Consider the following 57,210-nt stretch of genomic DNA (forward strand, 5'->3'; position numbering starts at 1 on the left):
TTCCCGTCACCGCCTATTTCGGCGAGCTGGAAGGCGGGGAGAGCGAGCGCACGCGGATCATGGCCGTAGCGCTCGACGCTGCGGGCATGGGTTCGCGCTCAACTCCCGATATCGTCCATGTCCATTGGGAAAAAGTGGTTCAGGTCGGTGGAGCATCGTCGTGGAGCGCCAGTACGCTGGGCGCGCTTCCAAAGCTCGATTTTGTGGATGGTGTGGCGGTTCGCGAAGGCGCCGAACACTATGTCCACGTCGTCAAGGATCTGCTGGCGATCTACAAGGCACTTGGCTACGAACCGCAGAACTATTTCGCGCCTGTATCCAGATTGGTCGAGATTGACCGTGAAAGCTTTGAAGAGGCAGTGTACGGTGTCATGGCGATGGGCACCAGATTCAAGCCGGAAAACCGTCCCGTCCGCACCTCGATGCATGACGATCTCGTGGCGGGCCGGCGGATGGAAGTTGACGAGGTCCTGGGGCCGCTCGCGGCGGCAGCGGAGCAACTGCAGGTTCCTGCGCCAGCCTTTCTCAGCGCTTATCGGGTGCTCAAGACTTTGAACAGCTATCTGTAGGGAAAGATTGACCATGAGGCGTTATTCCATCGCCAGCATTCCGGGAGATGGAATTGGCCGCGAAGTGGTGCCTGCCGCAATCGCGGTGCTGACGGCGGCAGCGGCCAAGTGCGGTTTCGTGCTCGAATTCCGGCACTTCGACTGGAGCTGCCAGACCTACCTCAAAACCGGCAAGATGATGCCCGATGATGGGCTAGACCGGTTGCGCGATCATGATGCGGTGTTCCTCGGCGCGGTCGGCTTTCCCGGGGTACCCGATCATATCTCGCTGTGGGGGCTGCTGTTGCCGATCCGGCGCGAGTTCGAGCAGTACGTCAATCTGCGTCCGGTGCGGCTGCTGCCGGGCATCGCTTCGCCCCTGCGCGACAAGGCTCGCGGCGACATCGATTTCTGGGTGGTGCGCGAAAACTCGGAAGGCGAATATTCCCAGATCGGCGGTCGGACCGGAACTGGCGAGAACGAAATCGTCGTCCAGCAGGCGATCTTCACCCGCCGGGGCACCGACCGCATCTTGCGCTATGCCTTCGACTTCGCTCGGCGGAGCGGGCGCAGGCATGTGACCAGCGCGACGAAGTCCAATGGACTCTATCATTCGATGCCGTTCTGGGACGAGCGCTTTGCCGCGATCGGCGCCGAATACCCCGATGTTGCCGCCGATCAGTATCATGTCGATATTCTCGCCGCACGCTTTGTGATGTCGCCCGAACGGTTCAATGTGGTGGTTGGTTCGAACCTTTTTGGTGATATCCTTTCCGATCTGGGGCCGGGAATCACTGGCACCATCGCTGTGGCTCCTTCTGCTAACCTCAACCCCGAACGGCGGTTCCCTTCGATGTTCGAGCCGGTCCACGGGTCTGCCCCGGACATCGCCGGGCAGGGCATCGCCAATCCGATCGGCCAGATTTGGTCGGGTGCAATGATGCTGGAGCATCTCGGCGAAACCGAGCCCGCCGCGCTGGTGATGCGCGCACTCGAAACGGCGCTCATTGCGCCCGATATCGCGAGGACCCCCGATCTTGGCGGAAACGGGACAACTGCGGGATTTGCGCAAGCTGTTCGCAACACCTTGCTGGGGCTCTAGCGGGAAAGCTGGCGGTCCCGGCGCTGACCAAAGGAAACGGAGTGATGGCTGCCTATTTCATCGGATCGATCAAATCGCACGACGAAACCTGGGTGGCAGGCTATATGGCCGCAGTTCCGGCGCTGGTCGGACGCCACGGCGGGGAAATGGTCTGCCGTTCGCACGAGTTCGTCCGTTATGAGGGCGAGGGAGCCGCACCTGACTATGTCGTGGTGATCCGGTTTCCTTCGATGGAGGCGATCGACGCCTTCATGAACGATCCGGACTATGCGCCGCACAAGGATGCGCGCATCGCCTGCGCCACATCGGATATCTTCGCGATCGCCTGAGGAGGCCGCCATGAAGGTTCTGCGCACTTACCTGATCGCCGTGGGGATCTGGTATCTCTGCAATCTCGTGCTGCTCTGGCCGCCGGTCTATGCGGGGGCCCTGCGGCTGATCTACCCCGGTATTGCGCTGGGGCAGGGGACGCCGTCTTTCGGCCTGCTGCTTGATGCCTGGTTGATCGTTGGCATCCAACTGGCAGCAATCGGCCTCGTGGCGTTGTGGGGCGCGCGCGATCCGTTGCGCTACTGGGCGCTGGTTCCGGTGATCGTGCTGACCGAACTCGTCGGCTCCGCCTGGGACATCTATAGCGTCGTTTGGAGCGGCGAAGCCTTGTGGGTCGGCTTGACGACCTTGGCCGCGCATGCTGTGATCATGGCGGGTGCATGGTTTGCCAGGCGCGCGATGGAGCGGGATATCGTCTGATCAATCAGGTTGAAGCCCGCGGGCGCGCAGCCGCGCGAGGATTTCGTCTGTGGCCGGGCAGGGCAGGTCGGCCTGTCGCGCGAAGCGGGGTATGGCCCCACTGAGGTGGACGAATTCCGACGGTCTGCCCGCTTCGAGATCGCGCTGCAGCGAACTGGTGACGTCGGGTGGAAAGCGGCCGATGAAGTCCAGCTTCTCGTATATGCAATCGGGCGGCAATTCGATGCCCAACGCCGCTGCGATCCGTTCGACCTCGGCCATGGCCTCGCGCAAAAGCGCGCTGGCCTGGGGATGGCCCAGCACCTGACCGACCTTCAGGCCGAACGCCGGGGCCACCGCGCCGATCGTCGCGGCCATCAGGAACTTGTCCCACAACGCTGGGCGCATGTCGCCTGTCAGAGTGGTGGGGACCCCAGCGGCAATAAGGTCGCCCGCAAGGATTGCCGAGGCCTGTCCGGCAGCCGGGTCGGTTGCGCGATCGGCGACCGGGCCGGCCAGCAGCGTGGCGGGGACGCCGGTGTGGCGCACGATCCCGTCTTCCAGCTCGAAGAAGCCGTGCATGCGTGCGCCAAGCACGACAGCGCGGGGCAGGGCGGCCTGGGCGATGCCGGGTGCTTCGACCCCATTCTGCACCGTCAGCAGCGTGAAGCGGCTTCCGCGCAGTGGTTCGAGCAGGGCAAGCGCCGATTCGATCTGAAACGTCTTGGTTGCCAGGATGGCATGATCCGGCGGCGTTGCGGGATCGCATGCTGCGGACACCGGCACACGCACTTGCCGCTCGGCCCCGCCTTCGGACAGCAGCACGCCCGTGTTTCGCAAGGCCTCGAGCCGCGCTCCTCGGGCGATCAGCAGAACTTCATGCCCGGCGTTGTGCAACCGCGTGCTCAGGAAACTGCCGATTGCCCCGGCGCCGATGATGACAAACCGGCTCACCGCATCAGGCGAAGAAGCGGTTGTCCGGGCGCGGCAGGCCTAGATGGTCGCGCAGCGTTTCGCCTTCGTATTCGGTGCGGAACAGGCCGCGCGCCTGCAGTTCGGGCACAACCTTGCCGGCAAAGTCTTCCAGGCCTTCCGGCAGGTAAGGGAACATGGTGGTAAAACCGTCGCAAGCGCCTTGCTCAAGCCAATGCTGCATCTCGTCGGCGATGGTCTTGGCGGTGCCGACAAAAGCCAAACCGCCATAGCTGCCGGCCTTCGCGGCGAGCTGGCGGATCGTCAGGCTCTCAGCTCTGGCCAATTCGATCATGAACCGCCGCGAACTTTTGCTGGCGTTGGATTCGGGGATGTCGGGCAGGGGGCCATCGGGATCGAAGCCCGATACGTCGTGACCCAGCATGCCGGACAGTGAATGGATGCCGCTGTCGTAGTGGACCAGGCTGTCCAGTTTCGCGCGCTTCGCGTGGGCTTCCTCGACGGTGTCTCCAACAACCAGGAATACGGCCGGCATGATCTTGATGTGATCGGGATTGCGTCCTACCGTCGCCGCCCGCCCTTTGACGTCGTCGTAATAGGCTTTGCTGCCTTCCAGCGTCGATTCCGCAGCAAATACGGCTTCGGCGGTTTCGGCAGCGAGCTGGCGGCCCGGGTCCGAGGCACCGGCCTGGAAGATGACCGGCCAGCCTTGAACCGGACGGGCGATGTTAAGCGGCCCGGTGACCGAGAAATGCTCGCCCTTGTGGTTCAGCGCACGCATCCGGGCGGGGTCGAAATAGATGCCCTTTGCTGCGTCCATAACGAAGGCATCGTCGGCGAAACTGTCCCACAGCCCGGTCACAACGTCATGAAACTCGCGGGCGCGGTGATAGCGCGCGGCGTGATCTGGCTGGGTCTCCAGGCCGAAGTTGCGGCTGCTGTCCGGATTCGAAGTGGTCACCACGTTCCAGCCGGTCCGCCCGCCGCTGATGTGATCGAGAGAGGCAAAGCGGCGCGCGACATGGAACGGCTCGTCGTAAGTGGTCGAGGCCGTTGCGACGAGGCCGATTCGCTCAGTCACCCCGGCCAGTGCGGAAAGCAACGTGAATGGCTCGAACGAGGTCACAGTGTGGCTGCGCATCAGCGCCTGGCGTGGCAGGTTGAGCACGCCGAGGTGATCAGCCATGAAGAAATAATCGAACTTGGCAGCTTCAAGGCTGCGGATGAAGCGCTGGATCGCTGCCAGGCTGAAGTTCGCGTCGGGTAAGGCACCTGGATACCGCCAGGCTCCGGTGTGGATGCTGACCGGGCGCATGAACGCGCCAAGGTGAAGTTGCTTGGCCATCAGTGCGTTTCCCGGTCTGGAGGTACGGCCGGACCATACCGAACGGTCCGGCCGTTATTTCGTTAGGCAGGCCTTGCCTTGCCTTGCGCCTGGTCGAGTTCCCGGCGAACCGCAAAGTGGTCGTCATAGTTCTCGGGCTTCAGGGCGAAGGCTTTCTGGCGCGGGATGCGGTTGGCGTTGATTTCATCGTACTTGAGGTAATAGGCCTTGTGCATCCGGTAGAACGGGATTTCAGGCCAGAGGTGGTGGATCAGGTGGTAATTCTGATAAACCAGCAGCGGGTTGAGCAACCATTCCCAGCCGAACCGCATGGTTGTCGCCATGTAAGGGTCTTCGTCTTGCGCGATGATCGCGGGATGATGTGGCAGGATGACGAAGACGATGGCGATGATGAACAGCGTGATCCGTGACGGCACGAACCACAGCATGAACAGTTCCCAGCCGAAGCCGAAGTAAATTGCCGCAACGAACAGCAGCGCGAGGAGCGAATAGAAGACAAGCAGTTCGGTGCCATGTTTCTTGCGCACGTTCTGACCATATTTGACGAAATACCAGATGTAGGCACCATCGAAGAAGGTCCAGCGGAATGGAACCTGCCACCAGGGCGATTCATGCTCGAACCGGTCGGGGTCTTTGGGTCCATTGGTATGCGTGTGGTGCTTGTTGTGGACCCAGCGGAGCAGGACCATCGGGGCATAGGGAAAGAGGAAGAACAAGCCGATCGCGCCGATCGATTCGTTGATCCAGCCAACGCTCGACAGCGACTTGTGCGAGGCGTCGTGGATCACGCTGAAAAGCAGATAGGTGACGAGGCCGTTTGAGATCGCACCGACCCAAAGCGGAAGCATAGCGTTCAGCGCCAGGTACCAGGTCGTTGCGATCCCTGCCATGGAAACGACAAACAAGAGAGCTGTCGGCAGGGCGAGAACGGGCGCCTTTCGCAACTCTTCGAAATGCTCTTCGGACGATCTGGGAAACGCGATTGCAGCCATTACCCGACTTCCTTTCCTCTCACTGGTTTTTAAGCGCCTGGTTGGGTTGACGCTCGGCCTCTTTGTCGCAATTGACTCAGATCATCCCCTTGCACGCGTTTGCACCTTACACTATTCGTTGGACAATATGCAACTCCTTTCCCATAATGCAAGGGGCTTTGGGGCCGGGGAGTGGCTGGTGAAGGGGAATACCGATGAACGCACGCAAGGCTAGCCAGCTTACAGCTAAAGGTGATGAAATCGAACATCAGGCTAACGAGCGCTTGCCTCCCGAAGATTTGAGCGCGAATGATTCGCCGCGCAAGGCTATCCAGTCCGTGGAAATTGGTGTTCGCGTCCTCAGGGCCTTGATGGATTGCCCAAGGGATGGCGCACATCTGCGTGAAGTTGCCGAGAAATCGGGTCTGTCACGCAGCCAGGCACACCGTTACCTGCTGGCTTTTGTCAATACAGGCGTGGTCGAGCAGAATGTCCAGAATGGCCGCTATGCACTAGGTGAGTTTTCAGTTCGTATTGGCATGGCCGCGCTGGCGCGGGTGGAGCCGGTACGGATCGCTGGCGATAATCTGGCGAGCGTGCTGGAAGAACTGCAAACGACAGGGTTGCTGGCGGTCTGGGGTAATTACGGGCCATCGGTGATTCGCTGGATCGATGGCGGTCTGCCCCTGTTTACCAGTTTGCACGTCGGCTCTGTTTTGCCATTGCAGGCTTCGTCGACTGGCATCCTGTATTTGACCCATTGTTCACGAACTTTGACCCAGCCCGTCATCGAGCAAGAGCGCGCCAGCGGGCTGGTGGTTTCCGACGACGAACTGGAAAGGCAGATAGTCCAAGCGCGCGAGCTGGGATACGCGACCACACAGGGTACGGTTGTGCCTGGTCTCTCTGCCTTGAGTGTACCTGTGTTTGATTCCGCGAACAGGCTTGTTGCGACGATGAGCGTTCTCTCGCGAGTTCAGGACAAGCATTTTTATTCGAAGACGAAGATCGAAAAGATCCTTTCGGCGGCCATAGCAGCGAGTCGTGCGATCGGCTGGCAAGGATAGCTCCTGCGGCTTTACATCAGAAGTGGACGGGCCTCCATATTGGTGGACCGGCTTCATGGCGGGGGCGCTGCCAGGCCCGACCATCCGGAAGGTATGAACGTTGTCGCTGTCCGATAAAGAGCCAATCGGCAAACGGGAGTTCATCGCCATGATGGCGATGATCCAGGCATTGCAGTCACTTGGGTTTACAACGTTGCTTCCGGCTTTGGGTGCCATGGCAACCGATCTGGGAGCAAGCGGTTCAAACCAGCGGCAATGGGTCATCGGCACCTTCCTGATCTGCTCGGGCCTGTTTTCGCTCGTCCCGGGGACGATCTCCGACCGGCTTGGGAGGAGGCCGGTCCTGCTGGTTTGCATGGTTCTGTTCGCCCTGATCAATCTGCTTTGTGCTTTCGTGGCTGACTTTTCGGTCCTGCTGGCGGCCCGCGCGCTGCTTGGCTGTGCCTCTTCCGCCCTGACCGTCCTTCCTCTGGCGATCGTTCGCGACCGCTATCAGGGCGAAGACATGGCCAAGCTGCAGGCCTTTGTCGCGATGCTGTTTATGGCAGTCCCGACCCTCGCCCCAAGTTTGGGTTATGTGATCTTTACAGCGCTCGGCTGGCGTGCCGTCTTCATCGTCATCGGGGTGCTGTCGATGGGAGTGTCAGCTTGGTATTTCTTCCGCATGGAAGAAACGCTGCCGCTTTCCCGGCGGCAGTCTCATGGTGCGAGTGAATTGTTCGGCAACATCCGCCTCGTTCTGACAAATCGCCGGTCGATCGGTTACGTCATTGGCATGGCCCTGATTTTCGGCGCTCACTTCGGCTTCATCAACAGCTCGCAGCAATTGATCGGCGAACATTTCGGGGCCGGTGGGGCCTATTCGGTAATCTTTGGCTTGATGGCGGGCTCGATGATGCTGGCCAGCATTGCCAATTCCGCTATCGTACACCGTTTCGGCATCCGAGGGATCGGCCATGCCGCCATCCTGTGCCATTTCCTTGTGTCGATCGGCCAGATCTATGTGGCATCCCGACCGGGCGAAACCCTGCTTCAGTTCGTGCTTCTGACATCCGCGAACATGTGCTTGCTGATCACGGTCTTCATCAATTTCACTGCGATTTCCCTGCAGCCATTCGGCAAGGTGGCCGGGGCCGCGGCCTCTGTTCAGACGTTCTTCCGTTTGGTGCTTGGCGCGGGGCTGGGCGCACTGATCGGGCAGGCCTACAATGGTTCCCCGCTGCCTCTGGCCTATTCGTTCTTCGGGGTGGCGAGCGTGACCATCGTGCTTGTACTGTTCAGCGAAGGCTGGCGATTGTTCGGGGGACCTATACCGGTTCAGGCTGCGAACTGACTGCGCCGCCTATTCGTCTCCGACCGACTCGGGACTTCCCGGCGCGGCCAGATCCGAAACCATTCGCACCCCGTCGATCACGATCGGGCTGGCGACGCCTTTGCGCCCTCCGGCCATTGCGGCGAGGCCCCTGGCGATGACCTGTGGATCGGCGAACACTTCGTCGAGTTCGTTGATTGGTCCGGCTGGCACGCCAACCTCTTCAAGCGCGTCGAACAGCGCTTGTCGGTTCCACTGGGCCGTGCGCCCCTCGACCGTTGTGACCAGTTCCGCCCGGTTCGAGAGACGGGCAGGATTTGTGGCGAAGCGTGGGTCTTCATGCAGTGAACACCGCAAAACGCGGCACAAGCTGGCGAACTGGCCGTCGTTGCCGGCCGCAATCACCAAGGGCCCGTCAAGCGTGGGGAAGGCTTGATAGGGTGCCAGATTGGCGTGACCGTTGCCGAACCGGCGCGGCACATTACCCGATGTCATCCAGTTCATCGCCTGATTGGCCATGACAGTCACCTGGGTGTCGAGCAGTGCCATGTCGATGTGGGCGCCGCTGCCGGTGCGGTCCCGGCGGTTGAGCGAAGCGAGGATCGCCACCGTGCTGTACATGCCCGTGAACAGATCGGCCACGGCGATGCCCGCCTTCTGCGGTTCGCCATCGGGTTCGCCGGTCATCGACATCATGCCGCCCATGGCCTGGGCGATGAAATCGTAGCCTGCGCGGTGGGCGTATGGCCCGGTTTGTCCGAACCCTGTGATCGAGCAGGTGATCAGGCGCGGATTCAGTGCGGAAAGCGCGGCATGGTCAAGCCCGTACTTCGACAGCCCGCCGACCTTGTAGTTCTCGATCACGATATCTGCGCCGCTTGCCAGATCGCGAATGATGGCCTGGCCCTCCGCGCTGGCGATGTCGATTGCGAAAGACCGCTTGCCGCGATTGGTCGAATGGAAATAAGCCGCTCCCAAATTGGTGCCATCTTCTGCTGTCACGAACGGCGGCCCCCAATGCCGCGTATCGTCTCCTACGCGGGGCCGTTCGATCTTGATCACTTCGGCGCCAAGGTCCGCCAGCAGCTGTCCGCACCATGGGCCAGCCAGGATGCGGGCTAATTCAAGCACCCGGACGCCATCAAGCGGTTTGACCGGGTCACTGGAACGAGGCGTCTGCCAAGCCGGTTTTGCCATAGCCTCAGTTGCCGCCCTGTGCCGCGATACGCTCACGCCAGACCCGGAGTCCGTCGCCCGCGCCCTTGGCCATCGTGAAGCTGTCGATCCCGTTGGCGATGAAGCGGGCACCGCCATCGAGGAACTGCTGGACGAGGCGTTCGTCGCGCGAAAGGATCCCGGCCGGTTTGCCGGTTGAGACGATCCGCGCCAGTGCTTCGCCGGTCAGCTTGAACAGGGCATCGAAATTGATTGCGCCCAGCAAACCTTCGGTCGCGGCCAGGTCCGCAGGTCCAAGGAACAGCGCGTCGATTCCGTCCACTGCGGCGATCGCCTCAATGTTGTCGACGGCGGTCGCGGTCTCGATCTGGGCGATGATGCAAACCTGCGCATTGGCTTCTGCGACATAGGCAGGATAGCCACCCCAGCGCGCGGCACGGGCGCCGCCGAGGCCGCGTTCGCCTGCAGGCGGATAGCGGGACGCAGTTACGATGGCCTGGGCCTGTTCGGCGGTCTCGACCATCGGAACCATCAGAGTCTGCGCTCCAAGATCGAGAACCTGCTTGATCGCTACCGGATCGTGGCCGGCAATCCGGACGATCGCCGAACACGGCGGCGTCGCCTCGACCGCACGCAGCTGCGCGACGATGCCGGGCAGGGTTTGCGGGCCATGTTCGCCATCGATCAGCAGCCAGTCATAGCCATGGCCCGCGCAGATTTCGGCAATGTCTGGATGGGCCAGGGCCAACCAGAAGCCAAGCTGGACCGGACCTTCGCGCAAGGCCGCCTTGAAGCGGTTGACCGGTGTCTGCATTTTCGCCCCTTAAACGAACCGGAACCCGATTGAACCAAACTCGCCAAAATCGGCGTTGAAGACATCGCCCGGCGCCGCTTCGACCGGGCGCGTGAACGATCCGCCAAGCACGACTTCTCCGGCTTCGAGCCCTTGCCCCCAAGGCGCGAGCCGCCGTACCAGCCAGGCGACGCCGTTGGCGGGGTGGTTAAGCACCCCTGCCGCAAGGCCGGTTTCCTCGATCACCCCGTTGCGGCTGAGCAGGGCGCCGATGCGGCGCAGATCGAGCCCGTCGGGTTTCGCCGGCAGACCGCCGACGATGATTCCGGCATTGGCGGCATTGTCGCTGATCGTATCCAGGACCTTGCGCGCCACTCCGGTTTCGGCATCCTTGGGATGCACCCGGGTGTCTATGATCTCGATTGCCGGAGCCACATAGTCGGTGGCGCTCAGGACGTCGAAAATCGTCGTCTGTGCTCCTTCCAGGCGGCGCCCGAGCACAAAGGCCAGTTCGACCTCGACCTTGGGCGTGATGAACCGGGCGGTCGGCACGTCGCTGCCCTGTTCGAACACCATGTCATCCAGCAAGGTGCCGTAATCGGGTTCGGTGATTCCGGCTGCCTGCTGCATCGCGCGCGAGGTCAGGCCGATCTTGTGACCAAAGACGGCCCGGCCGCGCTCTCGCTTGAGATCGACCCAGGCCTGGTTGATGCGGTAGGCATCCTCGATCTGCATGCCTGGATAGCGCACGGAGAACGGCCGGATCCGTTCGCGGGTCTGCTCGGCATGGTCGAGTTCCTGCGCCAATTGCGCGACCAGTCGATCGTCGAATGTCTCGCCTGTCATGTGTCCTGCTCCCAATGCGCAACACTTGGGAAAACTCATTGCACAATGTCAAACGATATCTTAGGCTCCGGCAAAATTGACTGTGAACTCCGGCAAGGAGTCGCGCGAATATATCGTCAGGATCACATGGGAGAATGTCATGGCTGCTGAAGGGGTTATCAGGGAAGAAAAGATCACGGGCCGCGGCTTGACCTCGCACACCCTCTTGGCGGGCGATCCGTCCAAGCCGGCAATTCTGCTGCTTCACGGTGCGGGTCCGGGCGCACATGCCGCATCCAACTGGTATCACCTGATGCCGGACCTCGCCGAAAACTTCTTCGTGATCGCGCCCGACCTGATCGGTTTCGGCCAGTCGGTGATTCCCGATCCGTGGCCTGACAGCGTGATGGGCTGGATCGGCACCCGGGTCGACCAGTGCTTTGGCCTGCTTGAGGCGCTCGGTGTGAAGAAGGCCCACGTTGTAGGCAATTCGATGGGCGGCGCGCTGACCCTGCAAATGATGAGCGAGGAGCCCGACACAATCGACAAGGTGGTGCTGATGGGTTCGATCGGAGCCCCCGGCCCGCGCACCCCGGAACTGATCCGCCTGCTCTCGTTCTATTCCGACCCACGATATGCCCGCTATCGCCAGGTGATGCACAGCTTCGCCTACGATGCCGAGAAGTTCGAAGGCATGGAGGAAATCGTCGAGAACCGTTACAAGATCGCCACCGATCCGGGAATCATGAAGACCGCGGTCAAGATGATCGATTCGATGAAGAACGGCATTGAGACGCTCAACATGCCGCCCGAACTGCTGGGCAAAATGCCGCACGAAGTGCTGATCTTCCATGGCCGTCAGGACCGGGTGGTGCCGCTCGACACCAGCCTATACCTGATCCAGCATCTCAAGCATGCCGAACTGTACGTTCTCGACCGTTCGGGCCACTGGTCGCAGCTGGAACGGTGGGATGTCATGCGTCCGATGATGGAAATCCATTTCGGCGCCCGCACGTTCTAGGCGGTTGGCCTCGTTGCATGTCTGGTCAGCATTTTCACCAAGGTCCGCGATTGGGTACTTCGGCACGGTCGGACCAAGGCCCGGCCGTGCCGCCAGTGGGTGATGAAGCTTCAATTCAGGTGGAGCAGCACGCGGCGGCGTTATGGGACTATTCCTTACACATTTATGCCAAGCCGGGCGTGGCAGCTTCCTGCCTTGCCTTGCAGGATCAGCATGGGTGTGACGTCAACACGGTGTTGCTTTGCCTTTGGTTGGCAGGGGCGCGTTGCACCATTCTCGCTGTTTCGGACATCGAGGCCGCGCAGCACTCGGCAGCAACTGCGAATGAACGCTTCGTGCAACCGGTCCGTTCGGTGCGGCGCTGGATGAAGCAGTGGTGCCAATGTACGCCTGAGTCGGAAATTAACGCCGCAGCCTATGCGGCGCTGAAGACGGCAGAGTTGCATGGTGAACGTCTGGTCCAGTCCCAAATGCTCGCTGGGCTGGACCTGGACCAGTTGACCCGTGCCGAGTCGTCCGAAGCAGCAGTCCAGGCAAGCTTTGCCAACTATTGTACCTTGGCGAGCACATCTGGCGGAGTGGCAGAGGAACTGGGTGAGCTTGTTGCCAGAGCCTGGCATTGAGCCAGTCCTGCCTGTCGGGCTAATTGCATTTGAGGAACGGGATATGGATCGGTGCCTGGATGGATCAGTTGTCGCGATCACTGGTGCCGGGCGCGGAATAGGTCGCCAACTGGCGTTGTATTGCGCCGCGCAGGGGGCGGCAATTATCGTCAACGATCCTGGCGTGGCGCAGGCGGGCAACGGCGGCGATACCGCATTCGCTCAGAACACCGCTAACGACATCATCGGTGCCGGGGGCAAAGCGGCGGCCAACTTCGGTAATGTTGCAGATCCGGCGGAGGCGCAGAGCATTATCGAGGATGCGGTACGGAAATTTGGCCGAATCGATGCGGTCGTGAACAATGCAGGCATCTTGCGAGACAGCATCTGGCACAAGATGAGTCACGCGGACTGGACCAGCGTCATCGCGGTCAATCTTACTGGTGTCTTCAACGTTTCCAAGGCCGCCACGCCCTATTTTCGTGAACAGAAGGCGGGCAGTTTCGTTCATTTCACTTCGACGAGCGGTCTGATCGGCAACATCGGGCAGGCGAACTATTCGGCGGCAAAGTTGGCCGTCGTCGCGCTTTCGCAGTCTATCGCGCTCGACATGGCGCGAGTTGGCGTCCGCTCGAACTGCATCGCGCCTTTTGCGTGGAGCCGCATGACCTCGTCAATTCCCGCGACAACGCCTGCCGAACACGAACGTGTCCAACGGTTGCAATCCATGTCGGCAGACAAGATCGCGCCGTTGGTTGCCTATCTGGCATCCGACCTATCCAAGGACGTGACCAACCAGATTTTCGCGGTTCGCAAGAATGAAATCGCCCTGTTTTGCAAGCCCCGGCCGATCCGGTCGATGACCAAGGTCGAAGGCTGGACGCCGGAGGCAATTGCCCACGAGCTTGTACCTTCGTTTCGCAGCAGCTTCGCGCGCGCCGATGAAGTCTCGGCGCATGTCTTTCCTTATGATCCAATCTGACAGGTAACCGATGAGCAACGCCGGCATGGATGCAGAAGTCTTCGAACAATTCTTGATACAGCTTGAACGCTTCGTGCGCGACCGGCTCATTCCTGTCGAGCGCAAAATTATTGAAACCGACCTCATCCCCGAAAACGTCCTCGAAGCGATGCGCGACATGGGTCTGTTTGGATTGACCATACCGGAAGAGCATGGCGGCGCCGGCATGAACATCAGCCAGTATATCCGCACCATGCACACGCTAAGTTATGCGATGCCGGCATTCCGCTCGATCATCTCGATCAATGTCGGCATGTTCGCCTCAGCCCTCAAGAATGGTGGAACAGAAGCGCAGAAGGCTGCATGGCTGCCGCGCATTGCCGCGGGTGAAATCGCCGCTTTCGGCCTGACCGAACCGGGTTCGGGATCAGATGCGGCGGGTCTGCAGACGACTGCGGTGCCGACCGGCGACGGCTGGCTTCTCAATGGCACCAAGCGATATATTACCAACTCGCCCTTTGCGAAGGTTGGACTGATCATGGCGCGGACGGCCATGGAAAATCTGCCCAAAAACGCCCATATATCGGCATTCATCGTCCCGCTTGACATACCCGGCGTGACGATCTGCAAGTCGGACAGGAAGATGGGCCAGTCGGGTAGCCATATCGCCGATATCGGGCTGGAAGATGTCCACGTTGGCAGCGAGGCTCTGCTCGGCGGCGAACTTGGCAAGGGCTTCGCATTCGCGATGATGAGCCTCGACAACGGCAGGATGTCGGTGGGCGCCGCAGCGACCGCTTATGCCCGCCGGGCGCTGGATAGCGCCATCCGATACGCGACCGAGCGCAAGGCATTCGGCGAGCCGATTGCCAACTTCCAGTTGATCCAGCAGATGCTCGCCCAGAGCGAGATCGAAATCTATGCCGCCGAATGCATGATGGACGATGTCACTCGGCGCGCCGACGCAGGCGAGAACATCTTGCGCAAAGCAGCGGCGTTCAAGGTTTTCGCGACAGAAATGTGCGGCCGCGTGGTGGATGCCTGCGTCCAGATCCACGGCGGTGCCGGCTATCTTGCCGAATACGATGCCGAACGTTTCTTCCGCGATGCGCGCATATATCGGATTTATGAAGGCACGACCCAGATCCTGCAACTCCAGATCGCTAAGCACATGCTGCGTGAATTTGCGGCGGCGAATTGACCTTCGTGGGTTGCACTTCATCCGCAGGCTGCACCATGGGCGGCCAGGGGGTTCATTCCGCCCCGCCCTGGCGCATGGCCAATTCGCCTGCGGGCCGGATCAAACGCCATGTATAATTTTCTCGATGGCCTATCGATCATTGAGGCATCGTCATTCGTCGCCTCTCCCACGGCGGGCCTTTATTGCGCGCAATTTGGCGCACAGGTGATACGCGTCGACCAGATTGGCGGCGGCCCCGATTACCGGCGCTGGCCTGTGACGGCGGCGAATGATTCGCTCTATTGGGAGAATCTCAATCGTGCAAAAAAGTCAGTCGCGGTTGATCTTCGCAGGCCTGAGGGGCGTGAAATAGTGCAGGAACTCGTGAGGGCAACCGGCCAGTTCATCACCAATTTTCCGGTGGATGGTTTCCTGTCCCATGCCCTCCTCGCGCAGGGGTGTCCGGATCTTGTCACCTTGCGGATAATGGGATGGGCCGATGGCTCGCCCGCGCTCGATTACACCATAAACAATGCCGTGGGATACCCTATGCTGACTGGAACGGGCCCCGATCCGGTCAATCATGTCCTGCCCGCATGGGATCTCATTTCCGGCGCATACGGAGCATTCGCCATGCTTGCCGCGATGCAGTGGCGAAGCACCAGTGGCGAAGGATGCGAGATCCGGCTGCCGTTGTCAGACGTGGCGATTGGCACGGTCGCCAACCTCGGTGGACTTGCAGAAATGCTCTATACGGGCCGGGATCGTCCGCGCCTTGGCAATGCAGTTTATGGTTTGTTCGGTCGCGACTTCACCACGCGCGACGGGGTGCGGACAATGATTGTCGTTGCCACGCATCGCCAGTGGGCCCATTTGCTGGGGGCGCTGGGCCTTTCCGAAGATGTTGCGGCCATCGAACAAGAGCGCGGTGTTTCTTTCGAACAGGATGACGGCCTCCGATATACCTTGCGTGACATGCTCTATCCCTTGTTTGAACGGGCGATCCGGTCGCGTGATTACGCCGATCTGTCTACTGCCTTCGATGCGGGGGGAATCGTCTTTTCGCCCTATCGCAGGATGCTTGATGCGGTTCACGATCCAGCGCTGGTAGCGAACAATCCGATTTTCGGGATGGTGCCAAATCCCAGCGGCTTCGACTATCCCGCCGCGGGCACATTCGCCACCGTTCCCCAAATGCACCGTCGGGATCCTTGTCCCGCGCCGTGCAATGGCCAGCATACCGAAGAAGTCCTGGCGGATCTGCTCTCGCTGCCTGCCGCCGAAATCGCCCGCCTGATCGACGCAGGTATTGTGGGCAACATGGCGAGTGGAGACCCGAAATGACCCTTCGTCGCGCAGCCATTGTCATGCCGATCCGCACTGCGGTGGGCAAGTTTGGCGGCTCTCTTTCGCCGATGACTGCAGGCGAGCTTGGCGCAGTCATCCTCAAGGCCCTGATCGAGCGCACGAAGATCGATCCCGCCCGGGTCGACGATGTCGTGTTCAGTCAGGGATATGGCAACGGCGAGGCGCCGGCCATCGGCCACTGGTCATGGCTGGCTGCCGACCTGCCGCTTGAAGTCCCCGGCTATCAGCTCGACCGGCGCTGCGGTTCGGGGCTACAGGCGATCGTCAACGCCGCGATGATGGTGCAGACGGGGATGTCCGACGTTGTTGTCGCCGGCGGGGTCGAATCAATGTCCAACGTCGAACATTATTCAACCGACCTTCGCGGGGGCAAACGTTCCGGCAGTATCACCCTTCACGACAGGTTGACGCGCGGACGCCTTATGTCTCAGCCGACGGAGCGTTTTGGTGTTATCTCCGGCATGATCGAAACGGCCGAAAATCTTGCCAGGGATTATGACATCAGCCGGGAACAGGCAGATGCCTATGCCGTGCGCAGCCACCAGCGGGCCGCGGCCGCCTGGGCGAATGGAATGTTCGACGACGAAATCGTGCCGGTTGTGGTGCCGCAAAGAAAGGGCGCGCCTGCCATCTTCGCACACGATGAAGGTTATCGCGGCGACGCGACGATGGCTTCGCTCGGCGCGCTGAAGGCGATTGAGGGCGGCGTCGTAACCGCTGGCAACGCCAGTCAGCAGAACGACGCCGCTGCCGCTTGCCTTGTGGTGGCCGAAGACAAACTCGACGAACTGGGGGTGGAACCGATCGCCTTTTATCATAGCTCGGCCGCGGCGGGCTGTGATCCCAGTCGTATGGGAATTGGTCCCGTTCCTGCAGTGCAACGCTTGTTCGCCCGCAGCGGCCTTGGCTGGGGCGATATTGATCTGGTTGAGCTGAACGAAGCCTTCGCACCGCAAGTCCTGGCGGTTCTGAAAGGATGGGGCTGGTCGGATGACGACGGCCGGAACGAAATCCTCAATGTCAATGGTTCGGGTATATCGCTTGGCCACCCGATCGGTGCAACCGGTGGTCGTATTCTTGCCAACCTTACCCGCGAACTTGTGCGCACGAAAGGCCGCTACGGTCTTGAGACGATGTGCATCGGCGGCGGACAAGGCATCGCCGCAATCTTCGAGCGCGCGGCCTGAAGGTGGCTGATCTGCGCCAGGCCCTGAACGCCGCGAGAGACTATCGCGACTCGGTCAAGGCAGCGTTGGGCGCGCGCTTGGTGTCCGGAAGGATTGATGAGGAGCAGCGGGCCGCGCACGGTTATGCCTGGGTGGCCACGCTTGTGGCTGCGCTTGAAGCGGTGCTCGAATGGTCCGAAGCCAGGGGCAGCAAGAATGACTTTGACGCCAGGATCGCCACTCTGGCCTTCGCTGAATGCATTGGCCAGATCGGTGGCGGCCTGCCGATGGGCCAGAACGAAATCTTCCGCCCCGGCGACCTCGGACTTGGCAGCGCTGCCCGCACGCTTTTCGACCGGTGCGTGGACCTACTCGATGTGGACTATGCTGCAACCAGAGGCGAAGTGGCTGCAGCCCTGGCCCAGGGGCAATGGCCAAGCGAGTCGCTCGATGATGCCGAAGCCGACACGATCCGCGAGCAATACCGTCGCTTCACCAATGCTGTCATCGTGCCCCAGGCTCACGGATGGCATCTGGCGAATGATCTGATCCCCGAGGCAGTGATTCAGGCCATGGCCGATCTCGGTACATTCGGAGTCTGCATACCCGAAATCTATGGGGGACTTGGCCTCGGTAAGCTAAAGATGTGCATCATAACCGAGGAATTGTCGCGGGGCTGGATTGGCGCGGGCTCGCTTGGCACGCGGTCGGAAATCGCCGGCGAACTGATCGGCTTGAACGGCACCGAAGCGCAAAAGGCCTGGTGGTTGCCCAGGATCGCAAGCGGCGAGGTTTTGCCGTCAGCAGCCTTCACCGAACCCGACACCGGATCGGATCTTGGCTCCATTCAAACCCGCGCACGGCACGACGGCGATCACTGGGTCATCAACGGGGCGAAAAACTGGATTACCCATGCCAGCCGATCAGATCTGATGACGATGCTGGTGCGAACATTACCTGAAGCCAGGGGTTACGCCGGGCTGTCGATGTTGCTGGTGCCCAAGCCTCGGGGCACGAGCGATGACGGTTTCCCAGCCCCTGGCATGACCGGAAGCGAGATCGAGGTCCCCGGTTATCGCGGGATGCGCGAATATGCCCTGCAGTTCGATGCCATGACCGCGCCGGCAGACGCCCTGCTGGGCGGCGAGGAGGGGAAAGGGTTCAAGCAGCTCATGCGTACCTTCGAGGGCGCACGCATCCAGACCGCCGCGCGGGCTATCGGCGTCGCGCGGCGGGCCATCGAACTGGGCCTCGACTATGCCTTGGTTCGCAAGCAATTCGGCAGGGCCATCGTCGGGTTTCCGCGCGTGTCGGACAAGCTGGCGATGAGCCTTGTCGATTTTGTGATGGCGCGTGAACTCTGCTATGCTGCCGCGCGAGCCAGGGATTCGGACAAGCGCTGCGATATTGAGGCCGGCATGGCAAAGTTGCTTGCCGCTCGCGCCGCCTGGTCGAACGCCGACGCTGCGCTGCAGATCCACGGCGGCAATGGTTATGCCCTTGAATACGAGATCAGTCGCATCCTTTGCGATGCGCGCATCCTCAACATTTTCGAGGGCGCTGCGGAAATTCAGGCTCAGGTGATTGCCCGCGGCCTGACCGGGGATGATATATGACCACCCAGCCGTACGTACAATGGCAAAGCTGGATTGGTCGTGAAGAATTGCGTCACGACTATCTGGAACCCGCTGCCGCACGACGGTGGCTGGCGACTTTCGACCGCGTTGCGCCGGCAGATGGCAGCGTGCCGCAAGGCTATCATTGGTGCCTTTGCCTGCCAGACGCGCCAACAGCCGCATTGAGCGTGGATGGACATCCGGTGCGCGGCGGCGAAAGCAGCTTCATGCCACCACTTCCTCAGTCGCGCCGGATGTGGGCATCGAGCAGGATCGAATTTCTTTCGCCGTTGCTCATCGGCCAGAAGGTGCAGCGCAGATCGCGGATCAATTCCATCGCCGAAAAGCAAGGCGCGACCGGCAAGCTTGTTTTTGTCGAGATGGCACAGGAAATCCACTGCAAAGGCGAAATCTTCGTTCGCGAAACCCAAGCGATCGTTTATCGGGATCCCATGCCTTTGGGGCCCGCAGAGCTGCCGCGGCCGCCTGACATGACCTTCGACGGATCTCGATGGGTTGCGCACCGCGCGCTGGTCCCCTCGGAAGCCTTGCTGTTCCGATTTTCGGCGCTGACCTTCAACAGTCACCGGATTCATTATGATCGGGCCTACACCTGCGAAATCGAGGGGTATCGCGGCCTCGTCGTTCACGGTCCGTTGACGGCGACACTGCTGCTGGAACTCGCCCAGCAGCACTTCGGCGACAATGCGCTTCGGTGCTTCGATTGCCGAGCGGTGTCTGCCGCGATCTGCGGCGAGGAACTGCATTTGGCGCTTCGCGCGAACGGTAATAGTGTTCAGTTCGTCGCCCATGCGCGCGACGGCCGTCCGATCATGGTTGCCAGCGCCACCCTTTGACCACCTTCCAGGGAAATTGAAAGTGACAATCGATCCGCAAAAATTGCTCAACTTTCGTATTCCTGCGGTTCGTCAGACCGTCACTCCACGCGATGCTGCATTTTACGCCTTATCGATCGGGATGGGGCGAGATCCTACCGACCTCGCGCAGCTGCCATTCGTGGATCCCCTTCGTGGACCGGTTGCCATGCCCGGCATGGCGCTCGTTCTCGCGAGTCCCGGGTTCTGGCTGGGGCACCCTGATTCCGGTGTGGATCCGGTTTCCGTCCTGCATGCCGGTCAATCCATGGTACTGCTTGGCCCGGTTCCGGCAACTGGCGAAGTCGAAAGCACAACCCGCGTCACCCACATTGTCGACAAAGGCGTGGGCAAGGCCGCGTTGATATTCACCGAAACCAATATCCGCGATGATTGCGGCACCTGCTTTGCCTGTCTTGAACGTACGATCTTCATTCGCGGCGGCGGCGGGTTCGGAGGGGAAGGCGAAGCTCCGCGAAGTTCGCCGGTACCCGTGGCGGAAGGCAATGCCGCTCTTGTCATTGACCTGACGACCGGTCCCGAACAGGCCCTGATCTATCGTCTAAATGGAGATCTCAACCCGCTGCACAGCGATCCAGCAATCGCGGCGCGCGCCGGGTACAGGATGCCGATATTGCACGGCCTGGGCACGATGGGCATCATCGTTCACGCCATCCTCCGCGGGCGGCTCGGCTACCAGACCGAGCGCCTGCGCGCAGTGCAACTGCGTTTCGCCGCACCGGTGTTCCCTGGTGAAACCATCAGAACCGAAATCTGGAATAACGGCGCTTTTCGGGCATCGGTGCTCGAGCGCGACGTCATCGTTGCAGATCAAGGGTTTTTCACAATCTCTCCGGATGAGGGCGATGCAGTTTCTTAGTCCTTTCGAACCTCAACACTTTCACGAAATCCGCGACGGTGTGCGCCGGCTTTGTGAAAAGTTCCCGGGTGAATATTGGCGCAAGCTCGACGCTGATCGCGAATATCCGACTTCTTTTGTCGATGCGTTGACGAGCGCTGGCTATCTTTCGGTACTTATACCCGAGGAATATGGCGGATCAGGTCTGGGCCTTTCGGCTGCAGTTGCCATCCTTGAGACGATTCAAGCGATGGGTTGCAACGGAGCGGCATGCCATGCCCAGATGTATAACATGGCCATCATCCTTAGACATGGATCGGATGAGCAAAAGCGCCTTTATCTGCCCGCGATCGCAAGCGGCGCACTGCGCTTGCAGGCTTTCGGCGTAACCGAGCCGGGAAGCGGCTCCGATACCACTGCGTTAAGGACGACGGCAGTTCGCGATGGGGACTATTTCGTGGTGAGCGGCCAGAAAATCTGGACCAGTCGCGCCGAACACAGCGATCTCATGCTGCTGCTAGCGAGGACTTCGCCGCGCGATCAAGTGACGAAGAAAACCGACGGTCTTTCCATATTCATCGTCGATATGAACCAGGCTCGCACCGCGGGTTCGCTAACGATCCGGCCTATCCGCACCATGATGAACCATGCCACGACGGAACTTTTCTTCGACAGGATGCGCATCCCGGTCGCCAATCTCTTAGGCAAAGAAGGCAAGGGCTTTCATTGCATCCTTTCGGGCATGAATGCGGAAAGAGTTCTTATTGCTGCCGAATGCGTCGGTGATGCGAAATGGTTCACCCGAAAATCCATTGCTTATGCCAATCAACGGGTGGTGTTCGATCGCCCCATTGGCATGAACCAGGGCGTCTCTTTTCCGATCGCGCGAGCCCACGCAAATATGCGCGCTGCCGAGCTCATGGTCCATGAGGCCGCGCGCCTTTACGAAGCGGGGCTTGAACATGGACCCGAGGCGAACATGGCAAAAATGCTTGCCGCGGACGTAGCAGTCGAAGCGGGCAACGCCTGCATCCAGACATATGGCGGATATGGCTTTGCTGAGGAATACGACATCGAACGGAAATTTCGAGAGGCCCGCCTTTATCAGGTGGCACCTGTTTCGACCAATCTCATATTGTCATTCATCGCAGAGCATGTCCTGAAACTACCGCGAAGCTATTGAGGCGGCCACCACGCTCCGTCGTTTCCGCTCACTCGACACAACGACTGTTGCTGCGACCAGGCAGCGCAACACTGAAGAAGAAAGGTGGCCTACCCTAGAATGCGGCAATGCCAGTGAGTGCTCGACCAAGGATGAGCGCGTGTACATCGTGCGCGCCTTCATAGGTGTTGACGGTTTCCAGATTCACCATGTGCCGCATGACTTGATATTCATCGCTGATGCCATTACCGCCGTGCATGTCTCGGGCATGGCGCGCAATATCAAGCGATTTTCCGACATTGTTACGCTTGACGAGAGAGACCATCTCCGGCGCGAACCTGCCTTCGTCCATTAGGCGGCCGACACGCAATGAGGCTTGCAACCCTAGCGCAATGTCCGTTTGCATATCGGCGAGCTTCTTTTGATAAAGTTGGTTGGCGGCAAGCGGCTTTCCAAACTGGTGCCGATCAAGTCCATATTGGCGGGCTGCGTGCATGCAATATTCCGCGGCGCCGAGCGCTCCCCAACTGATCCCATAGCGTGCGCGGTTTAGGCAATCGAAGGGGCCCTTGAGACCCTGGACCCCGGGGAGCAAGGCTTCTTCGTCAACCTCAACCTCGTCCATCAAGATCATGCCGGTGGTCGAGGCACGCAGGCTGAGCTTGCCCTTGATCTTGGGAGCGGAAAGCCCCTTCAGGCCCTTTTCAAGCACGAAGCCGCAAATGGCCCCATCATGTGCTTCGCTCTTTGCCCAGACAACAAAGACGTCGGCGAAAGGAGCATTCGAAATCCATGTTTTTATGCCGGAAAGGACATAGCCACCATCAATCCTCTTCGCGATTGTGCGCATGCCCGCAGGATCAGATCCCGCATCAGGTTCTGTCAGGCCGAAGCAGCCGATCAGCGAGCCTGCGGCTAGGCCAGGCAGATATTTAAACCGCTGTTCTTCCGAGCCGAAAGCAAAAATCGGATACATGACGAGCGAGCTTTGCACCGATGCCATTGACCGATAGCCCGAATCCACGCGCTCAATCTCACGCGCGATCAGGCCGTAGGAGACATAGCCAGCTCCAGCACCGCCATAAGACTGTGGGATCGTCGCTCCAAGCAAGCCGGCTTGTCCCATGAGTGGAAACAACTCTGCTGCATCCAGCTCTTCGCGGAAGGCATTGATGACCCGGGGCTGAAGTTCCCCTTGCGCGAAGCCATGAGCCGCATCACGCACCATTCGTTCTTCTTCAGTCAGTTGATCGTCAAAGTTGAAGGGATCGCTCCAATTAAAGCGTGCCATTTCAGTCATACATTCAGCTCGTCATATAATGAAATTAAGTTCATATCCCGTAATGGCGAGGAGTTCTTCAACCGTTACCGCGAGTTTTGTGATTTGGGCGATAAGACTGAAAGTGAAACAATCCACGCAAATACCCGCATGCGGTTGTAGCGAGCTGAAATTCCCAGGAAGGCTACGCTGCCGAGCACAAGGCCAACCGGGCCAGCGAGGAAAGCTGGACCGAAAGCGCTTTTGTGGTGCGGCGAGCGGAACCAGACAACAGCGTAACTAAGCGATCACTTGTGTACCGTAGCTATCGATAATGACGACTATCAAACACAAGGTGCGTGCTCACCAAAGCAACCAGCTATCCGCATACTCCGTTGGCACCCTAGCAATTTCAGCCTTACGAACCCTGTCGACCTTTTCCGCCCAGCTTGATTTGACCTCAAAGTGCCTTGTTTTTGGCGGGTTCGGCCTTTGCGGGGGGAAGCTTCTGCGCCACGATGTGATCGTAGATCTGCTTGATCTCCGCGTCCGACAATTCGGTCGGTCGGAACGGCGGCATTTCGATCAGGCCCTGGCGAACGACCGAATGTAGGTAATCGTAATCTAAGTCCTTGCGACCGATGAGCGAAGGCACCGGAGCACCTTTTTCGGCCAGCAGCATGGTGCCACCGTGGCCCGGGCCGGGGTTGTGGCAACCTGCGCAGTAACGCTCATAATTCTCCGCACCGTCCACCACTGATTCGCCTTGTGCGGACGAACAGGCAGCAAGTGCAGCGAAAAGCGAAAGGGCGAGGAACTTATTCATTTTACCTCCGCAGGCATGGCGACGCATCGGCTCAGACCGAGGCAAAGATCGAGTTGGGATCAAGCGCCTGCTTGACCCGCGCATGCAGGGCCGAGCGGCCACCCTTTTCATAGGTCTTGGCAACCGCCGCCCCCAGCCCGGGGTCGGTCAGGATCTGGCCGAAGCCGGCCTCGGCCTGCGCGGCGATCAGGGCTTCGGCGCAGGTCTTGGCCCGTACCGCATCCTCGCCCTTCCCGGCGGCATGGGGCAGCACCTGGCGATGGTTGGCCGAACGCCAGATCGCGGTGGTTTCGCCAACGAAGTCGAAGCCGTTTTTGGCACAGATATCGCGCGACAGTTCATAGAGCTTGACGGCTTCCTCGCCATCCACAGGGCTGACCGGGTTGACCGTAAGCGCCATGTCGCCGCTCCAGCCTGCTGTCCTGGCCGGGGGATCGGCCACCACACCGGTCATAGTGCCCATCCGCCAGGCCCACAGCTTGGGATCGATGCCCTTGCCATCGGTAATCACCCTTGCGCCGCTGATCGACGAGAACGCGCCCTTGACCATGTCCCACAGGATCGCGACGTTGCCGGGCAGGCCATAGAGCGAGCCGTAAAGGTTCCAGTAGCCTAGTCCGAGCACCTCACCAGCGGCCTTGACCGCGCTTGCCGCCATCGGCCCCTGGCCCTCAAAATCGGCGCGGCGCTTGCCGAGCAGGGCCGCTTCGTGGAGCGCATTGCCCACCGCGACGCCATTGGCCACCACCATGTTGAGCTTGAGCGGCCCGAGCACGTCCAACAACGCGCCCAGATCGTCCTCCTTGGGGACCGAGACCATGAAGGTCTGGTGCGCCGGGGGCTGCGGCATCATCCACATGCCCACCTTGGTCACCACCCCGAAATCGGACTGGGTGAACAGGCCATCGACCCAAGGGCCATAGCCGAACTTGAACAGCTGCCAGCAGGTGCTCTTGGGCATGGCGCCCATGCCGGTGCGCACCATCTTGCCATCAGCCAGCATGACCTCGAGCCCGCACTGCATCAGGAAATGATCGGAATAGGGGGTGTAGCCGGGGCGGCGGTTGATGAAACTGGCGGCCACGCTTTCATCGGGATTGCCGGGAAAGTCGACCCACAACTTAATTCCCTTTTCCTTGATGTGGGCATCGAGCTGGCGGAAGGTGACGCCCGGTTCGACAAGGCAGGTGGCCAGTTCGTCATTGACCTCGAGGACCTTGTTCATCTTCTGCAGGTCAAGCACGATCACCTTGTCCTGTACGGCTTTTTCAAGTCCGTAGGCGCCGTTGCAGACCGTCTGGACCACACCGCCGCTGGTGCGCGCAGCTTCCAGCACCTTGGCGAGCTGGGCTTCATCGGCCGGAAGCACCACGCCTGCCGGTGCCATCCCTGGGACAGCATAGCGGGCCAGGGTCTGCGGGCTGGTATCGACGGCGGCCTTGCCGAGTGCCTGGGCGAGGGTGCCGAGCGTGGCCGTCTGGCGGGCTTGATCGATCATGGCGTTGGGAGCCTTATTGCTGGAGAATCTTGGGATAACGCTGGAGATCGCCGGCATCGACGGCGAAATCGGCCGAGCGCACAGCCGGGTCGATAGCGCGGGCCGGTTCGCTGTCGCGCCAGGAAAAGTTGCAGGTCGGGCAGCGCAGGATCGTCCACACGACCGCGCCGTCCTGCCTGCCCTGATGATCGGTGACAGCGCCGCTCGATTTGCAGCGCCCGCAGACGGTGGTGGTCATGACAGGGCTCCCAGCTGCATTTCGCGGATCCGCTTGCTCAGGGCGTCGATCTCGTCCCCGGTCGGCGGGGTGACAAGGTGCGCTTCACCCACCGGATCGGGCGGGAGATAGCTGGTCGCGTCGATGATCAGGCGGTGCCCCTTGCCCGGGACCACTGCCGAAGGATCGATCGGCACGGCAGGCATGTTGGGCAGCACGATGATATCGTCCGCACGGGTGCGGGTCGAAAGCGCCCACATCACCTGGTTGAGATCGAACGGATCGACATCGGCATCGACCATAATCAGGTTCTTGAGGTACATCACGCCGTGCGGCGTGCTCAGCGCGCGCAGCGCGACCGTCTTGGCAAAGCCGGCCATGCGGTTCTTGACCGAGATGATCCCGGTCAGTCCGTGCTGGTAAAGCGCGTTGACCGCGGTGACTTCGGGGAAGCTCTGGCGCAGCTGGGCATAGATCGGGGCGGAGGTGTGCAGGCCGATCAGCGTATCGTGCTCGGTCCAGCCGCGCCCGATGTAAATGTTCTCGAAGATCGGATCGCGCCGGTGCGACACCGCCGTGACCTTGAAGATCGGCGCCTTGCGCACGCCGCTGTAGGAACCGGGGAATTCGCCGAACGGCCCTTCCAGCTCGCGTTCACCCAGTTGCAGTTCGGCCTCTATCACGATTTCGCTGTCGGCCAGGATGTCGATCCCGTTGCCCGATTTGGTCAGCCGGATTGGCGCGCCCATCATCGCCGAGGCATAGGAATATTCCGATTCCTCGTAGCCGATCGGGGTGGCAGCAAACACCGCAAGGCCGGGATGATTACCCAGCATGACCGCAATCTTTAGCGGAACGCCTTCCCGTTCGGCCGCCATGATCTGACGTCCCATGTCGTGGGAGGGGATCGTCATCAGGGTGAAGCTGTCCGGCCCTTGGATCTGCAGGCGATAGATGCCGACATTCTGCTTGCCGAAATTGTCTGGATCGAGCGGATCGCGCGAGGCGACCGAGGCCTTGCCGATGTAGAACCCGCCATCATATTCGTTGATCCGATAGACCGGCAGGACATCGTAAAGGTTGATGTCCTGTTCGATCCGGCATTCGTGCACCGGGGCCTGGGCTTCTGGGACAAAGCTGATTTGCGCTTCCTGATCGCCCCAGCGGCCGGCGATCTCGAAGAAAAGCTCGCGGATGGTCGTGCCTTTAGGTCGGCCCAGCAGCAGGGCGATATTGTCCCACGAACCATGGACGCCCACCGCCAAGCGCTTGCCGGGGTAACCGGTGATATTGTCGAATACGATCGCCGGCGCGCCGTTGGCATCGCGCGATGCGGCGACGGCTATGTTGCGCACGCCGGGTTCGGGCATCACCGCATCGCTCCAGGTGATCGCCTGGCCGGCATCCTCGAGCAGTTCGAGGAAGTCGCGCAGCGACGAGATCGAGCGGGCGCGGTTAGGGAGATCGTTCATGGTCATTCGTTCCCGCCTGTCAGTGTCCGCCCTCAGTCGCCGACTGGATCGTGACCCATTTCCATTCGGTCATGATCTCGAGATCGGCTTCGGTCCCTTCGCGCCCGAAACCTGACGCTTTGGTTCCGCCGAACGGGACGTGGGGCTCGTCGTGAAGGGTCGGCGCGTTGATGTGGACCATCCCCGCTTCGGCACGTTGGGCAAAGGCCAGAGCCTTGTCGAGATCGCGGGTGAAGATCGACGCGCTGAGGCCGTATTCGGTGTTGTTGGCGAGTTCGAGCACTTCCTCAAGTGTGTTGAACGGAAAGAGCGAGGTGACCGGGCCGAAGGTCTCTTCCTCGAACACGGTCATTTCGGCTGTAACGCCGCGCAGTACCGTCGCTGAGCATACGTTTCCGTTCCACTCAGCACCGGCTAGCAGTTCTGCGCCCTTGGACCGGGCATCGTCGATGTGGCGGCAGACCCGGTCGCGCTGGCGTTCGGAAATTATCGGGCCCAGCATGGTGGTAGGATCGCGCAGGTCGCCGCTCTTGGCGCGGCCTGTCGCGGCGGCGAAGGCCTTGGCGAACTGGTCGAAGATCGACTGTTCCACATAGATCCGCGAAGCCCCCATGCAGACCTGGCCCTGGTACATGAAGATGCTGAACAGCGCGGCGTTGACCGCCTTGTCCAGATCGGCATCGGCGCAGATCACCAGCGGGCTCTTGCCGCCCAGCTCCAGCGTGTACTTCTTGAGGTTGCGGGCCGCGATTTCGGCGATGTGCTTGCCGACGCGCGAGGACCCGGTGAAGGTTATCGATGCGACCTTGGGATGGCCGGTCAGCACGTCGCCGATCTCCGCGCCATTGCCGTAGACCACGTTGAACAAGCCGTCGGGAACGCCGGCCTCCTTCCACAATTTAGCGAGCAGATCGGCGATCATTGGCGCGGCTTCCGAGGGTAGCAGCACGAAGGCGTTGCCTGTGGCCAGGGCCATGGCCGACTGTTTGATCCCCTTGATCAGCGGCACGTTGAACGGGGTAATCCCGGCGACCACACCGACCGGCTGGCGCAGGCTCATGCTGAACCGCCCAGGGGTGTCCGAAGGGATCGTTTCCCCCCGAATCCGGCGCGGCACGCCGATCGCCGCGCGCAGGAAGCTGACCGCGAAGCGGGTTTCGAACCCGGCCTTGGCGATCGGCGAACCGATTTCGTCGACCAGCACGTCGGCGAATTTGGCGGTATCGCGCTCCATGATTTCGGCGGCTTTCGCGATCCACCCTTCGCGCACTGCGGCGGGCAGATCGCGATGCTGGAGATAGGCCTGATGCGCGTTCTCCACGGCGCGGTTCACGTCTTCCGCGGTGCCGGCGGGGACCCGGGAATAGACCGAATCGTCGACCGGGTTGAGATCGTCGAAATAGGCCCCGCCCGTTGCAGCCACGGCGGTGCCGCCAATCCAGTGCTCAATTTGCGTCATGGTCGTCAATCCTTGAAGTCTTTGTTCAGCCGGCCGTGTGATTGCGCTTGGTTGCGCATCGCCTGGGGCCATATCCCCTGCTTGCCGGGGGAGAGGATGCCGTTGGGGTCTAGCACGTCCTTGAGACGGTGGTGCAGGTCCCACAGCGCCCCATCGTTGTGCTTATAGGTCTTGGCGATCTGGTCCATGAAGGCGAGGTGGGTGCGGTATTCGCCGAAGCCCGCACCGGCTGCCTCGTCTACCAGCTTGCCGAACAGGTCATAGGCGCTCTTGCGCATGCCGTCGTCGGCGCGATCGTACATGATCATCAGGATGTGGTGCATGTCGCGCCAGCCGACCAGGAATTCGCCGATATAGTCGAACCCGAAATCGTGGCAGCGTTGCTTGATCAAGTTGTATTGGCTCAGCGCTTCCTTGCCGTCGGGTGCCGAGATTGGCGAAAAGTTGATGTGCCCGCCGCCGCCGATCCAGTTCATGATGCTGAACTCGGTCATGTTGGGTTCACCGCGCATCAGCTGGACGCGATAGTCCCAGGCGGGGTCGTTCTCGCGGTCAAGGTGCAGTTTGGCACCCGGAATGCTCATCATCGCTGCCTCGACGAGCTTCCAGTTGTTCTCGATGATCGGTGGCGGGCCATAGAGCGCTGCGTAGAAGTTCCACATGCCTAACCCATGATCCGACGCGATCTTTTTGCGGATCGAATCCGGGATAGGGCCCTTGCCGTCGAAGTAATGGCGACGCGTGGTCTTGGCGGACACTTCCCACAACAGATCGACCGCCACAGCGGCGTTCGGGATAACCTGGTTGATTTTCAGCGGCAGCACCGCATCGAAGATTGCGGCAAGGTCTTCCTCGCGCTCGTAAGTGATCATGAACGGCTTGTAGCCCGGCGGTTCGGGCATCAACCAGATACCCATCTTGGTCACAATGCCGAAATTGGACTGGGTGAACATGCCATCAAAATGCGGACCGGCGGCATGCTTGGTGGATTGCCAATGCTGCGACCCCTCGATCGCGCCCTGACCGGTGCGGACGACCTTACCGTCGGCAAGGACCACTTCCATGCCGCACTGCATGACGAAGTGATCGCCGTAGGGGGTGTAACCCGCGCCATGTTCAAGCGCGTTGCCCATGACGCCGCCCCAACCTGGTGCCGCAGGATCGACCCAAAGCTTGCTGCCGATCTTGCGCAGATGGCGGTGAAGCTGAAAATAGGACACGCCTGGTTCGACCAGCGCATAGCCGTATTTCTCGTTGACTTCGAGAATGCGGTTCATCCGCTTGAGGTCGAACATGACATAACCGGACTGGCGCGGGGCCGGGCCACCATAAGCGAAATTGCGGCCGTTGCCGAATGTCCAGATCGGCAGCTTGTAAGCGTTGAATACCTTCAGCGCCTGCTGAATCTGTTCCATGTTGGCCGGTGCCACGGCAGCCGAGGGCAGCATCTCGCCATCGGCCAGCGGTGAATAGGCGTCGCGATAGGCCGACAGCGGCAGTTCATCGACGAAGACCCATTCCTTGCCGACGATAGCCGCTAATTCGTCCAGAGCCTTGGTAAAGGTTGCGGCGTCGACCCCTTGTGGCATGCGCGTACTCACGACTGCTGTACTCCCACTTCGAATGCCCATGAAACCAGCATGCCGGGGCTCTTGCCACCGAGGCCGCAATGTCCTGACTGGCACCGCAGTTCGGCATCCTGGCGATCGCCGACGAGCGCATCCTGCATGTGGTGGGCAAGAACGCTGGGCCAGCCGACGCTGGCCCGCGCAAGCAGCGTTGGCGCGCCGACAGTCTGGTGTTCCCAGCGCAGCTTGCGGTATTGATGGGTCCACTGCAGTAGCGGGCGGGCGCCGCCGGCCACAAGGATCTGCCCGGCGATCATCGCCGCGGGATCGGAAGTAAGGCCGACCAGCACGCCTTCAACCGCTTCAAGTTCATGCAGCAGGCCGTTGAAGCTCCGGTCGATCCGGACAACCTGCGCTGCGCGCCCCGAATTGATAAAGGTTTCGGCAAATAGTCGACTTTCGGGAACGTGCGTCTCTTCGATGACGATGATCTTGCGCGGCCGCTGAGCAAAAGCGCTGCGGCCGATTCCCAGACCGGCAACGACAGCACCCACGGCGCCACCGCTCACGACGGTGCGACGGCTGACATCCCACGCCATTCTCAATTCCCTTCCATTTGCCCAGCACCCGAAACAAGGCTTGCCGCCTCTTTGCTAAGGCCTTGCCAGCGTTTCTCCGACTTCAAATGAAGCCCGAACAGATCCAGTACCCGCATGCAGCTGTGATCGACCACGTCGGCCAGCGAGGTCGGCCGCGCATAGAAAGCCGGCACCGGGGGGAAGATCATCGCCCCCATTTCGGTGCAGGCCGTCATGTTGCGCAGGTGCGCCAGGTTGAGCGGCGTTTCGCGGGTGATCATCACAAGGCGGCGCCGTTCCTTCAGCATCACGTCGGCCGCACGGGTGATAAGGTTGTCGGACAGGGCGTGCGCCACCGCGCCCAGCGTGCGCATCGAACAGGGCGCGATCGCCATGCCTTCGCACACGAACGAACCGCTGGCGATCGAGGCGCCGACGTTGCGGACGTTGTGCACCACATCGGCCAGTGCTTCGAGCCGGGCCTTGCCTTCGGGCAGTTCCTCGCGAATGTTGAGCAGCGCCGCCGGAGACATCACCAGATGGGTTTCCCAACCGCCCGTCTCGCGCAGTAGCTCAAGCAGGCGAAGGCCATAGACCGAGCCGGTTGCGCCGGTCATCCCCACGACCATGCGCTTCACGGCAGGACACTTTCCTGCGCGTTCTGGGCGGTCAAGGTAGCATAAGGCCTAACCCTGAAGGGCATGCTGAATTCCGTCTCCCACTCTTTTGCCGACATCATACAATGCATTCCGCATTGAGCAACGAAAATCTTGACTCCTCGGGACCGCATTCCGCTTACACCGGACTCTCGTTCCGGACCCCAACACTGATGGTCTTCATCTCCAAGAATTCTTCAATACCGTGTCGCGAACCTTCTCGGCCAAGTCCCGATTCCTTGATGCCGCCAAACGGTGCGGTCTCGGTCGAGACGATGCCGCTGTTTAAGCCGACCATCCCGGTCTCAAGTCCTTCGGAAACCCGCCAGGCGCGGTCAATGTCGCGGGTGAAGGCATAGGCCGCCAGCCCCGAGCGCGTGGCGTTGGCAAGCGTTAGCGCTTCGACCTCGGTTTCGAAACGGAACACCGGGGCAACCGGCCCGAAAGTCTCCTCGTCCGCTAGCCGCATCGCCGGGCTCGCTCCGGTCAGAACAGTTGGTTGGAAGAACAGCTCTCCGGCCTCGTGTCCCTTGCCGCCTGTGACCAGCTGGGCACCTTGCGCCACGGCGTCGGCGACATGCCCGTGAACCTTGGCCAAGGCTGATGCGGTGATTAACGGTCCCTGGTCGGTTGCACCTTCAAGGCCGTTGCCGACCCGGAACGCGGAGACCCTGGCGGCCAGCGCCTCGACGAAGCGGTCATGAATGCCGCTCTGCACCAGGATCCGGTTGGCGCAAACGCAGGTCTGTCCGGTGTTACGGAATTTCGATGCGATCACCCCCTCGACCGCCTGATCGAGATCGGCATCGTCGAACACTAGCAGCGGGGCATTGCCGCCCAGTTCCATCGAAACCCGTTTCAGGGTGGTGGCGCATTGCGCAGTCAGCAGTTTGCCAACCGCGGTCGAACCGGTGAAAGTGAACTTGGTGACATCGGGATGGCTGGTCAGGACCGATCCGATCGCGGGTGCATCCCCGCAGACCACGTTGAACACGCCGGGCGGAATGCCCGCTTCGAGAGCGAGCTTTGCCAGAGCGCAAGCGGTCAGCGGGGTGAGTTCGGACGGTTTGAGGGTCACGGTGCAGCCCGCCGCCAGTGCAGGCGCGACCTTGCGGGTGATCATCGCGGCGGGAAAGTTCCACGGCGTAATGGCGCCAGCCACGCCGACCGGCTGACGGATCACGATAATCCGCCGCTCGGAACTGGCCGGAATGACCTCGCCATAGACACGGCGCGCCTCTTCGGCGAACCACTGGATGAAGCTTGCGGCGTAATCGACCTCGCCCAGCGCTTCGGCCAGCGGTTTGCCCTGTTCGGCGGTCATCAGCAGGGCCAGATCCTCGCGATGCAGCTGGACCAGTGCTAGCCAGCCCTGCAGCAGTCGGACACGCTCTTGCGCGGATCGCTTTCGCCAATCGGCATAGGTGCGGGAATTGCTTTCGATCGCCTGGCGAGTTTCGGCTTCGCCCAGTAGGCCAACTGTTGCGAGCGTCTTGCCGGTGGCGGGGTTCGTGACATCAAAGGTGGAGCTGGCTTCTACTGATTTCCCGTTGATGATCGACTGGTTGGTCAGAAAATCGCTGCGGTGGAGTGGAGGGATTGTGACAGCCAATGTCTGAACTCCTGTGGCCGCAGGACCAGATGCCAAGCGGATGTTGGTCGGTTAGGCGGTGCTTCCGAAGCAAGCACGTCCGAAACGGTGAGGACGGCAGCGAACCGCCGCCCTCTGCTCTTGCGTTAGTACTTGTAGGCCAGCTTAAGGAACCATTCACGCGGACGTGAGTAAGTTGCCAGCGCTGTCCCCGCGACGTCACGGTCGACATATCCGCCCTGAATATACCGCTTATCGGTCAGGTTAGTTACACCAGCTGTCACTGTAAAATGCTCGCTACTCTCAGTAAATGATGCGCTTGCGCCGAATACGCTATAGCCAGGCTGCTTTAATTCAGAACTGTTTAGCGCATCTTTGTACGTTGTGCTCTGGTACGACCAATCGCCACGAAGAGTCAGCTTGCCCCTGTCTCCTCGATAAACATCGGCGTTGAAAGAAGCCGAGCCAGTCCACTCCGGCACGAAGGCAAACTTCGAATTGAGGCCTATCGGGAATGCCGCCGGATCGATTTCACGAAAATAAGCATCCAGATAACCAACACCGAATGTCAGTCGCAACCAATCGGCAGGAGCTGCTTCGCCTTCAATCTCGAAGCCCTTAATTCGACCAGTGCCAGCATTGCGCGCCCTAGGCGCGATGCCTTCGTTTACAACAACTTGGATGTCGCTGTAGTCGGAAAGAAACGCAGCGATATTAACGCGAAGTCGACGATCAAAAATCTCTGTTTTAAGACCTATCTCATAAGATTCTACAAATTCAGGAGTGAAAGAAGGGGCAACTTGCTCAGCAGGAAATATTCGTTGAGTAAATCCGCCGTTTTTGAAGCCTTTAGAATATGATGCATATGCGAGAACATCATCGCTAATCTTATAGTCCATTGAAATTGCCGGTGTCCACTCCTTCGCCTTTACAGCAACTTGAACAGCCGGCATCGTGTGGTTTCCGCCAGGGTTGGTGGCGGCAGGAGCGCATCCACCAGGTAGTGGGAAACCAAATAGTGGGCTGGCTGGGTCGGTCACTAGCAATGGCGTGGGTTGGCCAGTAACGCATTGGCTGAAAGCGATGAATACACCATCTGGATAGGGAAGAATTCCTGCCTGCCCGAGAGGTGCCGTGTAATCACGGTTAATAGTCTGGAACGACGGGTCAAAACGCTTTGTTTCGTCCGTGTAACGAATTCCCGGTGTTATGGAAAATCGGTCGGTTACCTTGAAAGTGGCCTGCAGGTAAGCGGCATAGCTGTCGTTGTCAATCTTGCCACCACTGAAGAAATCCGCAAACCCGAAGCGCAGATCATTCTTGTCCTGTCCTTTTTCTTTCAGATAGTATCCGCCGAGCACAAACTTTAACCGGTCGTTCAACAAACTGCCGGTCAGCTGCAACTCCTGTGATGCCTGCCATAAGTCGATATTGTTGGTCAGCTGCAGATAGGGATGGGGCGTGCCATCAAAGTCGAACTGGATTGTTGCCTTTTGGTCGCGATAGGCGCTGATTGATTTGAGGTTAATGCCACCGAAATCATAGTCGAGTGTCAGGTTGGTGCCCCACAAATCGAAATCCGACTGGTTTTTCGTGCCCGACCAAGTCGAGTCGATATTGCCAGTTACCCATTGGGTAGTTGCACACAGGGGATTGTTGACTGGGGCAAGCTGACCGTCCGCGCCACAAACACCGGCCCCCCCCTGTAGCTTGTTCCATGCATATGTAGAGCTTGGGAATGCTAAGGTCCGCCCATTCCGATTGACGATCTGAAGCAGGTTGGGCGATTCAAAAAGGTTAACTAAAGTAGATGCGGCCATCTCCTCCCGGCGGATGTTGATGTCCCCACTGAGATTGACCGTGAGTTTGTCTGTCGGTTCCCATTTAAAGGCGACACGCCCACCAAAGCTATCTTTGTTACCCTGGCGACCGCCATCGAACAGACGTTTCTGATAGCCGTCGCGCGTTTCATAGGAAGCAACAGCCCGCATCGCTAGGTTGTCGTTCAGCGGTACATTGATAATGCCCTTGAAATCGGCGCGATTGAACCGGCCGGTTGCCGCTTCGAGCTTCAGGTCGAAATCCTTCTGCGGCTCAACCGAATTGACCACGATCGCTCCGCCGATCGTGTTCTTGCCAAACAGCGTACCCTGCGGACCGCGCAAGACCTGGACGCTTGAAACGTCTGCCATGTCGAGTAGCGCTCCGACGGAACGCGCGACATATACGCCATCTACATAGACGCCAACGCCGGGATCGACAGTGATGTTGAAGTCGGTCTGTCCGACGCCGCGGATGAAAGCGGTAATCGAGGCACTCGAACCCGAGATGTTAGCAACCGGCGAAATGTTGACATTGGGAGCGAACTTGGCAACTTCCGCTACGTTGACGATCTGCTTTTCTTCGAGCATCTCACCAGTCATCGCCGTGATCGCGATGGGTGTTTCCTGCAGATTTTCAGAGCGTTTCCGAGCTGTAACAATAATATCACCAAGTCCTGAAACTGCTGTCTCGGATTGTGGGTTACTATCCGATCTGTCTTGTGCATACACATGGGTCGGCGCTAGCAGTAAGAGCGCGAGCATCGGGGGCGCGTTCGACAGCAGTAGATTTTTTATTTTTGGATGATTAATTTTCTTCATGGCATCCTCCTTGATTAAAGTTATTGTTTAAATTTTCGTTTCTATAGTTATTCCAATCTTACGAGGTTGTTCATAGAACCCGTCGGTTCCCAACGTTCCGGGGCGCACGGTTTGCAGCACCTTCTCGTTGGTCAGGTTCGTCACCCACAGGCCGACCTTGAAGGCTTCGCTTCCAGGCTGCCAATTGATCGAGAGGTTAGACAGGGTGTAGGGGCGCTGCGAGAATATGTTGGCGAAGTCGTAGTATACCCTGGAACTCCACAGCAGATTTCCGGCCAGAGTGACGCGCCCGTTGCCGACGTCATGGCTCCAATCAAACCCCACATTGCCCGACCATTCAGGCGCCCGGGTCATGACCTTGCCTGAAGCATCGTAGGGAGCAGCCACGTTGCCGGCGTAGTTGCCGTTGCCATTCACGATCGGCGTAAAGCCCTGGGCGTTGGGGAAATCCTTGTAGCGGGCATGGGTATAGGCAACCGCCGCACGCAGCCTTAGGTCGCGGACCGGATTGATGATGGTCTCAAACTCGCCGCCATAGATTTCGGCGTTGGCTGCATTCTGCAGGATGTATCCGGGACCGGTCGGAGCCTTCGACTGAAGTTGGAGGCCCTTGTAGTCGTAATAATAGGCGGCAAGGTTGGTGCGCAGCCATTCCAATGGATCGGACTTGATCCCGAATTCAGCCGCCTTGATGTTCTCCGGATTGACCGGGGTGCCGCTGATTCCCGCCATGTTGTATACCCCGCTCTTGAACGCGGTGCTGTAGGTGGCGTAGACGTTAGTCTTGTCGGTCACCTCATAACGGATACCGACTTTGTAGTTAAACTTTTTGAACGTTTTTGAAACGTCATTGACCAGCAATACGCCATTGTTACTTTGGCTAAACCAGCGCGTCTCGGTAGTGTATCGGCCGCCGAGCGTGATGAACAGGTTCGGCTGAACCTCATAGGTGCCTTCGGCAAAGACCGCGAATGAGCGTCCATCAAGCTTGGGTGTCAACGACGGCCCTGCCAAGGGCAGAGCTGGGTTGGTGGTGGTCCAAGGCTCGAGGACCGGGGCACCACCGCCGAACTGGTCGAAGTACCCGCCGACCAGCCACTGGAAGCGGCCGGGATTGGCCGAACTCAGCTTGATTTCCTGACTGCCCGACTCCGATTCAAACACTGCCGGAAAGTTCGACAGCTTTATGTTCGAGGCATCGCCATCGGTCGTCTGCCGCCAGCGCAGGTTGAGAAAACCGGTGGTGGTTTCAAGCAGGACGCTACCCAGATCGAGCCGGGTGTGCAGTGCCGCGCTCCAACGTGTGAGGTTGAGCAACGGCACCTCGGTCAACGAGGCCTGCCAGGCACGGGTCGGTACGATCACGCCCGGCCAATTGTTGCCTGCGGTGTTGCCATCCAGCGGCTGCGGCGAATTGGTGGTGCTTTCCTGGTTGAAGTATTCCCCGGTCAGAACAACCTTGAAATTGTCGGTCGGCTTGAACAGCAACTTGCTGCGCAGGTCGATGACGCGCTGGTTGCCCAGAGTGCCTCCACGGACCAGATCGTCGATGTATCCGTCGTTTTTGCGGAAAAGCGCGGCAAAGTCAGCCGCGACCTTGTCGCCCATTGGCCCGGTAAAATAGAGCCGGGCGTCGTAATCGCCGGCATCGCGCCTCATCCGGCCCAAGCGCAGCGAAGCCTTGCCGCGGAAGTCGAAGCTGGGATCGGGGGTGATGACGTTGATCAGTCCGCCGGTGGCATTGCGACCGAAGGTCGTGCCCTGCGGCCCGCGCAGCACCTCGACCCGCTCGACCTCGACCAGGTCGATCCAGTTGGCGGCCGATTCCGGTTGGTAGACGCCGTCGACGTAGGTTGCGATATTGGGTTCATCACCAACCGAAATGCCGGTTGAGCCGACGCCGCGTACGACCGGCTGGAAGACACCCATATTACGGCTGCCGATGAAGCCTGGCACAACCTGAGTGAGGGAGCGGACCGTTGAAACATCGGCGGAAGCAAGAGCATCGCCGGTAACCGCAGTAACTGCAACCGGCACGGTTTGCAGCTTGGCCTCGTGCCGAGTGGCGGTGACGATAATGTCACCTAGACCCGTGCTGGCAGGCTGGGATTCGTCCGTTTCGCTTGTGAAGTCTTGTGCTAAGGCCATCTGCGGCGTCAGCGCGGTCACTCCCAACAAGGCGACAAAAAAGCAATCATACCTTTTCAAGCATCCCCCCTTGTGTAATCGAATTTTTTATTTTGACTTGTTCAAATACTCGGCAAGAAAATCCAATCGGTCATTCCCCCAGAAAACCTGGTCGTCAACGAACATCAGCGGCGCACCGTACACGCCGCGCTGGATCGCCTGGCTCCGGGCCTTGCGATATTCGTTCTGGCCAGTCGGCGATTCAACGAAGGCAATCAGCGCCTCAGCGTCGAGACCCGCTGCTTTGGCGCATGCGGCCAGCTCGTTGCGGTCGCCCGGATCGATCCCCTGGCCCCAGATCCGGCGGTAGGCATCGGTCACAAATGCCTCGGCCTTACCGTGCTCGCGGGCGAACAGCACCGCGCAATTCCAGTCTGCGCAAGCGAAGCTCGCCGGGAAGGTGAGGGGCACCCCATAACGTTCGGCCCAGCGCTCAAGGTCTGCCTTCATGACCTTGATCTTGGGCAAGACTTCGCGATTGGACGGGCCATAGTTGCCGGCGGCAATTTTGGCTTCAGGAATGTCAATCGGCCAGTATTCCACCGTGCTTCCCGCTGCCCGCGCGATCTCCGGCAGCTTGAGCTGGGCAAGGTAGCTGAACGGGCTGATGAAATCGAAGTAGAAGTCGATCGTGCGGGTCATGCCGGTTCCACCTCAAAGCCGACCATTTTGCGATAATTGTCCCAGAACCCGATGATCGCGCCCTCGGTGACGAGATGGTCGGCATCCTCGGCTCGACCGCCACCCATCGCGATGTAGGACGTCGCGCTTGCCTCGCCGACGATGGCGTTCTGGACGATTTCCACCGCTTCGCCGTCTTCCATCGAAATGAGTCCTGCAGGTCCGATCAGGTTAGCCTGTTTTAGCCGGATGGCCTGCATTTCCTCGTCGTCGTCCTGGTAGCCGAAATGGGTCCAGACCAATTCGAATTCGTCTGGGCCGTAAGTCACGGTCTGGCGTACGGCGAGCGTGTTCTGGATCTGCTGGAGGACGAGGTTGGGGTAGACCGCGAGGATCACCAGAGTGACATTGTCCGCGAACTCCTGCCGACCTTTCAGCAGCGACATGTCCTGCAGCTTGAATTCGGTGTCGAAGGTGCGGGAATCGCCGTAGGCCTGCTTGTCGGCGGCATCGTCGTTGCTGGCCGCGATCGAATAGAGCAGCGAGTGGCGTTTGTTGGCATCCATAAGCGCCTTACCGGTCTGGGTTGAGCGATACAGACCGAACGTGTTGTGGAATAGGTGCAGCAGGCTCGCGTGGTAGGGATCGCGGGTGTTCTCCGCGTAAAGCTTCCAATTCCCGCGGATGCGCTGGCGCTGGTCGCCCAGAACGGTGACGGGTTTGCACATGATCCGCTCGATCTGCTCGACCACGATCGGACCGAGGAAATCACGGCAGGATTCAACCGTTTCGGAGAAAGAAGCGAAGACCAGACCGTTGACCGATTCGGTGCGTAACTGTCTCAGATTGTGCTGGCTCATGTCAAAATCGCCAGGCATCCCGCCTTGCCCCTTGAGGCCGCGGCGGAAGGGCACGCCGATCAGCTTACCCTTCAGGTCGTAGGCCCACTGGTGGTAGACGCATTCCAGACTTGAGCGGTTGCCGCGCATTTCGCGGCAGACCAGGGCACCGCGATGGGCGCAGCGATTGACCACGACATGCACCGAGCCGTCGCTGTCGCGCGTGAGGATCACCGGCGTTTCGCCCACGAAGGTCGATTTGAAATCACCTGCCTTCGGAACTTCAGCTTCAAGTCCGACGAAGGACCAGCAGTCACCCTTAAAAATTTTCTCCTGTTCGCGATCATAGTACTGGCGATCGGTGAAAACGCGGTACGGAACCCGGCATCCGGCAGTGGACGGGGCTTGATCCAAGGTGTCTTGTTGCTGGGCAATGGACATGATTGGGTGCTTTCAACTTTGCAGCTAGATCGGGCGGACCATCATCGTATCGATGAGGTGGGTGTCGAAGATTGCGGTCTTGGAAAGGAAGCGCGAGCCAGCGCCGGAAACGTCGATTTGATCGACATATTTTCCGGAATTGTAGATCGACGTCTGACCGTCGTTGCGCGTCATCAGGACCACATAGTTGGTCTGTGTGGTGACGATCTGCCCGCTGGTCGACTTCACGCGGGTCGGACCGAGAATATGCCGGTAGCTGTGCGCGGGAAAGATATTGGCGCGGCGCAAAGAGACGATGCGATCGACCAGCATGCCGCGGCTGTCGCAGAACACCGCAGCCAGGTTCAGCGAACGATTGTGGTTCTCCGCTGAGATCACACTGTACTGGCACTTTTCTTCAAACAGGTTAGGCCATTCTTCCAACCGGTCGTCATCGATCAGTTCCGCATGAAGCGCATTAAGTTGCGCAGCGGCATGCTGAAACTGCATCTGCTCAAGGGTGGGAAGGCCCATCAGGCTGCTCCTTCGGGCTTCGTGATGCAGACCCAACCATCCTCGATTTCGACCGGATAGGACGCGATCGCCACTTGGCAGGGAAAGGCCTTGGCTGCGCCGGTCTTGATGTCGAACGAGCCGCCATGGAACGGACACTCGATGATGTCGCCATCCTGATATCCGTCGGTCAGCATGGCATTGCCGTGAGTGCAAAGATTGTCGGTAACGAAAATCTCGCCATCAACATTATATACTGCGAGGGCGGGCATTCCTTCGGCGAACGCCGCGACCGGCTCGCCGTCTTTTACGCCGGCAACTTCACAAAGGCGCAATTGGTTCGACATGATGGGGTTGTTTTCCTGTCAAGAATTGATTTACACGAAGATTGTCACAGCAGCGGAACGTCCATTCCGTAACCAGCAGCCTCGTTGCCATGACCGAAGATGTCACGGGTGTAGTATTCCTGCTGGCTCGGCGCCTGGCGCGCACCCCAGCCAAATTCCCACAGCCAACCCGACGGGTTAGCGCAGTAAAACGTCAGGGCCTGGTCGTTGGCGTGCTTGCCCAACTGGAGCGCGACGTCAATCTTCTTCGCACGCACAACGTCATGGGCCATGCCGAGATCATCGAGTTCGGTGTATTCGAACATCAGGTGATTGATGCGCTTTTCCATCGGCCCAAGACCGAAAGCAACAGAATGCTGTCGTTCGTTGCAGTGCATGAAGTAGGGCTGGGCAACCATGCCGTTCGGCAGATGAAGGTGGTATTCGACTGAACCGCGCAGACCCAGCAGTTCATAGAAACGAGCCGCCGCCTCGACATCGTCCTGGCGCAGAATGCAGTGCCCAACGCCTTGCGATCCGGTCAGGAACTTGCCGAACATCGGACGGCCAGGATGAAACGGCTTGTGCGTATCGACCTGGGGGCCGAAGAAGATCTCGGTCGGATTGCCGCCCGGATCGGCCAGCTTGAGTAGCCCGAGAACGCGGCGCTCGCGCGCTTCGGCTTCGGTGCCCACGGTGAAGGGGATTCCCGCCGCGCTCAGCTTTTCCTGCATCGCGGCGAATTCCTGCGGCCCGGCCACGCGCCAGCCCATGTAGGCCAGGTCATCGCTGCCATCAGCGTGCAGAACGATGCGGTGATGCCAAAGGTCCATCCGCAGATAGAGCCGATCCCCTTCGCCTTCATCGACGACTTCCATGCCGGCGACTTCGGCGGCGTAAGCGCGCCAGGCAGCGAGATCGGAAACGGAAAGACCAAGATAGCCGAGTTCGGTGACGACCGACATAGTTCAAACTCTCCCAATTCACCCCAAAACAGGGCCATTTTGCGATTTGCTGGCAACCTTGCTTCGATTCGAGCCGCCGGTTTCAGCCATTTCTGACCCACTACCTACCAGAACGTTTTTCATTGTGCAATACGTTGCACGAAATGATGGGATGAGGTAATCACCGTGTGCCATCTGCGGTTGATTCGCGGATGGTATTGGGTGCCCGACGCACAGAACGGGAGAGGATCGATGGAACTCAATGATAAAATCGGCGGCAGGATTGCCGACTTGCAGGGCTTGAAAGGGCGCATGCGCGCTTGGCTCAAGAAGGATCACGAGCGCGGGATCTTCCAGCTGGACCGCGCCGCTTTCACCGAAGCTGCGCTGTTTGAGCTCGAGATGAAGTACATCTTCGAACGGAACTGGGTCTACCTCGCGCACGAGAGCCAGGTTTCCAAGCCGAACGATTTCATCACCACGAAAATCGGCCGCGTCCCCATCCTTGTAACCCGGGACAAGTCCGGCGATGTCGGCGCCTTCGTGAATGCCTGTTCGCACCGTGGCGCGCGCCTGTGCCGCGAGCGGGCCGGCAACAAGCGCAACCACATGTGCCCGTTTCATGGTTGGACGTTCTCGTCCGGGGGCGACCTGCTGGACGTCACCGATGAGAGCATCGGGGGCTATCCGGAGGCATTCAATCGCGCCGATTTCGGGCTTCAACCGGTCGCCCGGGTGGAAAGCTACCGCGGCTTCATTTTTGCCAGCCTCTCCGCCGATGTCGTCCCGCTGGTCGATCACCTCGCCGGCGCGCGGGATTTCATCGATATCCTGGTGGACCAGTCGAAGTCCGGCGCAATGGAAGTTTTGCCCGGAACCAACCGCTACCGCTATCACGGCAACTGGAAGATGCAGGTCGAGAACGGGCTCGACGGCTATCACGTCATGACCACGCATGCCAACTACTTCATGACGGTTCAGCGCCGCGTCGAAGGCATTTCGAAGAACGAAACCAAGGCGATTAGCTTCAATGGCTTCACCGCGCGCGATGGCGGGTCGTTCTCGTTCCACAACGGACACACGGTGTTGTGGGCCGACTATGCCAACTTCATGGATCGCCCCAATTTCGAGATCATCGACTGGCTCGAAGAGTCCTACGGCGCCGAAAAGGCCAAGTGGATGAACAAGCGCATCCGTAACCTGCAGCTGTTTCCCAACGTCTTCCTGATGGACCAGACCAGCACGCAGATCCGCATCATCCAGCCGCTGGCCCTGGATGAGACCGAAGTCAGCACGGTGTGCATCGCCCCGGTCGGCGAAAGCCCCGAGGCGCGGGCCCTGCGGCTGCGTCAGTATGAGGATTTCTTCAATTCGACCGGCATGGCGACCCCGGACGACCTGACCGAATTCAACAACTGCCAGACCGGGTATGGCGCCGGCGAAGGCCGCTACAACGAGATGTCGCGCGGTTCGACGCGCTGGGACACCGGCCCGGGCAAGTTCGGCGAGCCGCTCGATTTCAATGTGGTGCTGAGCAGCCCGGCGGTTGCCGACGAAGGCCTCTATGTGGCGATCCATGACGAATGGCTCACGCTCATGGAAAAGGCCATCGACAGCGAGTGCAGCGAGCTTGCCGCCTTCCTTGAGCGTTCACTGGAGAAGGCACGATGACCGCATTCCATTCGCGCTGGCTGGCGGTTTCCCGCTTCATCGGTCAGGAAGCCATGGCGCTTGACGACAAGGACTGGGATGCCTGGCTGGCGCTCTATCACGAAGAGGCGGAATACTGGGTTCCAGCCTGGGACGATCACGAACGGCCGACTGCGGATCCGCAGAACGAAGTCTCGCTGATCTACTATCCCAACCGGGGCGGGCTTGAGGATCGGGTGTTCCGGATCAGGACCCGGCGCTCGGCGGCGAGCACGCCGCAGCCACGCACGGTTCACCAGTTCTCCCTGCTGTCTGCTGAGGAGAGCGATGACCAGGTGCATGCGCGGACGTCTTGGACCACGGTTTCGGTGCTGGAAGGCAAAGTCGCCACTCTCAGCGGGTGGGCCTTCTATGATCTCGAACCTCGGGATGATTCGTTCGTGATCCGCCGCAAGAAGACGGTTGTCGTCACCGATCTGTTCCAAGAAGTAGCCGATGTCTACAGCCTCTGAGCGGGTGCGCCCCGTCGTGGGGACGATGATCGGTGATCCCGCCGGGATCGGACCCGAAGTGGCTGTCAGGGCGCTGGCCGACGGTGCCGTACACACGGATTCGATCCCCGTGCTGGTCGGGTCTGCTGCGGCGGTAGAGCGGGCGCTCGATTTCACTGGCACCAAGGCACGGCTGCGGGTGATGCGCGGCTTCGAAAAACCCAGCGACGATCCCGCGATCATCGACGTCATCGATACCGGCGCGCTGCCCGATGGCGTTCTGCCCCTGGGCGAGGACACCGAGGCCGCCGGGCACGCCACCGCGCAATGGCTGGATGAGCTCGACGCGTTGGCCCGCGACGGTTCTTTCGCCGCCACGATCATGGGGCCGATCAGCACTGGTTCGCTTAAACTTGCCAAGAAGCTCGACAGGGTCATCAGCCCGACCCCGGGCGAAAGCTATCTGGTGCTGCTGACCGGGCCGCTCAGGGTTGCGCATCTCACCGACCACATGTCGCTGCGGCAAGTGATCGACGTCATTTCAGCCGATCTCGTCGCCACGGCGGTGGGGCAACTGCACGAGGCCATGCAATCGTGGGGCATCGCCCAACCGCGGATCGCGGTTGCCGGTCTCAACCCACATGCCATGGGCGACGAGGATCGCCTTGAAATTGCGCCTGGGATTGAAGCCGCGCGGGCAAGGGGCATCGATGTCGAAGGGCCTATCGCGCCTGACTCGGTCTTCCGCCACTGCATCGAGGGTCGCTACGACATGGTCCTGGCGATGTTCCACGATCAGGGCCACATCGCGGTCAAGACCTGGGGCTTTTCGGGCAATAGCGTGATCATCATGGGGCCGCCGTACCTGCACATGTCGGTGGCCCATGGCACCGCCTACGACATCGTCGGTACCGGCAAGGCCGATGCCGCGATGATGCTGAGCGCGATGCGCACTTGCGGACGACTCGCTTCGGGCCGCGGTTTCGAACAAGCTTAGGGAGAAGACCATGAACGCCGAAACCATGCCCGTCGCCGCGGGGTCGGAGCCGACTGCGGTCGATTACGCAGTCTATCACAGCCAAGCGATCTTCACTGCCGAACAGGAAAACATCTTTCGCGGACAGACCTGGTGCTACCTCGGCCTCGAAGCCGAGCTGGCCAACAGCGGCGATTTCCGTTCGACCCATGTCGGCAATACTCCGGTGGTGGTGACGCGGGCAACCGATGGCACCATCCATGCCTGGGTAAATCGCTGCGCCCACAAGGGCGCAACCGTGTGCCGCTCGCTGCGTGGCAACCAGGCCGACGGGGCGTTCGTCTGCGTCTATCACCAGTGGGCCTACGACGCGACCGGTGCGCTTGTCGGCGTGCCGTTCCGGCGGGGGCTGAAAGGCGTGGGCGGCTATTCGAAGGAATTCAATATGGCCGAGCATTCGCTGGAGCGGTTGCGGGTCGAGACATTCGGCGGCCTCGTGTTCGGCACCTTCAACCCGACCATCGCCCCGCTCGACGACTTTCTGGGTCCAGTGATGCGCAAATACATTCAGCGCGTCTTCCAGCGCCCGGTCAAGGTTCTGGGCTATGCGCGACAGTTCATGGCCGGCAACTGGAAGCTCTATTCGGAAAACAGTCGTGACAGCTACCACGGCGGTCTGTTGCACCTGTTCTATCCCACTTTCGGCATCTACCGCCAGAGCCAGGAAAGCGCGGGTCTGGTTTCGGACGAGGGCTACCACACCGTCTTTACCGTGTCTAAGCCCAAGGGCGATGTCGACTACGGCTCGTTCGGTGACGAGGCCAACCGCGAGATGCAGGGTGAGGCCAAGTTGCAGGACGAGCGCCTGCTGGCATTCCGCCCGGAGATCGCTGATGATGTCGGACTGCACATCCAGTCGATCTTCCCGTCTGTCGTTGTCCAGCAGATCCAGAACACCCTCGCCACCAGGCAGATCGTGCCCCACGGGACCGACAAGACCGAGCTGGTCTGGACCTATTTCGGCTATGCCGACGATGATGATGAAACGACTCGCCACCGCCTTCGCAACCTCAACCTGGTTGGACCGTCTGGGTTGATTTCGATGGAAGACGGCGAAGCGGTCGAACTGTGCCAGCAGGGCACGATCGGTGCCGAAGGCAAGCGCAGCTTTGTCGAGATGGGCGGGGACGATGTCCGACCGTCATACGCCCCGATGGGTATGGATGAAAATTCCGTGCGCGGGTTCTGGAAGGGCTATCTCGGGCTGATGGGCAATGCCTTGGCCGATCTCGCAGCGGAGGGCCGGGCATGAGCGTTGCAGCCGAAGTAGCGCAAGTCGCGCAAAGTGCGATCGACGATTTCAACGCGGCTTACGGGCTTTGCCTTGATGATGACCGGCTCGAGCAATGGCCTACGCTGTTCGTTGACGATTGCCTGTACCAGGTGATCGCGCGCGAGAATGTCGATAACGGCTTGCCCGCAGCTGTGATGTATTGCGACAGCAAAGGGATGCTGGCGGATCGGGTTGTCGCGCTGCGCAAGGCAAACGTCTTCCCCGAACATTTCAACCGGCACCTGATCGGGCGTGCGGTGATCACCGGCGCGGAAGGCAACCAGGTTTCTGCTGAAGCCAGCTATGTCGTCTTCCAGACCCGTAACGATGGTGAAACGCGTATCTACAATGCCGGCAAATATGTCGACTGGTTCGATCTTAGCGGTGGAACCGTTCGTCTGAAGAGCCGGACCTGCATCTACGACACGCTGCGAATCGCCACCCTGTTGGCGACCCCGATCTGAGCCGATCCCGCATTTCCTGGTTTGCCCAAAAGGAGACTATCCATGAAGCTGTTCATTAGCCCTGGTGCCTGCTCGCTCGCACCGCATATTGCCCTGCGCGAAACCGGTGCGGCGTTCGATGCGGTGAAGGTCGATCTGGCGACCCGCAAGGTAGAGACCGGAGACGATTTCCTGACGGTCAATCCGTCAGGCAAAGTTCCTGCGCTGACCCTCGACAGTGGCGAAACCCTGACTGAAAATCCTGCGATCCTGCTCTACATCGCCGATCAGAAGCCAGACGCGGCCCTGGCGCCTCGTGATGGCACGTTGGAGCGTTACCGCCTGATCAGCCGACTGAGTTTTCTGGGGTCGGAATTCCACAAGGCGTTCGTACCGCTTTTCACACCCGGCAGCAGCGACGAAGCAAAGCTCGCGGCCTCGACCGCCGTCAAGAATCATCTGGGTGCGCTGGACAAGGAACTTTTGGACAAGGAACACTATGCCGGTTCTGAATTCAGCGTCGCCGACATCTATCTGTTCGTGATGCTGGGCTGGCCGGCCCATGTCGGGATCGACATGAGCGCCTATCCCAACCTTGGTGCTTATTGCGGCCGGATCGCGCAGCGCCCGTCGGTTGGCGCAGCACTCAAGGCCGAAGGGCTCGTCTGATCGGGCATGCGCGAGGCGGCGATTTCTGCCGCCTCGCCGCATTCTTTATTTGCCAATGCGTTTGAAATAGTGCAATGAAAGCTACTGTAAGGTGTCAGTTCGCCGACTCGGTCCCGACACCATGTGGATACAAAATCAACGAAGCGGGAAAGGACTGGTTGGCTATCATGGCAAGCGCGACATTGGACACGAGCCGACCGGAAATCGCCAATTCGTTCGTCATCGGCGGAAGCTCGACCAATTATCATGACGTCGGCGAGGGCGATCCGGTCCTGTTGGTTCATGGTTCCGGGCCTGGCGTGACTGCATGGGCCAACTGGCGCCTGAACATTCCGGTTCTTGCTCAGGATTTCCGGGTCATCGCGCCCGACATGTTCGGTTTCGGCTATTCGGACAGCAAGGGCCGGATCGAAGACAAGCAGGTCTGGGTCGATCAGCTCGCCAGTTTTCTCGACGGATTGGGCATCGACAAGATTTCGATGGTCGGCAACTCGTTCGGTGGCGGGATCACGCTGGCATTCATGATTGCCCACCCCGATCGGGTGGAACGCGCCGTTCTGATGGGGCCTGCAGGGCTCAACTTTCCGATTACTCCTGCGCTCGACAAGGTTTGGGGCTACGTGCCGTCAGTTGAGGCCATGCGCGAATCGCTCAAGTACCTTGCCTGGGATCACAGCCGCCTGACGGAGGATCTGATCCAGTCGCGCTATGTCGCCAGCGCCCGGCCCGAAGCACATGAACCCTATCATGCAACGTTCGGCGGCGCCGACCGCCAGGCCAACGTGGCGATGCTCGCCAGCCGCGAGGAGGACATCGCCGCAATCGCGCACGAGACCTTGATCCTGCACGGGATTGCCGATCAGGTGATCCCGCTCGATTCTACCGTACGCTTGGCCACGCTGATGCAGCGGGCCGATCTGCACCTGTTCGCCGAATGCGGACACTGGGTGCAGATCGAGCGGATGGCAAGTTTCAACCGGATGGTTGCCGAGTTCTTTAAGCATGGCCTCAAGGCCTGATCGGAGAGGAGATTCTTCATGGCTTTGACTGGTGTAATTCGTCCTGGCTATGTCCAGCTCAGGGTTCTGGACTTGGACGAGGCCATTATCCACTACCGCGACCGGATTGGTCTAAACTTCGTCAATCGCGAGGGGGATCGGGCCTTTTTCCAGGCGTTCGACGAATTCGATCGTCACAGTATCATCCTTCGCGAGGCCGATCAGGCGGGCATGGATGTGATGGGCTTCAAGGTCGCCAAGGACGCGGACTTGGACCATTTTACCGAGCGCTTGCTCGATATCGGTGTCCATGTCGACGTGATCCCGGCGGGGGAAGATCCCGGTGTAGGCCGCAAGATTCGGTTTAACACGCCGACACAGCACGTCTTCGAACTTTACGCCGAGATGGCGCTGTCGGCCACCGGTCCGGCCGTCAAGAACCCCGATGTCTGGGTCGTGGAGCCACGTGGCATGCGTGCCACCCGCTTTGATCACTGTGCGCTCAACGGCGTGGATATAGCCAGTTCGGCCAAGATTTTTGTCGATGCGCTTGATTTCTCAGTCGCCGAGGAACTGGTCGATGAAACCAGCGGCGCCCGGCTCGGCATCTTTCTTAGCTGCAGCAACAAAGCACACGATGTCGCCTTCTTAGGCTATCCCGAAGACGGTAAGATCCACCATACCTCGTTCAACCTGGAATCCTGGCACGATGTTGGCCATGCCGCCGACATCATCAGCCGCTACGATATTTCGCTGGATATCGGGCCGACCCGTCATGGGATCACCCGCGGGCAGACGATCTACTTCTTCGATCCCTCGGGCAACCGCAACGAAACCTTCAGCGGCGGTTACATTTATTATCCGGACAATCCGCAGCGCCTGTGGCAGGCAGAGAACGCCGGCAAGGCCATCTTCTACTACGAAAAGGCGCTCAACGACCGCTTCATGACGGTGAACACCTGATCATGGACGGGGTGGTTTCGGTCCGGACAGTAGGCCACGAATTGGCGCTCAAGGCAGCGGCTGCCGCCGTTGCCATGGGTGCGGCGGCGGGCTGTCCGGTCGTTGCCGCGGTGGTCGGCGCGGGGGGAGACCTGGTCGCGTTCGTGCGCGCCAGCGGCTCCCCTTCGCCGTCTGCAAAGATCGCGCAGGACAAGGCTTACAGCGCCGCCAGCTTCCGCGTCCCGACGCCGGATCTCTATGCGATGGTTTCGGGCAATCCGGCCTTGCGCGACGGGATCGTCGCGCAGCCGGGAATAGCGATGTTCGGCGGCGGCCTACCGATCGAAATTGCCGGTGAATTCGTCGGTGCGATTGGTATTTCCGGCGGGAGCGAAGCGATGGACGTCGAGTACGCCAACGCCGGCCTCGCTGCGATCGGCGCAAGGCAATTCTGACGCCCCATGGGTTCTGGCAAAACGTAGGTAATATGCACCAATGACTTCCGTCTCCTCCTCTCCAATCACGGATACTATCCTGAACTTCATCGACGGGTCCTATCGCGAAGGCAGCGAGGGCAAGTCGTTTTCCAACGTCAATCCGGCCACCGGGGCCGAGATCGGGGTTGTGCACGAAGCAAGCCAGGCAGACGTCGCCGACGCCGTGGCTGCGGCCAAGGCCGCGCTTACCGGGCCGTGGGGCAAGATGACCACGGCCGAACGGGTCAAGCTGATCACCGCCGTGGCGACCGAGATCGAACGCCGAGCGGATGATTTCCTGGCTGCCGAAGTGGCCGACACCGGCAAGCCGCGTCATGTTGCGTCGCATATCGATATTCCGCGCGGAGCCGCTAACTTCCGCATGTTCGCCGATGTCGTCTCGACGATGCCGGGCGAAAGCTTCAACACGCCAACCCCCGATGGCGGCCAGGCGTTCAACTATACCGTGCGCAAGCCCAAGGGTGTGGTCGCCGTCGTCTGCCCGTGGAACTTCCCGCTGCTGCTGATGACCTGGAAGGTTGGCCCGGCGCTTGCCTGCGGCAATACCGTGGTGGTCAAGCCGTCCGAGGAAACGCCTCGTACCGCTGCCCTACTGGGCGAAGTGATGAACGCGGTGGGCATGCCCAAGGGTGTCTACAACGTCGTCCATGGATTCGGTCCGGGTTCGGCCGGCGAATTCCTCACGTCCAACCCCGATGTCGATGCCATCACCTTCACCGGCGAAACCGGCACCGGACAGGCCATCATGCAGAAGGCCGCGACCGGCGTTCGCGACATCTCGTTCGAACTCGGTGGCAAGAACCCGGCGATCGTGTTCGCCGATGCCGACCTCGACAAAGCGGTCGAGGGTCTGTCGCGCTCGGTCTTCCTGAACACCGGGCAGGTCTGCCTCGGAACCGAGCGGGTCTATGTCGAACGGCCGATCTTCGATGCCTTCGTGGCGCGGATGGCGGCGGCGGCGCAGGACTTCAAGCCGGGCGTGACCGGTGATCGCGCCTATCTCGGCCCTCTGATCAGCGCCGAGCACCGCGAGAAAGTGCTGGGCTACTATCGCCGTGCGGTCGAGGACGGGGCCACCGTGGTCACCGGCGGCGGCGTTCCTGAAATCTCGGGCGCGGAAGCCGGCGGCTTCTTCGTGGAACCGACGTTGTGGATCGACGTCGCCCACGGCGACACCGTGATGCGCGAGGAAATCTTCGGGCCGTGCTGCGGCATCTTACCGTTCGACAGCGAGGACGAGGTGATCGCGCTGGCAAACGATACGGTATACGGCCTGTGCGCCTCAGTCTGGACCGAAAACCTGTCCCGCGGACACCGCGTGGCGGCGGCGATGGAGGTGGGGGTGTGCTGGGTCAATTCCTGGTTCCTGCGCGATCTGCGCACGGCTTTCGGCGGGTCCGGCCATTCCGGCATAGGCCGGGAAGGCGGGGTGCACAGCCTCGAATTCTACACCGAGATCACCAACATCTGCGTAAAGCTTTAAGACGATGACTATCGACCCTAAAACCATCGAACAAGCGGCTCTGGCGCTGCGCGGCGCCGCCGAAAGCGGCACACCGGTCAGTCCGATCCGAGACCTGATTGCCGCCGGTGGCGTTGAGGCCGCCTATGCTGTGCAGGAATCCAACACCCGGCACTACCTGGCTAGCGGGCGGCGGCTCGTAGGGCGCAAGATCGGCCTGACGTCGCTTGCAGTCCAGCGCCAGTTGGGGGTGGACCAGCCCGATTACGGGATGCTGTTCGCAGACATGGACGTGCCGGAAGGTATCCCGGTGTCGCTTGATCAGGTCATCCAGCCCAAGGTCGAGGCCGAGATTGCGATCGTCGTTGGGCGGGATTTGCCCCACCCCGACATGACCACCGCCGAGATGATCCGCGCGGTCGAATATGTCGTTCCGGCAATCGAGATCGTCGACAGCCGCGTCGCCAACTGGGACATCAAGATCTGGGACACGATCGCCGACAACGCGTCGAGCGGACTGTTCGTGCTCGGCGCGGTGCCGCGCAAGCTAGATAGGCTGGATTTGCGCACGTGCGGCATGGTTATGGAGGTAAAAGGCGAACCGATTTCGGTCGGCGCCGGGATCGCCTGTCTTGGTAGCCCAATCACCTCTTCCCTGTGGCTGGCGCGGGTCATGGCGAATGCCGGGCGGCCCCTGCTGGAAGGCGACGTGATCCTTTCGGGCGCGCTCGGCCCGATGGCCGGGGTTTCTCGCGGAGATGTCGTTGAAGCGCGGATCAATGGGCTTGGCACTGTCCGAGCTACGTTTGCTGCTGACTGAATTGGAAGTGGAGGTTGGTCAAATGGCCAGGATGAAGTGCGCAATTATCGGTTCCGGCAATATCGGCACTGATCTGATGATCAAACTGCTCAAGGGCTCGGACACTCTGGAGCTGGCAGCGGTAGTCGGGATCGATCCGGCCTCGGAAGGCCTGGCGATGGCCCGCGAAAGGGGCGTGGCCACCACTCACGAGGGGATCGAGGGCCTGTGTCGGATGCCGCAATATGCCGATATCGGCATCGCCTTCGATGCGACTTCGGCCTATGCGCACAAGGCGCATGACGAGATACTCGCCCGCGACGGCAAGCTGATGGTCGACCTGACACCGGCAGCGATCGGTCCGGCGACCATCCCGCCTGTCAACCCCGCGGTCGATGCGACCGTTCGCAACATCAACATGGTGACCTGCGGCGGCCAGGCTACGATTCCGATCGTCGCGGCGGTCTCGCAGGTGGCCAAGGTGCACTATGCGGAAATCGTCGCGTCGGTTTCGTCGCGCTCCGCCGGTCCCGGCACCCGTGCCAACATTGATGAGTTCACCCGCACCACCGCGCGGGCGATTGAGACTGTCGGCGGTGCGGCCAAGGGCCGGGCTGTGATCATTCTCAATCCCGCCGAACCGCCGATGATCATGCGCGATACGATCTTCACGCTGTCGGAAATGGTCGATGAGGAAAAGGTGCGCGATTCGGTCCTGGCGATGATTGCCAGGGTGCAGTCATACGTGCCGGGCTACCGGCTCAAGCAGGACGTGCAGTTCGAACGCTTCGGTTCGAACCGGCCGCTCAAGATCCCCGGCTACGGTGAATTCGAAGGCCTCAAGACCAGCGTGTTCCTCGAGGTCGAGGGCGCGGGCGATTATCTGCCCAACTATTCCGGTAATCTCGACATCATGACCGCTGCCGCCAAGGCGGCAGGCGAGAGCTTGGCCAAGACTCATATGGAAAAGATCGCAGCATGACCTTTGATCCAACATCTGATCGGCTCTACATCCAGGACGTGACCTTGCGCGACGGGATGCACGCCATCCTGCATATGTATGGCACCGACAGCGTGCGCACGATCGCCAAGGCGCTTGACGAGGCAGGGGTGGATGCGATCGAGGTCTCGCACGGCGATGGCCTGAACGGTTCGACCTTCAACTATGGGTTTGGCGCCCATACCGACTGGGACTGGATCGAGGCTGCCGCTGATGTCATCCAGAACGCGGTGCTGACAACGCTTCTGGTGCCCGGCATCGGCACCGCCGAAGAACTCAAGCGCGCCTATGCCATGGGGGTGCGCTCCGTGCGCGTCGCGACCCACTGCACCGAGGCCGACGTCGGCAAGCAGCACATCGGCATCGCGCGCGATCTGGGCATGGACGTATCGGGCTTTCTGATGATGAGCCACATGATCGAGTCCGAAGCGCTCGCGCAGCAGGCGCTGCTGATGGAAAGCTATGGCGCGCATTGCGTCTATGTCACCGACAGCGGCGGGGCGCTCGACATGGATGGCGTGATCGCACGTCTCCAAGCCTATGACCGGGTGCTCAAGCCTGAAACCCAACGCGGCATCCATGCGCACCACAATCTGTCCTTGGGCGTGGCCAATTCGATCGTCGCCGCGCAGACGGGCGCGGTGCGGATCGACGCGAGCCTTGCCGGGATGGGTGCGGGAGCCGGTAACGCACCGCTCGAGGTGTTCATCGCCGCCGCCAACCGCAAGGGCTGGAAGCACGGCTGCGACGTGATGGCGCTGATGGACGCGGCGGACGACATCATACGCCCGCTTCAGGACCGTCCGGTGAGGGTCGATCGCGAGACGCTCAGCCTGGGCTATGCAGGCGTCTATTCAAGCTTCCTGCGCCATGCGGAAAAGGCAGCGGAACAGTACGGAATCGATACCCGCGAGATCCTCGTCGAATTGGGCAACCGCCGGATGGTCGGAGGCCAGGAAGACATGATCATCGACGTTGCGCTTGATCTGATCAAAGCTAAGGCCAACTGAGATGGACAGGCTGGCGAAATACGCGGAAATGCTCGACTCTGCACAGCGTGAAGCAACAGCTACCCCGCAAATCACCCCTGTGGACACCGCTTTCACGGTGGAAGAGGCCTATCAGGTGCAGAAGCTCTCGGTCGATCGGCGCCTGTCGCGTGGCGAACGGCGCATCGGCGTCAAGATGGGGCTGACCAGCCGGGCCAAGATGTTGCAGGTCGGCGTCGACGAAGTGGCCTGGGGCAGGCTGACCGATGCGATGCTGGTCGAGGAAGGATCCGCCCTTTCGCGCGCGCGCTACGTCCACCCCCGGGTCGAACCGGAAGTCGCCTTTCTGATGAAGGCCCCGCTGGTCGGTAAGGTGACTGCCGCCGCTGCGCTGGCAGCAGTCGAAGCGATCGCCCCGGCGATGGAGATCATCGACAGCCGTTACGAGAACTTCAAGTTCGCGCTCGAGGACGTGATCGCCGACAACACTTCCTCGTCGGGGCTGGTGATCGGATCCTGGCACGATCCCCGGATCGATTTTTCGAATCTGGGCGTGATCCTCGAAATCGATGGCGAAGTGGTACAGGTCGGGTCGACCGCGGCGATCCTTGGCCACCCCATCCGTTCGCTGGTTGCTGCGGCCCGGCTGGTTGCCGAAGCGGGCGAACAGATCAACGCCGGTGACATCGTCATGGCTGGCGGCATCACCGCCGCGCCCAACCTGGCTCCCGGCCAGACCGTGCGGACGACCGTGCAGAACCTTGGCGCGGTCATGTTCCAGGTGGAGGCCTGATATGCCGATCATCGAGGTCAACCTGCTCGAAGGGCGCCCGCCGGAAGCCAAAGAGCGGCTGATCCGGGCGCTGACCGATGCTGCCATCGGTGCGATCGGGGCGCCGCGTGAGTCAGTTCGCGTCATCCTTCGCGAGATGGACCCAGCGCATTTCGCGGTGGGGGGGGTAAGCTTTGCGGCGAAGGCCGCTGCCGCGCAGCCCCGAGTCGAAGAAGATTGGTCGAATGAGGCTTGAGCCCTACCAGATCCGGATCCTCGGAGGGGGGCAGTTCGCTTGCCCCGAGGGTGAACGCGTACTGATCGCGATGGAGCAGTTTGGTTCCAGCGATATAGGAGTGGGCTGCCGTGGCGGTGGTTGCGGGTTTTGCCTGGTTCGAGTTGTTGAAGGCGAATACCGGACCGGCAAGATGAGCACGGCCAAGGTTTCTGTCGCCGACCAGGCAAAGGGATACGCCCTGGCCTGTCGGATCTATCCGATGGATGACCTAGTCATCGAAGTTCTATGAAAACCAAGGGAGAGTTGTCATGGCTACGCAGTTGAAAAGTACAGAAAACGACTACGGCATTAAGTCCGAGTACGGCCATTATATCGGCGGCGAGTGGATTGCCGGGGACAGCGGCAAGACCATCGATCTACTCAATCCCTCGACCGGCAAGGTGCTGACCAAGATCCAGGCCGGCAATGCCAAGGACATTGAGCGTGCGATTGCCGCTGCCAAGGCTGCTTTTCCCAAGTGGTCGCAAAGCCTGCCCGGCGAGCGCCAGGAGATCCTGATCGAAATTGCGCGCCGGCTGAAGGCACGCCAGTCGCACTACGCGACGCTCGAAACGTTGAACAACGGCAAGCCGATGCGCGAATCGATGTTCTTCGACATGACCCAGACTATCGGTCAGTTCGAGCTGTTCGCTGGCGCGGCCTATGGCCTGCATGGCCAGACGCTCGATTATCCCGATGCGATCGGCATCGTTCACCGCGAACCGCTCGGTGTCTGCGCGCAGATCATCCCGTGGAACGTACCGATGTTGATGATGGCGTGCAAAATCGCACCAGCGCTGGCATCGGGCAACACTGTCGTTCTGAAGCCGGCCGAGACGGTCTGTCTTTCGGTGATCGAATTCTTCGTGGAAATGGCCGATCTGCTGCCGCCGGGTGTGATCAACGTCGTCACCGGCTATGGTGCGGATGTGGGCGAGGCGCTGGTCACCAGCCCCGATGTCGCCAAGGTAGCATTCACCGGTTCGATCGCCACTGCCCGCCGTATTATCCAGTATGCCTCCGCAAACATCATCCCGCAGACGCTCGAGCTGGGCGGCAAGTCGGCGCACATCGTGTGCGGCGATGCCGATATCGACGCGGCGGTGGAAAGCGCTACGATGTCGACTGTGCTCAACAAGGGTGAGGTCTGCCTGGCCGGTTCGCGCCTGTTCCTGCACCAGTCGATCCAGGACGAGTTCCTGGCCAAGTTCAAAACCGCGCTTGAAGGCATCCGCCAGGGCGATCCCCTCGATATGGCAACCCAGCTTGGCGCCCAGGCGTCGAAGATGCAGTTCGACAAGGTAGAAAGCTACCTGCAGCTCGCAACCGAGGAAGGGGCCGAAGTTTTGACCGGCGGCACCCGCGCCGATGCTGCAAATCTGGCGGGTGGCAACTTCATCAAGCCGACGGTGTTCACCAATGTGAAGAACACAATGCGCATCGCGCAGGAGGAGATCTTCGGGCCGGTGACCACTGTAATCAGCTGGAACGACGAAGCCGACATGATGCAGCAGGCCAATGCCACCACCTACGGCCTGGCCGGCGGCGTGTGGACCAAGGATCTTGCCCGCGCCCACCGGATCGCGCGTCAGCTTGAAACCGGCACGGTCTGGATCAACCGCTACTACAACCTTAAGGCCAACATGCCGCTGGGCGGTTACAAGCAGAGCGGCTTCGGGCGTGAATTCAGCCATGAAGTGCTGAACCACTACACCCAGACAAAGTCGGTCGTGGTCAACCTTCAGGAAGGCCGCGTCGGGATGTTCGATCAGTGATCGAGAACCCGCGATCTTCGGGAGGAACGATGTGACTGCAAGGCTCGAAGGACAAGTGGCGCTGCTAACCGGCGGCGCCACAGGGATCGGTGAGGCGGTCGTCGCGCGCTTTATCGAAGAAGGTGCCAAGGTTGGCGTCCTGGTCAGGGATGCCGCTCAGGCCGACTTGGTGCGTACGCGGCATGGCAACGCAGTAGTCTTGATTGAGGGCGATGTCCGCAATTATGTCGACAACGAAAAGGCAGTCGTCGCAACCGTGGCTGCATTCGGCAAGCTTGACGTGTTCGTCGGCAATGTCGGGATCTGGGATTTCATGACCCCGCTTGCGGACATGGAACCCGAAAAGCTCTCGGAAACGCTGGACGAGATCTTCGGCGTCAACGTAAAGGGCTACTTCCTTGGCGCCCGTGCCGCAATTCCGGAGTTGCGTAAGACCAAGGGCAGCATCATCTTTACTGCCTCGACTTCAAGCTTCTACACCGGCGGTGGCGGTACGCCCTATGTGGCGTCGAAGCACGCCGTGCTGGGCCTGATCCGCCAGCTCGCCTGGGAACTAACCCCCGACGTCAGGGTCAACGGCGTGGCGCCAGGCGGCACCCGAACGCCGCTGGGCGGTACCCATGCGGGCGGAACAGCCGATGTTCACATGGAAGATATGGAAGGGCTCGACGCGATGATTGCCGGGATGACGCCGCTCGCGCGGATCGCCGAACCGGATGATCACTCCGGCCTCTATGCCTTGCTCGCCTCGCGTCGGGACTCGGCCTACATGACAGGAACGGTTTTGCTCAGCGACGGTGGAATCGGCATCGGCAAACGCCCCGGAAGCTGAAGCGGCTTAGATCTCTCCACCCTTGGCGGGTGCTCGATTCGTCGAGCGCCCGTCTTTTTTTACGTGCGATTGCTGCGAT

At 60.4% G+C, this 57,210-nt stretch carries 58 protein-coding genes (1 of these 58 only partly in view); 34 read left to right on the forward strand and 24 right to left on the reverse strand.

Annotated features, from left to right (window positions below; all coding sequences use genetic code 11):
- The 4 genes from LH128_RS02950 to LH128_RS02965 all read left to right on the forward strand — a co-directional run.
- A partial coding sequence (locus LH128_RS02950; RefSeq protein ID WP_008828090.1) for a ketopantoate reductase family protein occupies positions 1-569 on the forward strand: 569 nt, incomplete at its 5' end.
- Between the two features lie 13 nt (positions 570-582).
- Positions 583-1,650: a tartrate dehydrogenase gene (locus LH128_RS02955; RefSeq protein WP_008828091.1), complete on the forward strand. Its 1,068-nt coding sequence runs from the start codon at positions 583-585 to the stop codon at positions 1,648-1,650.
- A gap of 44 nt (positions 1,651-1,694) precedes the next feature.
- On the forward strand, positions 1,695-1,979 hold the full coding sequence (locus tag LH128_RS02960) for a DUF1330 domain-containing protein (RefSeq protein WP_008828092.1): 285 nt from the start codon (positions 1,695-1,697) through the stop codon (positions 1,977-1,979).
- 10 nt (positions 1,980-1,989) lie between these two features.
- Positions 1,990-2,400, forward strand: coding sequence for a BphX family protein (locus LH128_RS02965; RefSeq protein WP_008828093.1), 411 nt, complete (start codon positions 1,990-1,992; stop codon positions 2,398-2,400).
- Here the strand turns inward: LH128_RS02965 and LH128_RS02970 are convergent, their stop codons facing one another.
- The 3 genes from LH128_RS02970 to LH128_RS02980 all read right to left on the reverse strand — a co-directional run bounded on the left by LH128_RS02970 (position 2,401) and on the right by LH128_RS02980 (position 5,649).
- On the reverse strand, positions 2,401-3,333 hold the full coding sequence (locus LH128_RS02970) for a 2-dehydropantoate 2-reductase (RefSeq protein ID WP_008828094.1): 933 nt from the start codon (positions 3,331-3,333) through the stop codon (positions 2,401-2,403).
- A gap of 4 nt (positions 3,334-3,337) precedes the next feature.
- Positions 3,338-4,657 carry an LLM class flavin-dependent oxidoreductase gene (locus tag LH128_RS02975; protein WP_008828095.1) on the reverse strand — a complete coding sequence of 440 codons (1,320 nt, stop codon included), beginning with the start codon at positions 4,655-4,657 and terminating at the stop codon, positions 3,338-3,340.
- A 62-nt stretch (positions 4,658-4,719) separates the two neighbouring features.
- Positions 4,720-5,649 carry a fatty acid desaturase gene (locus tag LH128_RS02980; RefSeq protein WP_008828096.1) on the reverse strand — a complete coding sequence of 310 codons (930 nt, stop codon included), beginning with the start codon at positions 5,647-5,649 and terminating at the stop codon, positions 4,720-4,722.
- 194 nt (positions 5,650-5,843) lie between these two features.
- Here LH128_RS02980 and LH128_RS02985 point away from each other — a divergent pair, with 194 nt between their 5' ends.
- Both LH128_RS02985 and LH128_RS02990 read left to right on the forward strand, forming a co-directional pair.
- A complete protein-coding gene (locus tag LH128_RS02985; protein WP_008828097.1) occupies positions 5,844-6,695 on the forward strand; it encodes an IclR family transcriptional regulator in 852 nt (283 codons plus the stop codon).
- Between the two features lie 100 nt (positions 6,696-6,795).
- On the forward strand, positions 6,796-8,028 hold the full coding sequence (locus tag LH128_RS02990) for a multidrug effflux MFS transporter (protein WP_024018974.1): 1,233 nt from the start codon (positions 6,796-6,798) through the stop codon (positions 8,026-8,028).
- Between the two features lie 9 nt (positions 8,029-8,037).
- Here the strand turns inward: LH128_RS02990 and LH128_RS02995 are convergent, their stop codons facing one another.
- From LH128_RS02995 to hpaH, 3 genes are read right to left on the reverse strand one after another with little or no spacing between them, the layout of a single operon-like run.
- Entirely contained in the window at positions 8,038-9,204 is a 1,167-nt protein-coding gene (locus LH128_RS02995; protein WP_024018973.1) for a CaiB/BaiF CoA transferase family protein, read from the reverse strand.
- A gap of 4 nt (positions 9,205-9,208) precedes the next feature.
- Positions 9,209-9,997, reverse strand: coding sequence for an HpcH/HpaI aldolase family protein (locus tag LH128_RS03000; protein ID WP_008828100.1), 789 nt, complete (start codon positions 9,995-9,997; stop codon positions 9,209-9,211).
- A 9-nt stretch (positions 9,998-10,006) separates the two neighbouring features.
- Positions 10,007-10,822 (reverse strand): 2-oxo-hept-4-ene-1,7-dioate hydratase, encoded by an 816-nt coding sequence (gene hpaH / locus LH128_RS03005; RefSeq protein ID WP_008828101.1) that lies wholly within the window; start codon positions 10,820-10,822, stop codon positions 10,007-10,009.
- Between the two features lie 187 nt (positions 10,823-11,009).
- Between hpaH and LH128_RS03010 the strand changes: the two genes are divergently transcribed.
- The 10 genes from LH128_RS03010 to LH128_RS03055 all read left to right on the forward strand — a co-directional run bounded on the left by LH128_RS03010 (position 11,010) and on the right by LH128_RS03055 (position 21,632).
- Entirely contained in the window at positions 11,010-11,822 is an 813-nt protein-coding gene (locus tag LH128_RS03010) for an alpha/beta fold hydrolase (RefSeq protein ID WP_240530246.1), read from the forward strand.
- Positions 11,823-11,917: 95 nt separating this feature from the next.
- Positions 11,918-12,445: a TIGR02444 family protein gene (locus LH128_RS03015; RefSeq protein ID WP_229710705.1), complete on the forward strand. Its 528-nt coding sequence runs from the start codon at positions 11,918-11,920 to the stop codon at positions 12,443-12,445.
- A gap of 43 nt (positions 12,446-12,488) precedes the next feature.
- On the forward strand, positions 12,489-13,406 hold the full coding sequence (locus LH128_RS03020) for an SDR family NAD(P)-dependent oxidoreductase (RefSeq protein WP_024018971.1): 918 nt from the start codon (positions 12,489-12,491) through the stop codon (positions 13,404-13,406).
- A 10-nt stretch (positions 13,407-13,416) separates the two neighbouring features.
- Entirely contained in the window at positions 13,417-14,586 is a 1,170-nt protein-coding gene (locus tag LH128_RS03025; protein WP_008828105.1) for an acyl-CoA dehydrogenase family protein, read from the forward strand.
- A gap of 108 nt (positions 14,587-14,694) precedes the next feature.
- Entirely contained in the window at positions 14,695-15,909 is a 1,215-nt protein-coding gene (locus LH128_RS03030; RefSeq protein ID WP_008828106.1) for a CoA transferase, read from the forward strand.
- Positions 15,906-17,120, forward strand: coding sequence for an acetyl-CoA C-acetyltransferase (locus tag LH128_RS03035; RefSeq protein ID WP_008828107.1), 1,215 nt, complete (start codon positions 15,906-15,908; stop codon positions 17,118-17,120). The genes LH128_RS03030 and LH128_RS03035 overlap by 4 nt, the downstream gene beginning before the upstream one ends.
- 2 nt (positions 17,121-17,122) lie before the next feature.
- Positions 17,123-18,715: an acyl-CoA dehydrogenase family protein gene (locus LH128_RS03040; RefSeq protein WP_008828108.1), complete on the forward strand. Its 1,593-nt coding sequence runs from the start codon at positions 17,123-17,125 to the stop codon at positions 18,713-18,715.
- The gene (locus tag LH128_RS03045; protein WP_024018969.1) at positions 18,712-19,572 is read left to right on the forward strand and encodes an FAS1-like dehydratase domain-containing protein; all 861 of its coding nucleotides are present in this window, start codon (positions 18,712-18,714) and stop codon (positions 19,570-19,572) included. Before LH128_RS03040 ends, LH128_RS03045 begins: the two co-directional genes overlap by 4 nt.
- 22 nt (positions 19,573-19,594) lie before the next feature.
- Complete coding sequence (locus LH128_RS03050; protein ID WP_037517491.1) at positions 19,595-20,470, forward strand: MaoC/PaaZ C-terminal domain-containing protein; 876 nt, start codon at positions 19,595-19,597, stop codon at positions 20,468-20,470.
- Complete coding sequence (locus LH128_RS03055; protein WP_031308881.1) at positions 20,457-21,632, forward strand: acyl-CoA dehydrogenase family protein; 1,176 nt, start codon at positions 20,457-20,459, stop codon at positions 21,630-21,632. The genes LH128_RS03050 and LH128_RS03055 overlap by 14 nt, the downstream gene beginning before the upstream one ends.
- 94 nt (positions 21,633-21,726) lie before the next feature.
- On the opposite strand, the gene LH128_RS03060 is transcribed toward LH128_RS03055, so the two are convergent.
- The 17 genes from LH128_RS03060 to bphC form a co-directional block, all read right to left on the reverse strand.
- Positions 21,727-22,911, reverse strand: coding sequence for an acyl-CoA dehydrogenase (locus LH128_RS03060; RefSeq protein ID WP_008828112.1), 1,185 nt, complete (start codon positions 22,909-22,911; stop codon positions 21,727-21,729).
- 418 nt (positions 22,912-23,329) lie between these two features.
- Complete coding sequence (locus LH128_RS03065; RefSeq protein WP_008828113.1) at positions 23,330-23,695, reverse strand: c-type cytochrome; 366 nt, start codon at positions 23,693-23,695, stop codon at positions 23,330-23,332.
- A 31-nt stretch (positions 23,696-23,726) separates the two neighbouring features.
- Positions 23,727-25,193, reverse strand: coding sequence for an FAD-binding oxidoreductase (locus LH128_RS03070; protein WP_008828114.1), 1,467 nt, complete (start codon positions 25,191-25,193; stop codon positions 23,727-23,729).
- A 13-nt stretch (positions 25,194-25,206) separates the two neighbouring features.
- The gene (locus LH128_RS03075) at positions 25,207-25,431 is read right to left on the reverse strand and encodes a non-oxidative hydroxyarylic acid decarboxylases subunit D (protein ID WP_008828115.1); all 225 of its coding nucleotides are present in this window, start codon (positions 25,429-25,431) and stop codon (positions 25,207-25,209) included.
- A complete protein-coding gene (locus tag LH128_RS03080) occupies positions 25,428-26,882 on the reverse strand; it encodes a non-oxidative hydroxyarylic acid decarboxylases subunit C (RefSeq protein ID WP_226869789.1) in 1,455 nt (484 codons plus the stop codon). Before LH128_RS03080 ends, LH128_RS03075 begins: the two co-directional genes overlap by 4 nt.
- 19 nt (positions 26,883-26,901) lie before the next feature.
- Positions 26,902-28,341 (reverse strand): aldehyde dehydrogenase family protein, encoded by a 1,440-nt coding sequence (locus LH128_RS03085; RefSeq protein WP_008828117.1) that lies wholly within the window; start codon positions 28,339-28,341, stop codon positions 26,902-26,904.
- A 5-nt stretch (positions 28,342-28,346) separates the two neighbouring features.
- A complete protein-coding gene (locus LH128_RS03090) occupies positions 28,347-29,942 on the reverse strand; it encodes an FAD-binding oxidoreductase (RefSeq protein WP_051211397.1) in 1,596 nt (531 codons plus the stop codon).
- Complete coding sequence (locus tag LH128_RS03095) at positions 29,939-30,508, reverse strand: hypothetical protein (protein ID WP_008828119.1); 570 nt, start codon at positions 30,506-30,508, stop codon at positions 29,939-29,941. Before LH128_RS03095 ends, LH128_RS03090 begins: the two co-directional genes overlap by 4 nt.
- A 2-nt stretch (positions 30,509-30,510) precedes the next feature.
- Positions 30,511-31,116 (reverse strand): UbiX family flavin prenyltransferase, encoded by a 606-nt coding sequence (locus LH128_RS03100; protein WP_206377528.1) that lies wholly within the window; start codon positions 31,114-31,116, stop codon positions 30,511-30,513.
- A gap of 166 nt (positions 31,117-31,282) precedes the next feature.
- Positions 31,283-32,755 (reverse strand): NAD-dependent succinate-semialdehyde dehydrogenase, encoded by a 1,473-nt coding sequence (locus LH128_RS03105; protein WP_008828121.1) that lies wholly within the window; start codon positions 32,753-32,755, stop codon positions 31,283-31,285.
- A gap of 125 nt (positions 32,756-32,880) precedes the next feature.
- Positions 32,881-35,376 carry a TonB-dependent receptor gene (locus tag LH128_RS03110; RefSeq protein ID WP_037517453.1) on the reverse strand — a complete coding sequence of 832 codons (2,496 nt, stop codon included), beginning with the start codon at positions 35,374-35,376 and terminating at the stop codon, positions 32,881-32,883.
- Positions 35,377-35,403: 27 nt separating this feature from the next.
- A complete protein-coding gene (locus tag LH128_RS03115) occupies positions 35,404-37,545 on the reverse strand; it encodes a TonB-dependent receptor (RefSeq protein WP_327195045.1) in 2,142 nt (713 codons plus the stop codon).
- A 66-nt stretch (positions 37,546-37,611) separates the two neighbouring features.
- The gene (locus LH128_RS03120; RefSeq protein ID WP_008828124.1) at positions 37,612-38,205 is read right to left on the reverse strand and encodes a 2-hydroxychromene-2-carboxylate isomerase; all 594 of its coding nucleotides are present in this window, start codon (positions 38,203-38,205) and stop codon (positions 37,612-37,614) included.
- Positions 38,202-39,464: an aromatic ring-hydroxylating dioxygenase subunit alpha gene (locus LH128_RS03125; RefSeq protein ID WP_008828125.1), complete on the reverse strand. Its 1,263-nt coding sequence runs from the start codon at positions 39,462-39,464 to the stop codon at positions 38,202-38,204. The genes LH128_RS03120 and LH128_RS03125 overlap by 4 nt, the downstream gene beginning before the upstream one ends.
- Positions 39,465-39,488: 24 nt before the next feature.
- A complete protein-coding gene (locus tag LH128_RS03130) occupies positions 39,489-39,977 on the reverse strand; it encodes an aromatic-ring-hydroxylating dioxygenase subunit beta (RefSeq protein ID WP_008828126.1) in 489 nt (162 codons plus the stop codon).
- Positions 39,977-40,303, reverse strand: coding sequence for a non-heme iron oxygenase ferredoxin subunit (locus LH128_RS03135; RefSeq protein WP_008828127.1), 327 nt, complete (start codon positions 40,301-40,303; stop codon positions 39,977-39,979). The genes LH128_RS03130 and LH128_RS03135 overlap by 1 nt, the downstream gene beginning before the upstream one ends.
- Before the next feature lie 44 nt (positions 40,304-40,347).
- Positions 40,348-41,247, reverse strand: coding sequence for a biphenyl-2,3-diol 1,2-dioxygenase (gene bphC / locus LH128_RS03140; protein ID WP_008828128.1), 900 nt, complete (start codon positions 41,245-41,247; stop codon positions 40,348-40,350).
- Positions 41,248-41,478: 231 nt separating this feature from the next.
- Here bphC and LH128_RS03145 point away from each other — a divergent pair, with 231 nt between their 5' ends.
- The 18 genes from LH128_RS03145 (at position 41,479) to hcaB (ending at position 57,131) form a co-directional block, all read left to right on the forward strand.
- Positions 41,479-42,897, forward strand: a complete 1,419-nt coding sequence (locus LH128_RS03145) for a Rieske 2Fe-2S domain-containing protein (protein ID WP_008828129.1) — start codon at positions 41,479-41,481, stop codon at positions 42,895-42,897.
- Positions 42,894-43,388, forward strand: coding sequence for an aromatic-ring-hydroxylating dioxygenase subunit beta (locus LH128_RS03150; RefSeq protein ID WP_008828130.1), 495 nt, complete (start codon positions 42,894-42,896; stop codon positions 43,386-43,388). Before LH128_RS03145 ends, LH128_RS03150 begins: the two co-directional genes overlap by 4 nt.
- A complete protein-coding gene (locus LH128_RS03155) occupies positions 43,372-44,364 on the forward strand; it encodes a PdxA family dehydrogenase (protein WP_010891025.1) in 993 nt (330 codons plus the stop codon). The genes LH128_RS03150 and LH128_RS03155 overlap by 17 nt, the downstream gene beginning before the upstream one ends.
- 10 nt (positions 44,365-44,374) lie before the next feature.
- Positions 44,375-45,655, forward strand: coding sequence for an aromatic ring-hydroxylating dioxygenase subunit alpha (locus tag LH128_RS03160; protein WP_008828132.1), 1,281 nt, complete (start codon positions 44,375-44,377; stop codon positions 45,653-45,655).
- Positions 45,652-46,140, forward strand: a complete 489-nt coding sequence (locus LH128_RS03165; RefSeq protein WP_008828133.1) for an aromatic-ring-hydroxylating dioxygenase subunit beta — start codon at positions 45,652-45,654, stop codon at positions 46,138-46,140. The genes LH128_RS03160 and LH128_RS03165 overlap by 4 nt, the downstream gene beginning before the upstream one ends.
- 42 nt (positions 46,141-46,182) lie before the next feature.
- On the forward strand, positions 46,183-46,788 hold the full coding sequence (gene gstA, locus LH128_RS03170) for a glutathione transferase GstA (protein ID WP_008828134.1): 606 nt from the start codon (positions 46,183-46,185) through the stop codon (positions 46,786-46,788).
- A 167-nt stretch (positions 46,789-46,955) separates the two neighbouring features.
- The gene (locus tag LH128_RS03175) at positions 46,956-47,807 is read left to right on the forward strand and encodes an alpha/beta fold hydrolase (protein WP_008828135.1); all 852 of its coding nucleotides are present in this window, start codon (positions 46,956-46,958) and stop codon (positions 47,805-47,807) included.
- An 18-nt stretch (positions 47,808-47,825) separates the two neighbouring features.
- Entirely contained in the window at positions 47,826-48,749 is a 924-nt protein-coding gene (locus LH128_RS03180) for a catechol 2,3-dioxygenase (RefSeq protein ID WP_024018961.1), read from the forward strand.
- Between the two features lie 2 nt (positions 48,750-48,751).
- Positions 48,752-49,183 carry a GlcG/HbpS family heme-binding protein gene (locus tag LH128_RS03185; RefSeq protein WP_037517470.1) on the forward strand — a complete coding sequence of 144 codons (432 nt, stop codon included), beginning with the start codon at positions 48,752-48,754 and terminating at the stop codon, positions 49,181-49,183.
- A gap of 40 nt (positions 49,184-49,223) precedes the next feature.
- The gene (locus LH128_RS03190; protein ID WP_008828138.1) at positions 49,224-50,708 is read left to right on the forward strand and encodes a 2-hydroxymuconic semialdehyde dehydrogenase; all 1,485 of its coding nucleotides are present in this window, start codon (positions 49,224-49,226) and stop codon (positions 50,706-50,708) included.
- A gap of 4 nt (positions 50,709-50,712) precedes the next feature.
- A complete protein-coding gene (locus LH128_RS03195; protein WP_008828139.1) occupies positions 50,713-51,507 on the forward strand; it encodes a 2-keto-4-pentenoate hydratase in 795 nt (264 codons plus the stop codon).
- A gap of 22 nt (positions 51,508-51,529) precedes the next feature.
- Positions 51,530-52,468, forward strand: a complete 939-nt coding sequence (locus LH128_RS03200) for an acetaldehyde dehydrogenase (acetylating) (RefSeq protein ID WP_008828140.1) — start codon at positions 51,530-51,532, stop codon at positions 52,466-52,468.
- Entirely contained in the window at positions 52,465-53,496 is a 1,032-nt protein-coding gene (dmpG, locus tag LH128_RS03205; RefSeq protein WP_008828141.1) for a 4-hydroxy-2-oxovalerate aldolase, read from the forward strand. The genes LH128_RS03200 and dmpG overlap by 4 nt, the downstream gene beginning before the upstream one ends.
- Position 53,497: 1 nt before the next feature.
- Positions 53,498-54,268: a 2-keto-4-pentenoate hydratase gene (locus LH128_RS03210; protein ID WP_024020833.1), complete on the forward strand. Its 771-nt coding sequence runs from the start codon at positions 53,498-53,500 to the stop codon at positions 54,266-54,268.
- A gap of 1 nt (position 54,269) precedes the next feature.
- Positions 54,270-54,503 carry a 2-hydroxymuconate tautomerase gene (locus LH128_RS03215; protein ID WP_008828143.1) on the forward strand — a complete coding sequence of 78 codons (234 nt, stop codon included), beginning with the start codon at positions 54,270-54,272 and terminating at the stop codon, positions 54,501-54,503.
- Positions 54,493-54,774 carry a 2Fe-2S iron-sulfur cluster binding domain-containing protein gene (locus LH128_RS03220; protein ID WP_008828144.1) on the forward strand — a complete coding sequence of 94 codons (282 nt, stop codon included), beginning with the start codon at positions 54,493-54,495 and terminating at the stop codon, positions 54,772-54,774. The genes LH128_RS03215 and LH128_RS03220 overlap by 11 nt, the downstream gene beginning before the upstream one ends.
- A gap of 19 nt (positions 54,775-54,793) precedes the next feature.
- Positions 54,794-56,299, forward strand: coding sequence for an aldehyde dehydrogenase family protein (locus tag LH128_RS03225; protein WP_008828145.1), 1,506 nt, complete (start codon positions 54,794-54,796; stop codon positions 56,297-56,299).
- 31 nt (positions 56,300-56,330) lie between these two features.
- The gene (gene hcaB / locus LH128_RS03230; RefSeq protein WP_037517483.1) at positions 56,331-57,131 is read left to right on the forward strand and encodes a 3-(cis-5,6-dihydroxycyclohexa-1,3-dien-1-yl)propanoate dehydrogenase; all 801 of its coding nucleotides are present in this window, start codon (positions 56,331-56,333) and stop codon (positions 57,129-57,131) included.
- Positions 57,132-57,190: 59 nt separating this feature from the next.
- Here hcaB and LH128_RS03235 read toward each other — a convergent pair whose 3' ends face one another.
- Positions 57,191-57,210 carry the 3' portion of a 2Fe-2S iron-sulfur cluster-binding protein gene (locus tag LH128_RS03235; protein ID WP_008828147.1) on the reverse strand. The gene runs 1,021 nt beyond the window's last position, so only the last 20 of its 1,041 coding nucleotides appear in the window; its start codon lies off the right edge, out of view; its stop codon occupies positions 57,191-57,193.

The sequence above is a fragment of the Sphingomonas sp. LH128 genome (assembly GCF_000293195.2).
GTDB lineage: Bacteria > Pseudomonadota > Alphaproteobacteria > Sphingomonadales > Sphingomonadaceae > Novosphingobium > Novosphingobium resinovorum_A.

Coding starts and splice junctions, on each gene's coding strand:
- LH128_RS02955 (WP_008828091.1), top strand. CDS start 583: ATGAGGCGTTATTCCATCGCCAGCATTCCGGGAGATGGAATTGGCCGC.
- LH128_RS02960 (WP_008828092.1), top strand. CDS start 1,695: ATGGCTGCCTATTTCATCGGATCGATCAAATCGCACGACGAAACCTGG.
- LH128_RS02965 (WP_008828093.1), top strand. CDS start 1,990: ATGAAGGTTCTGCGCACTTACCTGATCGCCGTGGGGATCTGGTATCTC.
- LH128_RS02975 (WP_008828095.1), bottom strand. CDS start 4,657: ATGGCCAAGCAACTTCACCTTGGCGCGTTCATGCGCCCGGTCAGCATC.
- LH128_RS02980 (WP_008828096.1), bottom strand. CDS start 5,649: ATGGCTGCAATCGCGTTTCCCAGATCGTCCGAAGAGCATTTCGAAGAG.
- LH128_RS02985 (WP_008828097.1), top strand. CDS start 5,844: ATGAACGCACGCAAGGCTAGCCAGCTTACAGCTAAAGGTGATGAAATC.
- LH128_RS02995 (WP_024018973.1), bottom strand. CDS start 9,204: ATGGCAAAACCGGCTTGGCAGACGCCTCGTTCCAGTGACCCGGTCAAA.
- LH128_RS03000 (WP_008828100.1), bottom strand. CDS start 9,997: ATGCAGACACCGGTCAACCGCTTCAAGGCGGCCTTGCGCGAAGGTCCG.
- hpaH (WP_008828101.1), bottom strand. CDS start 10,822: ATGACAGGCGAGACATTCGACGATCGACTGGTCGCGCAATTGGCGCAG.
- LH128_RS03020 (WP_024018971.1), top strand. CDS start 12,489: ATGGATCGGTGCCTGGATGGATCAGTTGTCGCGATCACTGGTGCCGGG.
- LH128_RS03025 (WP_008828105.1), top strand. CDS start 13,417: ATGAGCAACGCCGGCATGGATGCAGAAGTCTTCGAACAATTCTTGATA.
- LH128_RS03030 (WP_008828106.1), top strand. CDS start 14,695: ATGTATAATTTTCTCGATGGCCTATCGATCATTGAGGCATCGTCATTC.
- LH128_RS03035 (WP_008828107.1), top strand. CDS start 15,906: ATGACCCTTCGTCGCGCAGCCATTGTCATGCCGATCCGCACTGCGGTG.
- LH128_RS03045 (WP_024018969.1), top strand. CDS start 18,712: ATGACCACCCAGCCGTACGTACAATGGCAAAGCTGGATTGGTCGTGAA.
- LH128_RS03055 (WP_031308881.1), top strand. CDS start 20,457: ATGCAGTTTCTTAGTCCTTTCGAACCTCAACACTTTCACGAAATCCGC.
- LH128_RS03060 (WP_008828112.1), bottom strand. CDS start 22,911: ATGACTGAAATGGCACGCTTTAATTGGAGCGATCCCTTCAACTTTGAC.
- LH128_RS03065 (WP_008828113.1), bottom strand. CDS start 23,695: ATGAATAAGTTCCTCGCCCTTTCGCTTTTCGCTGCACTTGCTGCCTGT.
- LH128_RS03070 (WP_008828114.1), bottom strand. CDS start 25,193: ATGATCGATCAAGCCCGCCAGACGGCCACGCTCGGCACCCTCGCCCAG.
- LH128_RS03075 (WP_008828115.1), bottom strand. CDS start 25,431: ATGACCACCACCGTCTGCGGGCGCTGCAAATCGAGCGGCGCTGTCACC.
- LH128_RS03080 (WP_226869789.1), bottom strand. CDS start 26,882: ATGAACGATCTCCCTAACCGCGCCCGCTCGATCTCGTCGCTGCGCGAC.
- LH128_RS03085 (WP_008828117.1), bottom strand. CDS start 28,341: ATGACGCAAATTGAGCACTGGATTGGCGGCACCGCCGTGGCTGCAACG.
- LH128_RS03095 (WP_008828119.1), bottom strand. CDS start 30,508: ATGGCGTGGGATGTCAGCCGTCGCACCGTCGTGAGCGGTGGCGCCGTG.
- LH128_RS03100 (WP_206377528.1), bottom strand. CDS start 31,116: ATGGTCGTGGGGATGACCGGCGCAACCGGCTCGGTCTATGGCCTTCGC.
- LH128_RS03110 (WP_037517453.1), bottom strand. CDS start 35,376: ATGAAGAAAATTAATCATCCAAAAATAAAAAATCTACTGCTGTCGAAC.
- LH128_RS03120 (WP_008828124.1), bottom strand. CDS start 38,205: ATGACCCGCACGATCGACTTCTACTTCGATTTCATCAGCCCGTTCAGC.
- LH128_RS03125 (WP_008828125.1), bottom strand. CDS start 39,464: ATGTCCATTGCCCAGCAACAAGACACCTTGGATCAAGCCCCGTCCACT.
- LH128_RS03130 (WP_008828126.1), bottom strand. CDS start 39,977: ATGGGCCTTCCCACCCTTGAGCAGATGCAGTTTCAGCATGCCGCTGCG.
- LH128_RS03135 (WP_008828127.1), bottom strand. CDS start 40,303: ATGTCGAACCAATTGCGCCTTTGTGAAGTTGCCGGCGTAAAAGACGGC.
- bphC (WP_008828128.1), bottom strand. CDS start 41,247: ATGTCGGTCGTCACCGAACTCGGCTATCTTGGTCTTTCCGTTTCCGAT.
- LH128_RS03145 (WP_008828129.1), top strand. CDS start 41,479: ATGGAACTCAATGATAAAATCGGCGGCAGGATTGCCGACTTGCAGGGC.
- LH128_RS03150 (WP_008828130.1), top strand. CDS start 42,894: ATGACCGCATTCCATTCGCGCTGGCTGGCGGTTTCCCGCTTCATCGGT.
- LH128_RS03155 (WP_010891025.1), top strand. CDS start 43,372: ATGTCTACAGCCTCTGAGCGGGTGCGCCCCGTCGTGGGGACGATGATC.
- LH128_RS03160 (WP_008828132.1), top strand. CDS start 44,375: ATGAACGCCGAAACCATGCCCGTCGCCGCGGGGTCGGAGCCGACTGCG.
- LH128_RS03165 (WP_008828133.1), top strand. CDS start 45,652: ATGAGCGTTGCAGCCGAAGTAGCGCAAGTCGCGCAAAGTGCGATCGAC.
- gstA (WP_008828134.1), top strand. CDS start 46,183: ATGAAGCTGTTCATTAGCCCTGGTGCCTGCTCGCTCGCACCGCATATT.
- LH128_RS03175 (WP_008828135.1), top strand. CDS start 46,956: ATGGCAAGCGCGACATTGGACACGAGCCGACCGGAAATCGCCAATTCG.
- LH128_RS03180 (WP_024018961.1), top strand. CDS start 47,826: ATGGCTTTGACTGGTGTAATTCGTCCTGGCTATGTCCAGCTCAGGGTT.
- LH128_RS03185 (WP_037517470.1), top strand. CDS start 48,752: ATGGACGGGGTGGTTTCGGTCCGGACAGTAGGCCACGAATTGGCGCTC.
- LH128_RS03190 (WP_008828138.1), top strand. CDS start 49,224: ATGACTTCCGTCTCCTCCTCTCCAATCACGGATACTATCCTGAACTTC.
- LH128_RS03195 (WP_008828139.1), top strand. CDS start 50,713: ATGACTATCGACCCTAAAACCATCGAACAAGCGGCTCTGGCGCTGCGC.
- LH128_RS03200 (WP_008828140.1), top strand. CDS start 51,530: ATGGCCAGGATGAAGTGCGCAATTATCGGTTCCGGCAATATCGGCACT.
- dmpG (WP_008828141.1), top strand. CDS start 52,465: ATGACCTTTGATCCAACATCTGATCGGCTCTACATCCAGGACGTGACC.
- LH128_RS03210 (WP_024020833.1), top strand. CDS start 53,498: ATGGACAGGCTGGCGAAATACGCGGAAATGCTCGACTCTGCACAGCGT.
- LH128_RS03215 (WP_008828143.1), top strand. CDS start 54,270: ATGCCGATCATCGAGGTCAACCTGCTCGAAGGGCGCCCGCCGGAAGCC.
- LH128_RS03220 (WP_008828144.1), top strand. CDS start 54,493: ATGAGGCTTGAGCCCTACCAGATCCGGATCCTCGGAGGGGGGCAGTTC.
- LH128_RS03225 (WP_008828145.1), top strand. CDS start 54,794: ATGGCTACGCAGTTGAAAAGTACAGAAAACGACTACGGCATTAAGTCC.